Annotated in this window: 39 protein-coding genes (1 of these 39 only partly in view); 13 read left to right on the top strand and 26 right to left on the bottom strand. The window is 53.0% G+C overall.

The window, feature by feature from the left end; all coding sequences use genetic code 11:
* The 3 genes from BLQ88_RS25200 to BLQ88_RS25190 form a co-directional block, all read left to right on the top strand.
* Positions 1 to 987, top strand: partial view of an aminotransferase-like domain-containing protein gene (locus BLQ88_RS25200; protein WP_090155667.1) — the 3' portion only. Its footprint begins 432 nt before the window's first position; the window shows 987 of its 1419 coding nt (coding positions 433-1419); the start codon falls outside the window, past its left edge; its stop codon occupies positions 985 to 987.
* A 77-nt stretch (positions 988 to 1064) separates the two neighbouring features.
* A complete protein-coding gene (locus BLQ88_RS25195) occupies positions 1065 to 1577 on the top strand; it encodes an N-acetyltransferase (protein ID WP_090155664.1) in 513 nt (170 codons plus the stop codon).
* A gap of 10 nt (positions 1578 to 1587) precedes the next feature.
* Entirely contained in the window at positions 1588 to 2781 is a 1194-nt protein-coding gene (locus BLQ88_RS25190) for an MFS transporter (protein WP_090155662.1), read from the top strand.
* Here the strand turns inward: BLQ88_RS25190 and BLQ88_RS25185 are convergent.
* The 8 genes from BLQ88_RS25185 to BLQ88_RS25150 form a co-directional block, all read right to left on the bottom strand.
* Positions 2759 to 6085, bottom strand: coding sequence for a VCBS repeat-containing protein (locus BLQ88_RS25185; RefSeq protein WP_090155660.1), 3327 nt, complete (start codon positions 6083 to 6085; stop codon positions 2759 to 2761). The two genes, BLQ88_RS25190 and BLQ88_RS25185, sit on opposite strands and share 23 nt — an antisense overlap.
* A 108-nt stretch (positions 6086 to 6193) precedes the next feature.
* Positions 6194 to 7477 carry an MFS transporter gene (locus BLQ88_RS25180; RefSeq protein WP_229212854.1) on the bottom strand — a complete coding sequence of 428 codons (1284 nt, stop codon included), beginning with the start codon at positions 7475 to 7477 and terminating at the stop codon, positions 6194 to 6196.
* 7 nt (positions 7478 to 7484) lie between these two features.
* On the bottom strand, positions 7485 to 8501 hold the full coding sequence (locus BLQ88_RS25175; protein WP_090155658.1) for a LacI family DNA-binding transcriptional regulator: 1017 nt from the start codon (positions 8499 to 8501) through the stop codon (positions 7485 to 7487).
* 111 nt (positions 8502 to 8612) lie between these two features.
* A complete protein-coding gene (locus tag BLQ88_RS25170; protein ID WP_090155657.1) occupies positions 8613 to 10100 on the bottom strand; it encodes a sialate O-acetylesterase in 1488 nt (495 codons plus the stop codon).
* Between the two features lie 25 nt (positions 10101 to 10125).
* Positions 10126 to 12708 carry a glycoside hydrolase family 38 C-terminal domain-containing protein gene (locus tag BLQ88_RS25165; RefSeq protein ID WP_218132951.1) on the bottom strand — a complete coding sequence of 861 codons (2583 nt, stop codon included), beginning with the start codon at positions 12706 to 12708 and terminating at the stop codon, positions 10126 to 10128.
* Between the two features lie 28 nt (positions 12709 to 12736).
* Entirely contained in the window at positions 12737 to 15079 is a 2343-nt protein-coding gene (locus BLQ88_RS25160) for a GH92 family glycosyl hydrolase (protein ID WP_090155653.1), read from the bottom strand.
* A 74-nt stretch (positions 15080 to 15153) separates the two neighbouring features.
* The gene (locus BLQ88_RS25155; RefSeq protein ID WP_090155651.1) at positions 15154 to 16605 is read right to left on the bottom strand and encodes a RagB/SusD family nutrient uptake outer membrane protein; all 1452 of its coding nucleotides are present in this window, start codon (positions 16603 to 16605) and stop codon (positions 15154 to 15156) included.
* A 29-nt stretch (positions 16606 to 16634) separates the two neighbouring features.
* Positions 16635 to 19703, bottom strand: a complete 3069-nt coding sequence (locus BLQ88_RS25150) for a SusC/RagA family TonB-linked outer membrane protein (RefSeq protein WP_176885093.1) — start codon at positions 19701 to 19703, stop codon at positions 16635 to 16637.
* Between the two features lie 228 nt (positions 19704 to 19931).
* Here BLQ88_RS25150 and BLQ88_RS25145 point away from each other — a divergent pair, with 228 nt between their 5' ends.
* On the top strand, positions 19932 to 20564 hold the full coding sequence (locus tag BLQ88_RS25145; RefSeq protein ID WP_090155647.1) for a response regulator: 633 nt from the start codon (positions 19932 to 19934) through the stop codon (positions 20562 to 20564).
* On the opposite strand, the gene BLQ88_RS25140 is transcribed toward BLQ88_RS25145, so the two are convergent.
* The 8 genes from BLQ88_RS25140 to BLQ88_RS25105 form a co-directional block, all read right to left on the bottom strand.
* The gene (locus tag BLQ88_RS25140; RefSeq protein ID WP_090155645.1) at positions 20535 to 23588 is read right to left on the bottom strand and encodes a sensor histidine kinase; all 3054 of its coding nucleotides are present in this window, start codon (positions 23586 to 23588) and stop codon (positions 20535 to 20537) included. The two genes, BLQ88_RS25145 and BLQ88_RS25140, sit on opposite strands and share 30 nt — an antisense overlap.
* A gap of 381 nt (positions 23589 to 23969) precedes the next feature.
* Complete coding sequence (locus tag BLQ88_RS25135; RefSeq protein ID WP_090155643.1) at positions 23970 to 24911, bottom strand: FAD:protein FMN transferase; 942 nt, start codon at positions 24909 to 24911, stop codon at positions 23970 to 23972.
* A 1-nt stretch (position 24912) separates the two neighbouring features.
* The gene (locus BLQ88_RS25130; protein WP_090155641.1) at positions 24913 to 27111 is read right to left on the bottom strand and encodes a PepSY domain-containing protein; all 2199 of its coding nucleotides are present in this window, start codon (positions 27109 to 27111) and stop codon (positions 24913 to 24915) included.
* A 5-nt stretch (positions 27112 to 27116) separates the two neighbouring features.
* A complete protein-coding gene (locus BLQ88_RS25125; RefSeq protein ID WP_090155639.1) occupies positions 27117 to 27602 on the bottom strand; it encodes a DUF2271 domain-containing protein in 486 nt (161 codons plus the stop codon).
* 97 nt (positions 27603 to 27699) lie between these two features.
* Positions 27700 to 29262: an ankyrin repeat domain-containing protein gene (locus BLQ88_RS25120; RefSeq protein WP_090155637.1), complete on the bottom strand. Its 1563-nt coding sequence runs from the start codon at positions 29260 to 29262 to the stop codon at positions 27700 to 27702.
* Between the two features lie 7 nt (positions 29263 to 29269).
* On the bottom strand, positions 29270 to 30610 hold the full coding sequence (locus BLQ88_RS25115) for a DUF4374 domain-containing protein (RefSeq protein ID WP_090155635.1): 1341 nt from the start codon (positions 30608 to 30610) through the stop codon (positions 29270 to 29272).
* Between the two features lie 11 nt (positions 30611 to 30621).
* A complete protein-coding gene (locus tag BLQ88_RS25110) occupies positions 30622 to 33093 on the bottom strand; it encodes a TonB-dependent receptor (protein WP_090155740.1) in 2472 nt (823 codons plus the stop codon).
* 150 nt (positions 33094 to 33243) lie between these two features.
* Positions 33244 to 34260 (bottom strand): helix-turn-helix transcriptional regulator, encoded by a 1017-nt coding sequence (locus BLQ88_RS25105; protein ID WP_090155633.1) that lies wholly within the window; start codon positions 34258 to 34260, stop codon positions 33244 to 33246.
* 156 nt (positions 34261 to 34416) lie between these two features.
* Between BLQ88_RS25105 and BLQ88_RS25100 the strand changes: the two genes are divergently transcribed.
* Positions 34417 to 35673 (top strand): exo-beta-N-acetylmuramidase NamZ family protein, encoded by a 1257-nt coding sequence (locus BLQ88_RS25100; protein ID WP_229212853.1) that lies wholly within the window; start codon positions 34417 to 34419, stop codon positions 35671 to 35673.
* A 20-nt stretch (positions 35674 to 35693) separates the two neighbouring features.
* Here BLQ88_RS25100 and BLQ88_RS25095 read toward each other — a convergent pair whose 3' ends face one another.
* The 4 genes from BLQ88_RS25095 to BLQ88_RS25080 form a co-directional block, all read right to left on the bottom strand.
* Positions 35694 to 36488 (bottom strand): DUF4249 family protein, encoded by a 795-nt coding sequence (locus BLQ88_RS25095; protein ID WP_090155631.1) that lies wholly within the window; start codon positions 36486 to 36488, stop codon positions 35694 to 35696.
* A 3-nt stretch (positions 36489 to 36491) separates the two neighbouring features.
* Positions 36492 to 38795, bottom strand: a complete 2304-nt coding sequence (locus tag BLQ88_RS25090) for a TonB-dependent receptor (RefSeq protein ID WP_229212852.1) — start codon at positions 38793 to 38795, stop codon at positions 36492 to 36494.
* A 126-nt stretch (positions 38796 to 38921) separates the two neighbouring features.
* On the bottom strand, positions 38922 to 39614 hold the full coding sequence (locus BLQ88_RS25085; RefSeq protein ID WP_090155627.1) for a LytR/AlgR family response regulator transcription factor: 693 nt from the start codon (positions 39612 to 39614) through the stop codon (positions 38922 to 38924).
* Positions 39611 to 40609: a sensor histidine kinase gene (locus BLQ88_RS25080; protein ID WP_176885092.1), complete on the bottom strand. Its 999-nt coding sequence runs from the start codon at positions 40607 to 40609 to the stop codon at positions 39611 to 39613. The genes BLQ88_RS25085 and BLQ88_RS25080 overlap by 4 nt, the downstream gene beginning before the upstream one ends.
* A gap of 609 nt (positions 40610 to 41218) precedes the next feature.
* On the opposite strand from BLQ88_RS25080, the gene BLQ88_RS25075 reads away from it, so the two are divergent.
* The 8 genes from BLQ88_RS25075 to BLQ88_RS25040 all read left to right on the top strand — a co-directional run bounded on the left by BLQ88_RS25075 (position 41219) and on the right by BLQ88_RS25040 (position 48289).
* Complete coding sequence (locus BLQ88_RS25075; protein WP_143016925.1) at positions 41219 to 42637, top strand: hypothetical protein; 1419 nt, start codon at positions 41219 to 41221, stop codon at positions 42635 to 42637.
* A gap of 134 nt (positions 42638 to 42771) precedes the next feature.
* Positions 42772 to 43338 (top strand): TetR/AcrR family transcriptional regulator, encoded by a 567-nt coding sequence (locus BLQ88_RS25070; RefSeq protein ID WP_090155621.1) that lies wholly within the window; start codon positions 42772 to 42774, stop codon positions 43336 to 43338.
* Positions 43339 to 43500: 162 nt separating this feature from the next.
* Positions 43501 to 44367, top strand: a complete 867-nt coding sequence (locus BLQ88_RS25065; RefSeq protein ID WP_090155619.1) for an STAS domain-containing protein — start codon at positions 43501 to 43503, stop codon at positions 44365 to 44367.
* An 18-nt stretch (positions 44368 to 44385) separates the two neighbouring features.
* Positions 44386 to 44775: an STAS domain-containing protein gene (locus BLQ88_RS25060; RefSeq protein WP_090155617.1), complete on the top strand. Its 390-nt coding sequence runs from the start codon at positions 44386 to 44388 to the stop codon at positions 44773 to 44775.
* Complete coding sequence (locus BLQ88_RS25055) at positions 44759 to 45178, top strand: anti-sigma regulatory factor (RefSeq protein ID WP_090155615.1); 420 nt, start codon at positions 44759 to 44761, stop codon at positions 45176 to 45178. The genes BLQ88_RS25060 and BLQ88_RS25055 overlap by 17 nt, the downstream gene beginning before the upstream one ends.
* A complete protein-coding gene (locus BLQ88_RS25050; protein WP_090155613.1) occupies positions 45171 to 46184 on the top strand; it encodes an ATP-binding SpoIIE family protein phosphatase in 1014 nt (337 codons plus the stop codon). The genes BLQ88_RS25055 and BLQ88_RS25050 overlap by 8 nt, the downstream gene beginning before the upstream one ends.
* A gap of 1 nt (position 46185) precedes the next feature.
* On the top strand, positions 46186 to 47847 hold the full coding sequence (locus tag BLQ88_RS25045; protein WP_176885090.1) for a sensor histidine kinase: 1662 nt from the start codon (positions 46186 to 46188) through the stop codon (positions 47845 to 47847).
* Between the two features lie 28 nt (positions 47848 to 47875).
* Positions 47876 to 48289, top strand: coding sequence for a response regulator (locus BLQ88_RS25040; RefSeq protein WP_090155609.1), 414 nt, complete (start codon positions 47876 to 47878; stop codon positions 48287 to 48289).
* A gap of 1 nt (position 48290) precedes the next feature.
* Here the strand turns inward: BLQ88_RS25040 and soxC are convergent, their stop codons facing one another.
* From soxC to BLQ88_RS25010, 6 genes are read right to left on the bottom strand one after another with little or no spacing between them, the layout of a single operon-like run.
* A complete protein-coding gene (gene soxC, locus BLQ88_RS25035) occupies positions 48291 to 49532 on the bottom strand; it encodes a sulfite dehydrogenase (RefSeq protein WP_090155737.1) in 1242 nt (413 codons plus the stop codon).
* A 1-nt stretch (position 49533) separates the two neighbouring features.
* Complete coding sequence (locus tag BLQ88_RS25030; protein WP_229212851.1) at positions 49534 to 50124, bottom strand: c-type cytochrome; 591 nt, start codon at positions 50122 to 50124, stop codon at positions 49534 to 49536.
* Positions 50117 to 51829, bottom strand: a complete 1713-nt coding sequence (locus BLQ88_RS25025) for a hypothetical protein (protein ID WP_090155605.1) — start codon at positions 51827 to 51829, stop codon at positions 50117 to 50119. The genes BLQ88_RS25030 and BLQ88_RS25025 overlap by 8 nt, the downstream gene beginning before the upstream one ends.
* Before the next feature lie 17 nt (positions 51830 to 51846).
* Positions 51847 to 53241, bottom strand: a complete 1395-nt coding sequence (locus BLQ88_RS25020) for a hypothetical protein (RefSeq protein ID WP_090155603.1) — start codon at positions 53239 to 53241, stop codon at positions 51847 to 51849.
* A 10-nt stretch (positions 53242 to 53251) separates the two neighbouring features.
* Positions 53252 to 54586 carry a RagB/SusD family nutrient uptake outer membrane protein gene (locus tag BLQ88_RS25015; protein WP_229212850.1) on the bottom strand — a complete coding sequence of 445 codons (1335 nt, stop codon included), beginning with the start codon at positions 54584 to 54586 and terminating at the stop codon, positions 53252 to 53254.
* Positions 54587 to 54590: 4 nt separating this feature from the next.
* The gene (locus BLQ88_RS25010; RefSeq protein WP_090155599.1) at positions 54591 to 57629 is read right to left on the bottom strand and encodes a SusC/RagA family TonB-linked outer membrane protein; all 3039 of its coding nucleotides are present in this window, start codon (positions 57627 to 57629) and stop codon (positions 54591 to 54593) included.
* Between the last annotated feature and the right edge of the window lie 42 nt (positions 57630 to 57671).

Raw genomic sequence — 57671 nt, 5'->3', positions numbered from 1 at the left:
TATCCGCCGGGTGGCTCCGCTGAACTTCGAAGCAACATTATCCAACGTGCAGCGGTTAATAAAACCATTATCCACCCCGACGAGTTGCTTATCACGGATGGTGCCTTGCAGGCATTGTACATTGCATTGGCATCCGTCTGCAAGGCCGGGGATGTGATCGCCATCGAGAGTCCGTGTGTGTTTTCGGTGCTGGAAGTAATACGGGTACTTGACTTAAAAGTCGTTGAAGTTCCCGTAACCCCGCATTCGGGGTTCGACATCGACTTTTTGTCAAAGGCCTGTCGCCGTAACCGCATTAAAGCGGCCCTGGTGACACCTAACTTCCACAACCCGACCGGTACGTTGCTGAACGATGAAAAAAAGGTCGCGCTGGTAGCCATTGCCCGCGAATTTGGTATGGCGATTATTGAAAACGACATTTACGGAGACCTGCACTTTCAAGGCACCAGGCCATCGACAATCAGGAGTTTCGACGACAGCGGTATTGTAATCACTTATAGTTCCTATGCAAAAACGCTTGCCGCAGGACTAAGGCTTGGGTGGCTGGCGGCTGGAAAATGGATGCAACGTGCAGAACAAATCCGGTTTGCATTGGGCAGTACCGTCTCTCCTGTCTACCAGGAAACCGTCAACCGGCTATTGAGCGACCATAGCTATGACCGCCATGTCCGCGCGTTCCGGATGCAGCTTGCGCGAAACGCCCATCAGGCCATTCAATTAATCTCGGAACACTTCCCCGAAAAAACCTTCGTCCACACTCCTGCGGGTGGATATAATGCCTGGGTAAAAATGCCGGACGATACGGATATGAACCGGTTTTACGAGCAATGCGAGCAAATCGGAGTCCGGTTTACACCGGGCTATACATTCTCATTCTCCGGGGCGTTCGACAAATATTTCCGGTTGGTTTTTGCAGACAAATTTTCGCCTGAAAAGATAGCAGCCATCCAGCTTGCAGGACAGTGCTCCGCGCCAAATCTGTACTGATAATTCTGTTAAAATGTGTACTATGTATGGCAACCATCCGGCTTCTACATTTGCCCCTGTAAAATTTATACAGGAAAATGAACATTGTTACAAAATTCACGATAGCGACGGATCAGGGCATAGAAACGCTTCTCGCCCTAACCCGTCAACTGGCGATGGAGAAGTACTCGGAGCTCGTCGATGCGCGGGAACTCGATCACTACATTACCGAAAACTACCATAGAAAAGCCCTGATCGACGAGCTCAACAGCATGTCTAACCAATGGCTGGTGGTTTATGCAGATAACGCGCCTGCCGGATACGCACGCATCACCACCCGCGGCAAGAAACCCCGGTTTCTGGAAGGCAAGCGATCGGTACGCATTGCGGATTTCGGAATTCTCCATGCATTCCCGTCACCGGCAATCAGGGATTCATTATTTGAAAAATGTCTCTCGGTCTGCCGTTCACATCAGGATGTTCAAATCTGGGTAAACGAACATCCGGGAAGTCCCTGGATCAAATTATTTGAAAGCAATGGATTTACCAGGATTCAGGATGCCTGCGAACTGGACGACCTGCCCTTGGAGTCTGTATGTTTGATCGCTTAACACCCTGACCATGACAGAGCTAAGAGTTGGAGACCGTGATACCGGCAAAACCAACATGTTGCCCGTTTACATCATTTCTCTCGCCACCTTCATTATATTTTTTCAGGGGTTTATGGTAGCCCCGTTATTACCGATGCTCTCGGATCACTTTCACACATCCGTCAGGCATGTAAGCTTCATCGAACCGGCATATCTGCTCGGATACGGCGTTTTCACACTTGTTTACGCGCCAATGAGCGAAAAGTACGGCAGATTCAAGATAATCGCCCTGTCGATGCTGCTCTTTATCGTCCTGACGGCGGGTACAGCGGCAGTGAACAATATTGATCACATGATTGCACTGCGGTTATTGACCGGCATGGGCGCGGCCGGGGTGGCACCTACAACGATCAGCTGGATCAGCGATACCCATCCTTACGAGCAGCGAGGGCACGCCCTCGGAATTTTCTTCGGTTGTATGGCGGGCGGCGCGGCGTTTGGGTCCAGCATCGGTGCAGTCTTGTCATCGCTGGTTGGATGGAGGTACCTTTTTATTGGTGTTTCAGCGGTTGGTTTCGCCATTTTGATCACGATAATCAAATTGAAAATATGGCTATTTGGAAATCAGAGAATGATCGTCGCAGAGAGGCGGAACGTTTTGTCCTCATTCCGCGAGATTCTCTCCAAGGCCCGAGCCAAGCGAACATATGCTTATGTATTGCTTAATGGAATGTTTCACAGCGGAATTTTTGCCTGGCTGGGTTATTACCTTCACCTAAACTACGGCCTTAGCGAAATGCAGATTGGGCTCGCGTTGCTCGGTTACGGGATACCGGGGCTAATGCTGGGACCGTCGCTAGGAAAACTGGCCGATCGTTACGGCAGAAACAAAATCATACCGATAGGGATATTGATCAGCGCTATTGCCGTGCTGGTACTCAGCCAGGTCCCGAGCTTGATCGCTTCCTGCCTACTTGTCACATTCCTTTCATTCGGATTTGACCTTTCGCATCCATTATTTGCTGCCATTGTCACCACATTCAGTGCCAATAAAGGCGCAGCCACAGGCCTCTTTGCTTTCTTCCTGTTTCTCGGTTATGGTCTTGGCAGTTTGGTATTGAGCCTGATCGTTTCTGTCGGACTGAACACTGCTTTTCAGTACTACGGGATCTGTGCGCTCATCGGATCCATTATCTCGTTCTTTATTTTTCGCGATGAGCGATAACGAACTGGGTGGCCCTGGAATGCCTGTAAACTTCCAGCTTACCGGAATTGGCGGCTCCGATCAAAAGCGACGGCTTACCTCCGGCCTTCAAAAGCACCAAAGACCGGTTATCCCCCCGCAATGCGAGTCCGCTTGCTGTGGGGCTCAAAGGCGCAAAGTTTCCCTTGCCGTCCCCTTTCAGGCACAACCCGTACATCGCATCGAACCGCCCTATCGACGCGTCGGGCGAATAGGCATTACCTGAAAGAACGAGGTCGAGCTTCCCGTCGCCATCGCAGTCCAGGGGCAAAATGGCGCGAACAGGCGCAAACTGGGCCTGTACCGGCAACGGTTTCAGCCTGAACTTGCCCTTACCGAGATTTTCCATGTATGACGAAGAAAAGTAACTGCTTTTGAGCGCCATCGCCCGGTGAAGCAAATCGGCCGGAACCACATCCTCGACGGTCGCTTTGGCATATTCGTCGTACAAAAAGAACCGTTTCCCCAGGCGCGGCATCTGGCGCAGCAGTGCGTCGCGAGACGGCCAGGGGTAATTTTTGCCCTGGATGTACCACGACAACAGCGACTGGTGCAGCCCGCTCCCGTCCAGATCGCCATTGTAAATCGTCAGCGGCTCCTTGTCCGACGCGCGAAATGGCGTGTTCGTGCCGAGGTTCCCCAAAATGTAATCCATATCGCCGTCCTGATCGAAATCCGCCCCGGCAATGCTGCTCCACCAGCCCGATGTTTTTTCCAGCCCGGCCGACGCCGTTACGTTTACTAGCTGTTTGCCGGTGTTTTTGAAAAGCGTGACAGGCATCCATTCGCCGGCCACGATCAGGTCGGTCCGGCCGTCGCCGTCAAAATCGGTCCATAAAGCCGAGGTAACCATACCGATGCTTTTCAGCGCAGGGCAAATACTTGCCGTGATATTGGTAAATTTTCCTCCATCGTTACGCAGCACATAACTTTCCGGGGCGGCAGGATATTTACCCGGCACCAGACGCCCTCCGACAAACAGGTCCAGGTCACCGTCGCGGTCGAAATCGGCCGCGGTCACGCAGGATTTGCTTGCGCGCATGAGCGGCAGTGCAGCGAGGTCTTTGGAGAAGTTGCCTTTTCCGTCGTTTTTATAAAGCCGGTCGGTGTATAGGGGCGAGCCCGCCTCGAACTCACTGCCGCCACTAGCCACATACAAATCCAGGTCACCATCGTTATCGGCGTCGAAAAGCAGACTTCCCGCATCCTCGCAGGCATTATCCAGGCCCAGCTCCCGGCGCAGAAAGCGGCCGTTTGCCTGTTGCAGGTAATACGTTGCGGACAATCCGGCGGGCCCGCCGATGAACAGGTCGTCGAGGCCGTCGCCATTGATATCGCCTGCTGCCATACTTGGGCCCGTGGTCGAATAGGTTTGCGGCATCAGCACGTGCGTAGCGAAATCGGACCGGCTGTTTTCGGTATGCGTAAAATCCAATCCATATTGGCGGGCTACTTCTTCGAATAGGGGTTTTACCGCCGGGTTAAGGGTTTTCGTCGGATCAATGGCATCTTTCTCGTCCAGCACAATCCGATGGTTGGCGCTTACATTCAGCATTCGCTGTGTGCGGCCGTCCGGCCAAAGTATTTCCAATGTATCCACAGCCCCCGCCGTGCCCAGCCCGAAATGCACGGTGTTACCTACCGTCGACTGGAAGCCCCTGTACAGGGTATGCTCGTAAAATTGCATCTTCCCGGCATATTTTAGCGTGATTTTCGCGCCCAGCGCCAGGCGGTTGGCCGCAGTACCTTTAAGCGAAAGTTGCAGCCAGTGGTTTTTAGCCAGCTTTTGCGACTCGTTCCGGTAAATGAAGGCCTTTTCGTTTACATTATTCACCACCAGGTCCAGGTCGCCGTCGTTGTCCAGATCGGCAAACGATGCTCCGTTGGAATACGATGGCTGGCTGATGCCCCACTCGTGCGCCTGTGTGAAAGTGAGATCGCCGTTGTTACGGAAAACATAGTTGGGCAGCCTCACCCCTTTCAGGTTTTCCATCATTTTCAGCAATGCCCGGTTCGCCTCGTCCTTCTCCTGGAACATGGTCGAATGCTGGCTGTATTTGATAAAATCCTTGTCGGTCATGTCTTTCAAATGGCCGTTGCTCACGAACAGGTCGCGGTAGCCGTCGTTATCGAAATCGGCGAAGAGCGGGCTCCAACTCCAATCCGTTTTGTCAATTCCCGCAAGCTGCCCTATTTCGCTGAAATGGCCGTCGCCGTTGTTCAGTTGCAGGGTATTCCGCATATACTGAGGCTGGTAGCCCATTTGCATCATAAAATCGAACTTCTCGTTAGACATCCCCGCGGCCATGATCTTCTGCCGGTAATTGTCTTCGGGCAACATATCGAGCACGACAATATCCTGAAAGCCGTCATTATTATAGTCCGATACATCCACGCCCATCGCATTGTAACTCTGGTGTTTGAGGTACTCGCCGATCCGGTTCGTGAATGTGCCGTCGTGGTTGTTGATGTAGAGCAAATCGTTGCTGAGAAAATCGTTGGCGACGTAGATGTCCGGCCAGCCGTCGCCGTTCAGGTCGTTCACAGCCACCCCGAGGCCGTAGCCTTCCGTAAGAATACCCGCCCCGGCCGACACGTTTTTGAAAACCGGGTGGCCGTCGGGCCCATTACCTTCGTTTCGGAACAGTTTATCGGTATTGGCGGCTTCTCCGTGCGTGCGTACGGGCATGAGGTTGTTCACGGCGCGCGGCGAGTGGTCGTGCGTGAGCAGGTACACATCCAGGTCCCCGTCTTTGTCATAATCCAGGAATGCCGCCTGCGTCGTATAGCCGGTATTGGCCAGTCCATAAGCCCCGGCCGACTCGCTGAATGTATTGTTTCCCTTGTTGATAAACAGCATGTTGGCGCGTCCGGCAGCGTCGGGGCTTCCCGCTCGGCTGACGTAAATATCCAGCAAACCGTCGGCATTGAGGTCGGCCATGGCTACACCCGTGCACCAGCCTGTTGTCGCTACGCCTGCTTTTTCGGTGATATCTTCAAACTGCATATTGCCCTTGTTGAGGTACAACTTGGAAGAAACCATGTTGCCGGAGAAGAAAATGTCGGTGAGGCCGTCGTTATTGATATCGCCCAGGCCGACCCCGCCGCCATTATAGAAGTACATGTATTTCAAAATGTTCATCGAATCCGTCTGGCGGATATCATTCGAAAAACCTATCCCGCTTTCGTCCGGCGCCAGCAGGCTGAAAAGTGTTTCGGATTCTTTCTGACGGCATGCCGACAATACCGCTACGAGCAGGCAACAATGCAGGTAAAATACTTTCATTCAAAAGATCAGGTTTAGGGCAATTGCGAAACGGAAAGTCAAGTTAATCGATTTAGCAAGACTTCCCAAAATTGATTTTTAAAACACAAAAAGCGACAAGATGTTATGCTAAGGCAGCCGGTTTTCCAGCTCTTCGAGTGTAGCGCCCCGGGTTTCGGGCATGAGCAGCGCCACGAAGAGCAATTGCAGCACCATCAGCGATGCGAAGCCGGCAAATATGGTCCAGGTTTCGAACCGGCCGATCAGTACCGGGCCCATGAGCGTGGTCAGTCCGGCGAAAACGTTCAGCATACCCGAGCCCCAGGCCTGGCCGAATGCCCGCACGCTGGTAGGGAAGATTTCAGCCATAAAAACCCAAATCACGGCGCCCTGCCCTATCGCGTGAGAAAAGATGAAGCCAAGCATGAAAATAAGGATCGCAGCGGCATCCCACCCTTCCCGAAAAGCCAGTGCCATCAGCCCCAAACTCAAAATATACCCCACCGACCCGGCATACATCAGCTGCTTCCGGCCCACCCTGTCGATAAAATACATGCCGATGCAGGTCGCGATCAGGTTCACCACGCCGATGGACACTCCGCCGAGTAGCGATTGCGAGGTGCCCAGGCCCGCCCGTTCCAAAACATGCGGGCCGTAAAACAGGACGAAACTGATTCCGGAAAACTGGTTGAAAAACACCATTAGCAGCACTACCAGCAGTATTTTGGTATATTTTCCTGAAAACAATCCCATAGCATTCGGCGTGACGGACATTGCGGCCCTGCTTTTTGCAATCGCTCCGGAATACCAGCGCGGGCTTTCGATAATGCCCATTGCCAGCACGGTGTAAACCAATGCGATCATGCCCGTAGCACCCGCCATGAGCCGCCAGTCGGCAGAATCACCCACGCCTGCAAGCACGTAATTGGAAATGTAGGCCAAAAGAATGCCGCTTACGAGATTGATCTGGAACAAAATGCCCAGCTTGCCGCGGTCCTTCGCGTTACTGACTTCGGCAATGTAAATCGGTGCCGCAATGGAGCCGATGCCGGAAGCCAGCCCGCCGATGAACCGGAAAGCCGAAAACATATAAGGCGAGACCGACAATGCGGAACCGAGGGAGGCGATCAGAAACAGTATGCCCGTGAGCAACAATGCCTTTTTTCTGCCCCAGCGTTGGGTAGGATATCCGCCCACGAGCGCGCCGGCTACCGAGCCCCACAATGCGATGGAAACGATGAACGTGCCATGAAACCAGTCGGATATGCCCCAGAGCTGCCTCACCGGGAGGTTAATACCCGATATAACGATGGAATCGAACCCGGCGAGAAAGCCCGTCAGCGATACGACCAGTACGCAGCGGAAAACCCTGGCGTCCATTTGCATGACGCTACCCGATCCGACCTTTTCCATATCCGGTTCAGGTTGAAGCTCTGACGATCAGCGAAGTAAGCAGCGTAATAACCTCGCCTGCATGGTGTACTTGCGCCGGGTCGCGGAGTTTCGCCATCAGGGTATCGATCGCCGTTTGGGCAATGGCCTCGATCGGCTGTGCCACCACGGTAATGCCCGGCCGGTGGATTCGGAACAGGTCATGGTCGTCAAATGAAACCATGGCAATGTCGTCGGGGATTCTCAGTCCCATTTGGTTGATCACTTCCAACCCGGCAATGCCCAGGTAGTTGGTACCGAACACCACGGCGTCGAGCGCGGGATTCCCGCGCAGGATTTCACCAATATCCTGCAAATAGCTCTCGTATCCGCCTTTGAAGGGCATCGCGTACACATGCAAAGCCAGCCCGAGGTCGGCAACGGCTTTTTTGAAACCGATAATGCGGTCTTCCTTCTCGGGGTCGTCCAATGCGAGGGCGATGAGCGCGATGTTTTTCGCACCGCGGTCCGCCAAATGCTGCACAGCCTGGTACATCCCGCCCTGGTTATCGACCATCACCGCATCGCTGCCGTCGTTTCCGAAAAACCGGTCGAAAAGCACCACGCTCTTGCCCTTGCCGATCATGTCGCGGATGTCGTCTTCCATGCCCAGCGTGGGGGCGATAATGCAGCCATCGACGCTCAGCGTGTTGAACATCGTGAGAAACTCCTTACCTCGTTTCAGGTCGTTTTCGGTGCTGCAATAGACAATTTTATAACCGTTCTGGTACACTTTTTCCTCGATCAGCTTGGCAATGCTCGCGTAAAACGGGTTGGAAATGTCTTCCACCATGAGGCCGATGATGTTGGTACGGCCCGTGCGCAGGCTCTGGGCGAACTGATTGGGCCGGTAACCCAGCTTCGCCGCTTCCGCCATCACTTTCTCGACCACGGACTCGCTGATCCGCTTTTCTTTCGCCTTGCCGTTAAGTATAAATGATACGGTCGTTTTTGAAACGTTAAGCTTCCGGGCGAGGTCGCTCATCGATGGTTTCGGATCTGCCATTAGTTAAGTTGAGAATGCGCCGTGCGCAGGAACGGGGAAAAATTTGTATTCGAAAGTACGTAACAAAGCCGATAATACCGCTTTGGGGCAAGCGCGCTGTAATGCCCGCCGTCATTTCGCCGGGGTGGTTTCGGGCCAGTCGTCGCTGCGGAAAGGCAGGGCGGGCAGGCCTTCCTTGTTTTGTAAATTCGTTACGGGGAAATTGGTGAATGCATACCGCACAGCCACCGGCCGCTTTACTTTCGGGGTGACCAACACGATGGTATTACCTTCGATTTTTGCGGTAGCAGGATAAAATTTCCGGTCGGCACCAGCGACAAAGAAATGCTCCGGCGTCTTTGCGTTATTGGTTTCCAGGCCTTTAAGGACGGTTTCGGGACGGAAATGTACTTTCACGTCCTTATTCCCATATTCAACATAGTCGAACTCCGGGCCGCGGTAAGCAATGTGAAGGTTTCCGTACGTGCGGTTCAGGGCGGTTTTGGCGAGGCGCACACCGATGGGCTTCTTGTTTTTCGGGTGCAGGTCGCGCGACTCTCCAACGTCCATCGTCACCACCATTCCGGTATTGCCCAGCTTGCTTACATGCTCCTGCGCCTCGCGGAAGAAAGCGTAATCGGCCAATGTCGCGTCGTCCTTGTCGTACCAGAACGGAGCTACCTGTACGTAATAGAACGGCAGGCTTCCCTGCCCGAACCGCTCACGCCAGCTTTGGATCATCGCCTGCGTGAGCCGGGTGTAGCTCTCACGCTCGCCGCGGTTGGATTCGCCCTGGTACCAGATAAATCCTTTGACCGACAGGTTAATAAATGGGTTAATGACTGCATTGTAAAGTAAAAATGGCCGTGTCACTTTCTCGAATGTGAACCCGCCGTCGATTTTTTCCTTCGACTTCGGACTATCCAGGTACGGCTGCAAATACACGCGGTTCAGCAGCGTATCCGCCGCCAGCACCTCGCGTGGTACATACGCCTGCGCAGCCGACGCCCCTATACCCGTGAACACGAGGCCAACGGGCACATCCAGCGCCGCCAACAGCTCCCGCCCGAAGTGGTAACCCACCGCACTGAACGTCCGCGCCGTGGCCGGGCTGCATTCCTGCCAGGTACCTTTGATGCTATCGAGCGGTTCGTTGCTGAAATTGAGGCCCGCATTGAAAAGACGGATCTGCGGGTATGCGGCCGCCGGCAGTTCGCTGGCCGAGTCCAGCGTTTCGTGCAGCTTGAATTGCATATTCGACTGCCCGCTGCAAATCCATGTTTCCCCGATCAGCAGATTGTCCAGTACCTGCTTTTCGCCGCCGCCCGAGATCGTGAGCCGGTGTTTGGAAAAATCCCCCTTTCGCGCAGCGGGTACCGGTATGATACCCAAAAACCGGCTCCCGGCATCTGCGGCCACGCTCACCGGTGCAGGCATCCAATCCGCCTGAATGGAGATGATGGTTCCGGTCGGCGCGTTGCCCCATACTTTGAACGGCTGGTTTTGCTGAACCACCATATTGCTTTGTAAAACAGGGCTCAGCCGGAGTTGCTGCGCATGCACGGACGCGGCAAAAACGACCATGTAGAGCAGGGCGGCGATGATGTTAGGTTTAGGCATAGTCAGGTTATTAAAAGTGTGTATTTCAATTAGTAACAAAATCTTTCAGCCGGATCGTCCGGATACCGAATCTTGGCATGGCTACATTCAAAACCGTTTTGCCGTCTTGGCTGCGGATACTCAGGTCCTCCCTGGCGGCACCATTCAGTTCCACCAATGCGGCCGAGGCGGCTTTCCCGCCCAGCACCACTTGCCGGGGTTGCGTATCGCCTTCGGCATTGAAAAGCCTTACCAGCAGATCGTTACCGTCGACGAGCGTGGTCGTTACCTGGTAACCCGTTCCGGTAACATCCACGAGCGACTTCCCGGGTTCTTTGAGCGGACCGGTCGTCAGCGATGCGATGGCCGGTTCGTTCCAATCCGATGCCTCGCGCGAAATGCCGGCCTTATCCCACTTGTCGGCGTGCGGTACCAGCGCGTAACGCATGGTTGTCGGCCCCGTGAGTGTATGGTTCCGGCCCCAGAGGCCGGCACCGGAATACTGGACGTTCAGGCCGAGCGGAAAGTTTTCGCCGTGCGTGTAGGTGGTGGTATGGTCGGAAAGGAGCGCGAGGCCGGCATTGCTTTTGGCATCGTACAAATCCACCCAGCTCACCATCAGGTTGTGCTTAATGCTGTCCCAGCGACTAAAAAACGTATTTTCCAGTTTACTTTCCGTCACATCGAAAGGCGCGTCCTTGTAGATTTTCGGGGATTGAAAATTCACGGGAAACAATGCGAGCAGCTTCTGGCTGTCGTCGTAAAAGGGCTTGGTATAATCCTTCGGGTCCAGGCCGCCGTGCTGCTTGTAATCGCTGCCGATCCCGATGTTTGCCTTCCAGTCGATGTGCAGGCTGCATTCGATCTTGCGGTCGCCCTGCCTGAGCGTGATGGTTTGCGTGTAGGGATTGGAAAGCAGCTCGCCCCTGATCTCCGCCTTCACAACCAGCGGCCCGTTTTCGATAATCTGCAATGTCACAGGCTTTTCGGCAGTAGAATGAAACCCGCCGTTGTCAAAGAAATTACCCCGCAGCGCATTGAACGACTGCCCGCTTTTCAAATCCACAAATTCCCGGTTACCCATCGACTTGACAATCAGACTCTTGATACTACCGCCCCTGGCCTTATCCAAAACCAGTTTATAATGGTCGGTCTCCATCACCACATCGCCCGAAGCGGCTACCGATGCATTCGCGCCGGTCGTTTTAAGCGGCTTTTTATTGATCAATTTATATTGACTGAAACCCATTGCCGGCACCGTTGCCTTGAAATACAGCACAGGCGCGCCATTCTGCTCACCCGCCGCTTGCACGGCTATCTGCTTGTTTTTCAAATCAACAATGCTGAATGCCCGCGGATCAATTCCCGCAGGCAAACGCAAAGCAACTTGTTCGGTTTTAGAATTTCCGGTTGTATTGTAAACATTGACCACGGCATTAGCGGCATCGGTCTGGCCATTTCCGCCCGTAGCCGCCGCGATGATCCGGTCGGCGATGTGGTTGGTCGTATCCGTCCATACCACTACCTTATCGGCCCAGGTGTTGCCGCGTTTGCCGTTGTAGGGCACGATCCAGCAGTCGTGGTGCTGCGAGAGCATGAGCGTCCGCCAGGCCTCGTCGATTGCCGTCTGTGGCCAGGCTGCATTGCGGTACACTTTGTTCATGGTAGCTATTTTCTCCGCCATCACAATTTTGTTTTCCGACACCCGCACCTGCTGGGCAATCTTTTGCAGCACTTGCGAACCCCACACGAGGCTCACCTGCATATCTTCCTGCGAAAAATGCCAGTCCTGCTCCGCTTTACCGATAGAAGCATTGGTAAAATAGTCCCGCCAGGTTTTGTACTCGGTAGGTTGGTACCCCCGGTCGCCGTGGCCGATCCATGGGCCGTTTTTCCAGCCGGCATCCTGCAAGGTCATCGCCACCGGGTTTTTAATCCCCGATTGCAATGCATCGTTAATGTATTTGGGCGCATTGGTCCAGCCTTCGGTTTGCCAGGTGGAATTCGGTTCGAGCCCCTCGCTGCCGTAGCGCGGCACGGTGGTAATGCGCGAGCCATCGGGCCCGATCCAGTTCACCAGCTCCCCGCCGAATGCCCGCGTATACCCGCCCCAGCAAGTGTTAGGGTTTTTCAACGAAGCATATTTATACCCGAACGAGCTTAAAATCTGCGGCAATGCACTCGTGAAGCAGGGTTCTTCCGATGAATAGGTAGTGAAAACGGCTGTCGGGAAATAGGCTTTCACCTTTTTGATCCCGTAGTCGAAATGCCGGATGATGCTTTCGCCCGAAACATTGTAAAAATAGCTCTGCCCGTAAGCGGGACTCACGTATTCGACCCGACCGGCGATGGATTGATCGGCGAACAGTTTCTGAAATTCCGCCAATGCTTCCGGTTCGCGCACTTTCACCGAATCCCAGGTTTCGGGTTCTATTTCCAGGTTGATCTTCCAAAACGGGTTTTGTTTGAGCTGATCGACCACGAATTGCGTATATCCGACCGGGTAATGCCCATACACGCCACCGTGGTAGCCGTCGATAAAATAGGCTTTTTGCGCCTGCGCTTCGGCATTGCATAACGCAAGCGGCAAGGCCATTAAGAGTGGGTTCAGGAATGAATATCTTTTCAAAGTTTCAAGGTTAAGGTTGAGGTAGGGATTACTGGCCAAACTCCTGGTTGGGTTTGGGCCCCATCGTCAGTTCCAGCGTACCGCCGGCGGCGATGTCGTGGTAGTCGATGAAGCATTGATTGTAGGCTTTGCCGTTGAGTTTTGCGCTCTGGATGTACACATTAGCCGGCGAATTCCCGTGCGCGATAATGGTGAATTCCTTGCCTTTCGCATAAGCCGGATCGAGGCGTACGGTCACTTTCCCGAAAACAGGGCTCGTGATCTCAAAGCGGTTTTTGCCCGGGCACACCTGGTAGAGGCCGCCCGCCGCCAGCACATACCAGGCCGACATTTGTCCCACATCCTCATTGCCTACCAGCCCTTCCACGGAGTTGTGGTAGGCCCGGCGGCAGATTTCGCGCGTCCATTTCTGTGTGAGCCAGGGCTTTCCAATTTGGTTAAACAAGAAAGGAACGTGGTGGACGGGCTCGTTGGCGTGGTTGTAATAGCCGTTCCACATCATGTTTTCGGGCACTTTTTCGAAGAAACCGGTCAGGTCTGCCGCAACTTTCTCACGGCCGCCCATCAATTCCACCATACCGGGCACATCGTGCGGCACAAACCAGCCCTGCTGGTAGGGATTGCTCTCCACGCTGCCGTAGTCGTCGGCCATGCGGCCTTTCGCGGGCCACGGCTTCCAGTTTCCCTGCGCGTCCTTCGGGCGGAACCAGCCATTCGTTTTGTCAAAAATATTACGGTAACTCTGCCCGCGCTTTTCGAAATCAGTTGCTATATCATTCTTACCCAGCGATTTGGCGAACGAGGCGGTGCACCATTCGGTATAGGCATATTCCAATGTGTTTGAAATGCCGAACGGCTCCACGGTATAGCCGCGATCGCCATTGCCGAACTGGTTGCTGGTCTGCACGGCGTACCGCAATGCTTTTTCCTTGTCGAAACGCGCAATGCCCTTGGCGCTGGCATCGGCGATGACCGATAATGCAGGGTTTCCAATCATGCATCCGCTGTACGCATTCAACAGTTCCCAGCGTTCCAGGTAGCTTTTCTTGCGTTCGTCGGCCAGCGACAGCAGCGAGTTCACCATATCATTCACCAGCCGCGGGTTAATCAGCGATTGGAGCGGAAACTGGCTCCGGAACACGTCCCAGCCACTGAAAATGGTGCGCCGCGTATATTCCGACGATTGATGCACCTTGCCATCGCCCCCCGCGAAACTGCCGTCGACATCGGCAAACATGCGCGGGTCGATCATGGTGTGGTATAGTGCGGTGTAAAAAATATGTTTCTCCTCTTCGCTGCCTCCCGACACTTTCATTGCACTCAATGCATTGTTCCAAAGGCCGGTAGCCTGCTTGTGAAGCCCGTCGAAATCCCAGCCGGTGATTTCCTTTTGCAGGTTTTTCTCCGCACCATCCATACTCACGAACGAAATGCCGGATTTGAAAAGGATCTGTTCGTCACTTTGCGTTTCATACTCGGCAAATACGCCCAGATGATCGCCTTCGAGCTCGGTAACCGAGTCCGTCACGGCCGCTTTCGCTACCTGCTCCTGGTAGCGGTCGCTCTCGATGTCCTCGCGCTTGCGTTTCCAGTCTTTCGGAATGTCGGCCTGCCAGGCACCGAGTTTTTTAAATGGTTTGCTGAACTGGGCATAAAAGTAAACCGTGTACCGCGCCTGGCCGTCGCCATTACCCCAGCCGCCGCCGTCGGGCGTGCATTCCATCCAGCCCTTGATCGTGTGATCGTCGACCACCTTCACGTACTGGCGCGTGGAAGTGCCCCCTACCCTGCGCGCGAGGTCTATCTGCACGCGCGACTGCTTGTTTTGGGGAAATGTAAAACGCAGCATTCCACTATGCGGGGCGGCGGTCATCTCGGCGCGAATGCCGTAGTCGCTCAGTGTGGCGGCGTAATAGCCTGCGGAAGCTTTTTCATCTTCTTTGGCATACTTCGACCGGTACCCGCTGCCGGGAACTCCTTCCTTGCCTCTCGCCGTATGCAATGTGCCTGTGGTGGGCGTTACGAGGAAATTCCCAAGGTCGCCATACCAGCCGATGCCGCTCATTTGGGTAAATGCAAATCCCTCGATCGTCGTGTGCTCGTAGCTGTATCCGGAGCCGTTGTCGCCGCCGGTAATGGTGTTGGGGCTTACCTGTACGAGGCCGTACGGCGTGGTGGCGCCCGGGAAAGTTTTGCCTAACCCATGGTAAATCCCCGCCTTGCCCGTGCTGGTACTCGCGCCGATGAGCGGGTTTACATATTCGGCCGGGGCTAATTCCTGCTTTTCAGCGGTTTGAGTTTGGCCACGGTCGGTGCCGCAGGCGGTAATAAGGCCCAATGCCGTTGCCAGCGCGATAATGCGATACATCATTTTATTACAACAAATTAAAAATACCGGGACGCCGAAAAACAGCGCCCCGTATCGACAGGAAACAAATTATTGCACTAATATCCTTGATTTTGCGGCAATTTCTGGTTCACGTCGCGTTCGCGCTGCGGGAGCGGGAACAATTCGTACATCGGCTTCACATCGATGGCTTTTGCTTTCTGTACCTTCGCTGCCAGGGTGCCGGTACGGACAAGATCATACCAGCGATGCCCTTCCGCCACAAATTCCTTCCTGCGCTGATCGAGGATTTCTTCTTTTAAAGCAGCCCCAGCCAGGTTTATCTCTGCCAGTTTCGCTCTTTTACGCACCATATTGACATATTGATTGGCTGGTGCCGCATTCCCCAGCTCGGCCTGTGCTTCCGCGTAGGTCAGTAGCACGTCGGAATAACGGATGACTGGAAAATCCTGCTGAGAGTCACCCGCTACCGGCTCTGCGGTCCTATCCCAATATTTTTGAATGTAAATGTCGTTCAGTTTGATCGTCGCGCCTTTGTCATTCACAAACTCGGTCAGGAAAGTCACTTTTTTACGCGTATCCGCCTCAGCAAAAGAATTATACAAATCCTTCGTAGCCGCTTGCCAGCCTTGCGTGTTGCGAATGCCGGCAATTTCCCGCGAAAGCTCCGGCGGCAGCAAGCGCACATTGAACTGCCCGAATTCCCAGAATGAAATCGCCCCGCCGCCATCGCCGAAACTGACGGAAAACAGCGCCTCTTTGCCATTCCGGTTGGTGTGTTTGAATACATCGGCATAATTATCCCAAAGCGCATATTTGTTCGACTGGATCACTTCCAATGCTTTGGCGGACGCATTCTGAAAGTCTTTTCTGGTTAAATACACCTTCGCGAGCAGTGCCTTGGCCGCGCCGCTGGTAGCCCTGCCTTCCTGAATGGCACCATCCAGGGGCAGACCTTCCGCAGCCTGCAAGTCACTGATGATCTGCGTATAAATGGCATCCACCGTCGACACGTCGGGGTTCAGCGGTTCTTCTTCTTTGACCAGTAACGGCACATTGCCAAACATCCGCACAAGATTGAAATAGGCCAGCGCGCGCAGGAACTTCGCTTCGTTCACCAGCCGGCTCCTCAATGTCTCGTCCATATTGATCGGCGGAATGCGTTCGATCGCGATGTTGGCGAGCGTGATGGTTTTATAGTGAATGCGCCAGAGCGTGCTCACGCTGCTGTTTTCCGCATTCCAGGAAAAAGTCGACAGCTGGTCGTTGGCAATCGCGCCTTCCTGCTTGTTGATCATCTCGTCGGAAGCCAGCCCCGCCGCAATCCAGGTGGTGCTGTGGTAAATACCTTCCGGGCCCGACGACGTGGAGCCGAGGTTGGAATACACCGAGTTGACCGCCGCCGTCGCATCCTCGGCTGTCTGGTAAAACCGGTCCTGGGCGATACGGTCCTGCGGGTTTTCTTTCAGGAAATCCTCGCAGGAACTCAGCCACAGCAGCGCCGTAGCGAGCACCAGTCCGGAAGTTTTTATGATATTGAATCTTTTCATTTTTCAGTCAATGTAAAATCGTAGGAAAACTAGAATCCGAAATTGAGGCCGACGGTGTAGGTCTTGGCTTGCGGGTATCCGCCAAAGTCGACACCGACAATGTTGGTGGTACCGCCGTACGCATTGCCCTCCGGATCGTAACCGCTGTAATTGGTCACCGTCCACAGGTTGGTAGCGCTTACATAAAGACGTGCATTGCTCATTCCCAGCTTTTTAAGCACGCCGGGCGTAAAGTTGTAGCCGAGCGTAATGTTTTTCAGGCGCATATAGGAAGCATCCTCGATGAAGCGGGACGAAAACACGTTATCATTCGCGGTCGACAAAGCCCGGGCGTATTTGTTGCTCGGGTTCTGCGGCGTCCAGCGGTTCAGGCCCGCTTCGGCGAGCACATTCTGCTTTCCATTCACATTAGCGAGGTCGCCCAGGTTCTGGTTCACCATCTGGTTGCCCTGCGAGCCCTGGAAGAAAAAGGAAAGCGTGACGTTCTTGAATGTCAATGTGTTGTTTAACCCCCAGGTAAAATCAGGCTGTGCGGAACCGATGATCGTGCGGTCGAAATCGTTGATAATGCCGTCGGGCGTACCGTTCGGCCCGCTGATATCCTTGTACTTGCGGTCGCCAGCTGCGGGCGTCTGGCCTGCAATGGCCGGGCTGTTTTTCGCCTCTTCATCGGACTGGTAAATGCCGTCGAACACGTATCCGAAGAAAGTACCGATCGGCTGGCCTTCGCGGAGGATGTTACCGCCCACACCCAGGTTCACATCCCCGTTCCGTGCGAGGTTGGTGATCTGGTTACGGTTAATGGATACATTCAACGAGGTGTTCCACTGTACTTTCCCGTCCAGGTTCACCGAGTTAACGGCAATGTCGATACCGCGGTTTCGTACATTTCCGATGTTCAGGAGCGTATTTTCGAAACCGGTGGTGTATGGAATGGGCGTATCGAGCAGCAGGTCGATGGTGTTCTTATTATAGGCCTCGATCGTAAAATCGAGCCTGCCTTTCAGCACCGACAAATCGATCGCCGCATTGAGCTGATCGGTGGTTTCCCATTTCAGGTCTTTGTTGGGGTACGAAACCGGCTCACGTCCGCGAATGATTTCCTGGCCGGTGGTCGAGAAAACGCCCTGCCCGATCGCCCCGATCAATGCCAATGAGCGGTACGGCTGGATCGACTGGTTACCCGTGCGGCCGTAGCTCGCGCGGAATTTCAGGTCCTGAATGAAACCCGCCGATTTCATAAAATCCTCTTCGGTAACCTTCCAGGCGAATGCCGCAGACGGGAAGAAACCGTACTTCCGGCCTTCCGAGAATTTGGATGAACCATCGCTGCGGCCCGTGACGGTAAACAGGTATTTGTTTTTCAAAGAGTAATTCACCCGCCCGAAGTACGACAGCATACTCCACTGCAATTCGCCGTTCGAGGTTGTCTGCGGGTTTTCCGCCGAGCCGATATCATGCCACCCCGTGCGCGAATCCGGGAAACCAAAAGCGTAGGCATTTACCGATTCGTTCCGGAATTTCTGCGTTTCCAGACCAAGCAACACATTGATACTGTTGTCCTTATTGATCTGTTTGTTGTAGTTAAAAGTATTGGTATTCAGCCACGTCAGCGCTTGCAGGGTGGTTACGGAAGCTTCTCCCTTGCTGTTTTCGGTGCGTTTCAAAAAGTTGGGGCCGAAGGTGTTGGATTTGGTGTTCAATGCATCGATCCCAAAGCTCGATTTGAAAGAGAGTCCTTCCAGAATCTGGTACTCTGCGAAAACGGAACCGAGCACGCGCGAAGTGGTCGTGATCGCCTGGTATTCTCTCGCCTCCGCAATCGGGTTCGCGATCGCGTCGCGGCGGTCGTGCTGGAAAGTGTAGCCGCCTGGCCGCGACGCGTCATACACCGGCAATATCGGGTTGAACATCAATGCATTGGTGACCACACCCTGCACTACATTACCCGGGCCCGTGAGGACGCCGTTGGTCTGCATGCGGTTGTAGGCCAGGTTGGTACCTACTTTAAGTCTTTTACTGACATCCGTATCGAGATTCAGTTTAAAGGAATAGCGGTCGAAATCGGAGCCCTGTACGATCCCGTTCTGTTTGAAATACCCTCCGCCCAATGCGTAGCGCGTTTTTTCGCTTCCGCCTGCCAGTGACACCTGGTAGTTGGCGATGGATGCCTTGCGGAAAAGTTCTTTTTGCCAGTTGGTGCCCTCGCCAAAGCTGGAAGGATTGGTATAAACCGGCGCCAGCTTCGCATTGACCTGCGCTTCGTTGACGAGCTCGGCAAATTGCGTCGCATTCAACATATCCAGCGTTTTGGTGACCTGCTGCGTGCCGTAATAGGTTTCAAAATTAATGGAAGCTTTGCCTGCCTTACCCTTTTTGGTAGTGATCAAAATCACCCCGTTCGCGGCGCGGGAGCCGTAAATCGCCGTCGCGGAAGCATCTTTCAGTACCTCGATCGACTCGATATCGCTGGGGTTAATGGTCGACAGCGGGTTCAGGGACGGGCCCCGGCCGCCTGCCGACATTTCGGCGGTATTGTTATTGATCAGCATCCCGTCGATCACGTAGAGCGGCTCGCTGCTCGCGCTCACCGACGTGGTTCCGCGGATACGGATATTGGTACCGCCGCCCGGCACGCCATTGGATTGCACTACCTGTACACCCGCAGCCCGGCCCTGAAGTGCCTGATCGAATGTCGCAACCGGAACTGCTTTCAACTCGGTCGACGAAATGGAAGCGACCGAGCCAGTCAGGTCCGATTTCTTGACGGTCCCGTAACCCACGACCACGAGCTCGTCGAGGTTTTGCATGTCCTCGCTGAGCGTAACGTCTATGGTTGTACGTCCGTTGACAGGTATTTCTGCGGGCATGTACCCGATGAATGAAAACGCCAATACGCCATTAGTCTCCGAAACTTTCAATGAGTACGTTCCGTCGACATTGGTAACCGTTCCCGCGGAAGTGTTCTTCACGATAATGTTGACGCCGGGCAAGGGCTCGCCCCTCGAATCGGTGACTTTCCCGGTCACCTGCTGCTGCGCCCAGGCTTCGCCTCCAAGTAGGGCAAAAACCAGGCAAAAGTGTAAAATGCTTTTCATAGACATAGGGTATAAGATTGATCTGGGATCGATTTAATAGTAGTAAACCGATTTAGCAACAAAGTAAATCGGTTTAGCATTAAATAAAAAATTTTGGATAAAAAATTATACTCTTAGGTGAAGGCTATGGCAGTGCGACCGGATCTAAGCGGCGAAATCAAATAATCATCCAAAACCCTGCTGTGTTTGCATTGCATGGCCGCGGTAAAAATGGTATAATTGCCGACTATGAAACATATTCTCATCGCCGACGACCATTCGCTGATCCGTTCGGGGCTTCGTATGGTGCTTGACAAGATGGCGGTTAAATCAGACATCAGCGAGGCCTGGGATGCCAGCAGCGTGATGGCTAGGATGAAAGAGAAGCCGTTTGACCTGATATTGCTCGATATCCAGATGCCGGCGACGGATTCGGTGGTTTTGATGCATTGGATCCAGAGTTTTCACCCCGACACCAGAATCCTGATTGTTTCCCAAAACCCGGAAAATACCTATGGAAAACGGTATATGCAGCTTGGGGCTCATGGATTTATCAGCAAAACTGCCCCGGACGAGGAAATTATCAGGGCAATTACCCAGGTCCTCAATGGCGGCACCTACGTCAGCCCGGATCTGTCCCAGTCGATCATTCACGGGGTGTTCAACGGCGGGTCGGCCAACCCTTTCGATCAACTTTCGCAACGGGAGTTCCAGGTGGTGATATGCCTTGCCAAAGGGTACCCGATGAACGAGATTTCGGAAATGCTGCAAGTGCAATATTCCACAGCGCACACGCATAAGCGCCGCGCGTTCGAGAAGCTCAATATCGAAGACAACAAGGAACTTGCGATACTAGCGGGCGCCTACGACCTGCTCAGCTAGGTTTTGCGACAGCTCCGGGCCATTTACACTTCCCTGTAAGCGCAGCGTGACGGACGTCCCCGCGCCGCGCTCGCTCTGCACGTTCAGATTGGCGTCGAGACGGTTGGCAAAATCGATGATCATCTGGTAACCGAGCCGGCTGTTGCGCTCGATACCCGCCGCCGTGGATGCCTGCGCGATCCGGTCGTGAATCCTTTTCAGCACTGGCTCGCTCATCCCATTGCCCGTGTCGGCAATCGTAAGGGTCACATACTCGTCCGCTTGCCCGCTTGCGGATATGCTGATATCACACCCGCGCGAATGCTTGTTGGCATTGTCGATGATGTTGCGAAGAATTACTTTCAAAAGCGCACGGTCGGTGTGCAGCGTATACTGCCCATGGGCAGGAAATGTGAGCCTGTTGTCGTTCGCGTCGAGCATTTCCTGGAAAAACAGCCGTAACTCCTCCAAGAGGTCACCGAGCGGGAATGAAGTTTTGTTAACCGAAAAACCTTGCGTAAAAGACGAAGCCCAGAGATTGAACTCTTCGGCGAACTGGTACAATTGGTCGGCGGTGTTTTTGATCTCGCTACTGGTGCGTTCAATGCCGTCGAAATTATCCCGCTGCACGTTGTCGCGCAAGTGCCCCGTAACTTTTGACAGGAAGTAGAGCGGCGATTTGAGGTCGTGGGCAATCGATACTGTGAGCTTTTCCATCAATTTGCTTTGGTATGCGAGTTCCCGGGTACGGTCCTTCACCTCCGTTTCGAGTCGGTTGCGCTGGCGAAGAAGGTACCGGTACCGCATTTTGATGAACACCACGATGGCGGCAATGACAAAAGCGACAATAAGCAGGTAAAACAACCAGGTTTGGTAGAAAAACGGCATTACCACCAAGGGTAACCCCGCCATGATGTAATTACCGGTACCAAACCCTCCCTCCTTCCTCAGCCGAAGCTTGTAGCTTCCGTATTGCAGGGTGTTCAGTACAATGCGGTTGTTTTCGGGCAAGGGATACCAACGGTCGTCCAGGCCTTCTACATTGTACTGGATATTCAGATTGTTGGGATTTCCGAAGTAGGGCGATGAGACGGTCAGTTCCAGCCTCTTGAATGAAGGGGCTATTTGCAGGAGCGCTTGTCTGCCTGCCGGTGCGCCGTCGAGCATTACCTGTTCAATGAAGATTTTGCTTGTCGGAAGCACCGTTTTAATGCTATCGGGATGAAAAACGACTACGCCGTTCATCGACGGAAATGCAAACCGGCCGCTGGCCATCCGCAATGCGCTGGGCGAACAGCCTCCATTGAATTCCGTCGTTTTCAGACCGGTTTCTTTTCCGTAGTAATGATGATACACCTGCTTCGATTTGCCGGAAGCATAATCGTACAAGTCATTAAGGGCGCATTGAAAAAGGCCATTGTTGGTGCTCATCCAGATAAATCCTCGTTGGTCTTCAAGAAAACCGTGGACCATTCTGAGATGGTGGGCCGGGTCTTCGGGCATCTTTGTAAAACGGCCATTATGGAAAAGGAAATACCCTTGTCCGTAACTGCCCAGCCAGAGGTTTCCTTTTTTATCGCGGTATACGGTTCTCAGTTCAATATTGTCAAATTCATGGTAAATGCGCTGTTTCCCGTGCTTCACGTCGATCCACATACACAAGCCCCTACCCACGAGCCAGAACGTCTGGTTCCCCAGCGGGATGAAGCTCTGGATATTCTTGCCTGTCACACCCTTCAATGCGTAACGAACGAACTTTCCATCTTTTAATCGTCCAAAATAAGTCAGCCCCTGATTGAGCCAGATCGTTCCGTTTTCGTCCTCGTTGATACCAGTGAGCACTTCTTGGAGCGGTATGTCTCGCAACGCACGTAGCTTTTCGTCTGTTTCATAGAGTGTCAAACCGTTGGCATACCAATAATGGCGGTTACGGTCGCGCAGCACGGCATGCCTGTCAAAGCCCTCATACCCGGCCAAAGCCACCGGACTTCCCGGCAGTTCACCGATCGGGGAAAACACCTGGTCGTCGCCGTACGGTGCCAGTGCATAGAATGCGTCTCCAAATGCGGCATCCTTACCGAACGACCGCATATTTTGTTTACGAAAAACAAACAAACCCTGTGTATTGGCCCCTACGATCAATAGCCCCTGCTCCGGGTAATACCGCATGCAGGTGATGTACGACACATTTTTGATGGTAATAAGATGGTGGCATTTCAACTTCCCGCCAACCAGGCTTACTTCATAAATAGCACCATCCAGGTTGAGCAGCGTCTGATGCTCCTGCTTAAAAAATGCGACGGAATTTAAATTCACCAGTGATTTTTCAGCTGGAAAAGAGACCGGAACCTTTTGCCTTGTCTCCACGCCATTGGAGTCGATCAGGGCTACCTCGCCATTTCTAAGAACATGGCAAAGTTTGTTTCCGACAACGCCGACGGTCAGTCCCTTGGGCCTTGGGAAATCCTGGATTTGCGCCCACTGCACCTTTTTGTTTGAGACATAGCCAATTTTATACTTCCACGCAATGAATCCCTTGCCCTCGCCAACCGGGTGAAAAGCAAAGTGAAGCGGCTCCATAAGACTTTTGGCTACGACCTCGCTTGTGCCCGGAATCAGCTCACCCATATCCAGCTCATTAAAGTCTATAAGGGTCCCGACGGTCGTAGTGATGAGGCCATCTATCCTTTTTGGTTCTGAGAACCCTTTTTCGTGGCTGTGGAACGACGCTCTGTAAAGGTCGTCCATACAATAGATATTGCCGTCACTGCCTTTGCCGAGGGTCGTATACCGGTTACTTACAAGTGCAGAATTATAGTTATCGAATACCCGGAAACGCTGGCCATCATACCGCACAAGCCCAGCCTGGGTAGCCAGCCAGAGAAACCCGTCCTTATCGACCTCCGCAAACATGATACTGTTTTGCGGCAGGCCGTTGTCGCTGTTGAAATGGGTCATCGCCCAGGGACCGCTATCCTGCGCAGGCAAGGATAAGGGCAGTAAATAAACAATGCTAAACAGAAAAGACAGGTGCAAGATTCTCATACGGAGGCTTAATCGCGCCCGGCCCCGGGCGCACAGTCAGCAACAAGCTAACTGTGTTTGACTAGAACTAAAAGCAAAGTAATGTAAGAATAATTTTATTCAAATAGTAAAGTTTGTACTAATACTTCGCTTTTAATTTTACAATAGCTTCGAGACCCCGAATCGACCTCTGTGACAGCCAATTAGGCATTTACCAAAAAAATTTACAAATGAAAAAGCATTAAGTTCTGGCTGGTCTTCTTATACGCGGAAGCTGCACGCATCCTGGCCGACGGTCGTGTTGATATCGGCACTCTGCCAGGGGGAAAGCTGCATGTCAGCTAATCCGGCGCAGCTTCTGTGCCGGTAACTTCAAACATTTGATAGGTAGTGAAATTGAGGTCATTTAAACAGGCATCGGTATTGCCTGTAACGTTTCATCAGCTTGCGGCCCTCACGTGACCCGACGACCATTATGGAAGTACTGAGAAAATTGGCGAATTCGGCGCTCGGCCCTGTGACCGTCACGCTCGTCAGTTCCGATGACGGATAGCCCGTCCGGGGATCGATGATGTGCGAATACCGCTTCCCGTCGATTTCTGCATACTTCTCGTAGCTTCCCGAGGTAGCCACCGCACCCGTCCGAATTTTGAGAACTTTAAGCATCCCTCCCCCTTTGAACGGGTTTCTGATCCCAATTGCCCATGGCTCGCCGCCGGGCTGTGCTCCCCAGGCCGCGAGGTCGCCGGAGGCATTCACAATGCCGCCGGTAATGCCGCCGGATTGCAGGAGTTCACGGCATTTGTCGGCCGCATAACCTTTCCCGATGGAACCGAAACCGATTTTCATGCCTGGCTTGGCCAGGTAAATGGTGGAATGAATGCTATCGAGGACAATATGCCTGTATCCGACGTTCGCGACGGATCGTCGGATGGCTGCGGAATCGGGCAGGGCGGTCATGCTGCCGTCGTAGCGCCAGAGCCGGTCCATGGCCGCAATGCTGACGTCGAATGCGCCACCGGTCAGCTTGGCGTAACGAACGGCCCGCTGCGTGAGCCCGAATACTTCCCTATCGACCTTCACGGGCCTTAATCCGGCGTTTCTGTTTACTTCCGAAACCTGCGTACCGGGCCGCCATTCGGAGATCAGGTCTTCGATCCGGCTGATTTCCGTCTCCGCCCGGTCGATCGCGGCATTGGCGAGCGCCGAGTCTTCCGCTACCACGGTAATATCGAACAGCGAGCCCATCAGCGTCATCGGACGCTTCATCATTACCTGGGCGATGCCGGGTATGGAAAATGCCAGCATCAACAGGACAGTCAGGATCGGAATTGACTTGCCCATTTCAGTAACAGTCGGTCAGAACCTGGTTGCGGGCTTTGTAAAAGTCAAGGCATTGCCCGTTTTCCGATACACAAAGCGTGTTCAGCAACGCTTCCACATCGTGCTGCATTCGAAGCGAACCACAAATCATGATCACGCCGCCGGTAGCCAACAGCGCGGTGAAATAGGCTGCGTCGCGCGTGATCAAATCCATCACGTACTGGGGCTCCTTCCCACGCGAAAAGGCAAAATGCAGCATTTCCAACCGATTTTGCTCAGTTTGAAGCGCCGCAAACTGCCGGTATTGCGCCGTTAGCTCGTTGTCGTGGCGGAACCCCGCGTACATACTCACGGGCACGCCGGCGCGGTTGTCCATGACCATACCCAGGAACGGCGCAATGCCCGTGCCGTTGGCAATCATGACCACGGCGGGTGCCTTTTGCGGGAAATGGAATGCCGGATTGGGCATAATGCGCGCTTTCACCTTGCTATTCGGTTCGAGCTGGTAGAGGTAGCCGGAACCCAGGCCGTTTTCGTAGAGTTTCACCATCAGCTGGATCATGCCGTCATTCCGTCCTATCGAATAAAAACGCTCGCGGCTGTCCGAGGCGGGGTAAATGGCCAGCAAGTCGCCCGACTGGAAACCATTGCGCGACTCGGGTGCCAGCGTGATTTTAAATGTAGCATTGTCCGCACTTACCAGCGTTTTCTCCACCACTTTAAGGCTTCTCAGGCCCGTTTGTTTGGTCGTGTACACCGCCGGGGCTGTCGCCAGGGCTGTCAGCGAATGCTCGCTCCACGCGTGTACCCATTTCACAAATTCTTCCGGCGATTTGTCGTTCACCGTATGCAACCCCAGGTAACGCGTCGCCCACGGCTGTTTTTCAAGCAATTGATCCACTTCGTTTGCAAATGCACAAAAATCAGAATAAGCCTTTGATCCAAAACCTATTACACTGAATGCAACTTGCTGCTGCTGCTTTATTTTTTCAACCAGACTGTTAAAATGCGTCGCATTGGCGGGCGGGCTGCCGAGGCCGTAGGTGGAGGTAAAAATCAGGAGGTGTTCGGCCTGCGGGTAAGGTTGGTACTGGTTCATTTCGGCGAGGAAGGAACGTTTGCCGTCGGCGAGCAACTGCTGGTGGATCTGGTTGGCAAAAAATAGCGTGCTGCCGTTTTCAGTGCCGACCAGTATTACTATCTCCGCATTCCCGGCTTTGAATTTGTTCCTGATCTTCGTCCGCGTCCGCTTCCAGGTCATCACAAAACCGGTGTAGATGAATGCGAGGATATTCAACGAAGCAAAACCGAGCACGATAGCCCAAACGACGCTGGTGCGGCCGGTATGGAGGTCGAGGCTTAATTTTTCCCAGACAATGGCCTTGCCGAATGCAGCCTGCTCCACAACAGCCCCGGTGATCTGGCTCACGGTAAGCACCTTGTCCCGCATTTTAAGCACATAATACTCTTCCGGGTCGTCTTCCAGCAGCGGAAATTCGACCTTTTCTACATCGGCCAGTCTGGTTTTTTGAAATACAGGAAATTTACTTTTATCGAGCGGTGCGGCATCGGCGGGTTGTTCCGACACTACCGGCTCTTCTTCGCTGGCATTCATCACGCCAATGCGGACCATAAACAGGTAAGTCCCGGTGAGGGAAATCACCAGGATGGGAATGAGGAACAGCCTGCCGCTGACGACGTGGAAATACTGGGAGAAAAAATCGCGGTTAATTTTCGCAAAAAAGTGGCGCACGCCCTGCTGCCGCTTCAAAATGAGCACGGCGCCGCTGATGGTGATCAGGAATAGTAAAAAGGAAACGACGCCCACCGCAATGCGCCCCGTTTCCTTTAAAAATAACGAACGGTGTAATGCAATGTTCCACTGGATAAATTCGCTTTTCGGCACCACCGGCCCCAGCACCTTGCCATTGCGCGGATCGATGTAGGCTTTCACGTGCCCGCCGTCCGCATCCGTAGCATCAATGGTGACGAACTGGTTGTGATCGACGGACAATTCGATGATTTCGGGATACACCTTTTGCAATGCGGGAATGCATGCCGCCAGGGTAATGTCGTCGATCTGCTCAATGCGGTAAGAGGGCATCTTTTCATTCACCGCATCGAACGCGAGGATGACGCCCGTTACCGAAAGGATGACCAGGAAAAGTGTTGAAACAAAAGCCAGTGCCAAATGTGCATACCGCCAGATAGAGAGGGTCATCGGAATTACTGTACTTTACTGAGTTTCACAAACCGCACATATCCCTTGCCCGTCGCCCGCTCGGCCAGGCCCTCGGTGGTTAGCGGGATTTCGGCGTCGGTAACGTGGTATTTCTGCTCTTCCACGGCCGATTCGAACCTTAGTTTGTAGCCTTTATTGATTTTCGCATCCTCAATTTCGATCACGTGCACGGCGCGGTCGCCGCCCGTGATGGACGCGCCTGTGATGGCGCTGAGTTTGGCTTTGGTTTTAGTCTGGTACCTATGCCATTCTTTCAGGGTGTTGTACCATTGCTTGTCGGGCCCGAGTACGTACAGGGTTTTGTCATAAGCGCCCTGCGGGTTGATCAGCGAAATCACCACATAGGCCGCCTCGCCGCGGTAGCCGTCCATTTGCACGAGGCATTTGTATTTGCTCGTCTGGGCAAAGGCATTTAGTGTAAAAAGGAGTGTGAAAACGATCGATAATGTGAATTTCAAGGAATGCTTCATGGGTCGGTTTGTCAATACTATCAATGGGCGAAAAGAATCCGCCGCAATGCTGCCGTCCCTGGAAAAGGCTGGCTGCAATGCGGCGGAATGGGAATAACTATTTGAGAAAATCGAGGGTTACCTTACTATCCGCGAGGAAGTTATTGTCCTTCGCCAGGTCATAAGCCGTCTCCCCGAACTCCGTTTTGAGCTCCTTTTTAGCACCTAATGCGATTAGTGCTTTCAGGATTTTATCGTCTTTGGCGGTAAGCGCCGCCTTATGCAATGGCGTAGCCCCTTCCTTGTCCTGTGCATTGATGTTCGCACCGAGCGCAGATGCCTTTTCGAACAGCTTCTCATTGCCTTTCGCTACCGCGAGGTGGAAAAGCGTGCTGCCGTTTTGCTGCGGCGCCGACACGTCCAGGCCGGCATTTTTCAGCAATTCGAGCTTCTTATCAAACTCCTGACCGGCACGCTCGCGGCCGTTACCGCCGCGCTCACCTTCCCGCGCAGGCGCACCAGGCATCGGCCCGGCCGGGCCGCCCGAAACCTCGCGGTACGATTCGAACCAGTGGTAGGCCAGGTTATTCTGGTCTTTATCGACCACCTTCACATCCGCGCCGTTTTTCAGCAGCAATGCCACCATTTCCGAAGATCCGGTCGCAATAGCTTTCGTCAATGCCGATTCTCCTTTGTCATTTTTTGCATTGATATTCTTGATCTTCGGCAGCAAAGTTTGCTCCACAAGCTGTACATCCCTGCCGGAAGCGGCGAGCATCAGCAAGGTGTTGCCCTCGTTGTCGGCCTTGTTGAGATCGACACCCTGGTTCACAAAATAGGCGATTACCTCTGCATTGGGCCTGCGGATGAGCTGGTGCAGCACGGTAGCGCCGTCCTTGCTGATTGTCTTCGGGTCGAGTTTCAATGTTTCTACCAGGTATTTATAGGCATCGATGCCATTGCTCGACATCCGTGAACCCTGCGTGGCAAAGAACAATGCATGGCCCGTCGGCTTCACGCCCCGTTTGATCAGCTTTTCAATGAGCTCCCTGTTACCCGTCCGGGCGGCGTAGTCGGCCACAGTGCGTCCGTACTCGTCCTTGTCGGTAATCGACAGCCCTTTGGAAATGAAATAGTCTGTGAGCGTGAGGTCCGGATCTGCGGCAACGCCCAGCATCAATACGGTAGCGCCGTTTTCATACTTCGCTTTGGGAGAAACACCGGCTTTGAACAGCGCTTCGTACACGCCTTTGTCCTGGTTTCCATTCGCCGCGGCATTGCCGATGACGCTGGCGCCGTGGCTGTCCGTCAAATGCACGTCGGAACCTTTGCCGATGAGGTAACCTACGAGCTCCGCATTACCCCGCGCCGCCGCCCAATGCAGGTACGACGCGCTGTGGTGCGTTTTTTTCTTCACGCCGTTCCCCTCCTGCTCCACCATAAATTGAATGGTTTCCAATGGCGCACCGTTCAGGATGGCCCGGGCGGTCGGGTCCCAGGATGCTGCGTCCGGTTTCGACGGGCTGTTTCCTTTTGCGATTTCCGCTTTAACCTGCGCTACGCTGGGTTTCGTTTTCCAGAAATCGGCGCTCATCAGGGTGTTGGCATTGGGCGCGCCACCTTGCTGCGCATGGGCATACAATGCCGTCAGCATGCATGCCGTTAGAAGGATTTTTCTCATAGCAATATCAATAAGAACCCAGGTAGCTCGATCCCGACTGGCCGGTGAGCGTTGCGCCTTTGGTTACCGCTTTGGTTTTCCAGTTGATCACGTACAATCTGCCCGCTTCGCCGGTGGGGGTTAGTGGTACATAAATGTTGTCCCCGTGCACGGCAAGGTTCTGGAACTGGCCGAAATCGAGGCCTGCTTCGTAGTCGTTGGTGATTTTGGTAGCGGTTTTCGCATTCAAATCGACCATCGCGATGTAGCCGCCATCGCCCGCGATGTTGTACAACACCAGGCCAATGCCGTCCTTGATATATCTCCAAGCCTGGATGCGCGAATCGGTTACACCCAATGCGGCGTCGAGGTTGAAATGGTAGTTGTTGTCATACTCGCTGGTTCCCTTGTCGATGCGCAGGATGTCCTTTCCGCCAGTAGCGGTAGCCTGGTATACATGGCCGTCGTTACCTACGTACTGCGTCATGGTGCGGTACGAATGGTTGTTGGTTTTCGAAACCGTCGAGTAGATCAGCTTCGGGTTTTGCAACGATGGATAATCCACCACGAGCGTCGTCGTTCCGAGCGTGCGGTTGGCAGCGTCGTTAGCCCAAACCGGGTTTCCGCTTGCATTGTAAGTCAGCTTCTTCGGATCGATCTTGCTCACATTGCAGCCGATGAAAATTTTGTTTTTAGCCTCATTCAAAACCGGCACGTCGATACGCCCTACCGAATAGCCCTGCGCTTCGAGTTCAGCCGGGAAAGGGAAATCAAACTCGGTGGAGTTCGGCACACGTGCATTTTCGAGGTCGATCACGGCAATCCGCACTTTACCACGGGTGTATTTGAAAACATGGTTCGGCGCGGTTCCTTCCGTTACGGTAGTGCTGCCGGTCAAATGCACGCCGATCCCGATGTTTTCGGCAGCTTTCGTCCAGCGCGGGGAAGTTCCGACGATGTCCGACAGATCCAGCTCATTGCCCGTATCCTGGTAGTCTTTGGCACCTTTTACCAGGTATTTGTTAAAAACACCGCCATCCTCGCCGGTATACTGGATGTTGTACAACTCCGTACCATCTTCCGACGCCTGCACGCGCGCCGTACGCGCCGACCGCAAACCAAAACCATTCTGATAGATATTCACCGAAAAGTTCGGATCCACCGCCTGCTCGTGCGTGATCGCGTAGGCCATCGTACCCCCATTACCAGCCGTTCCGGCTTCGTCCGGGATAGAGGCGGTCAGCGAAATAAACGCTCTGGTGCTTTCCGGCGTTCCTGGTCCCGGGCCCGAGTTGTCGTCGTCGTCGTTACACCCTGCGAAAACCAGGGTCATGCCTAAAATAGCTGCGGTTAACAGGCTCTTTTTCATATTGAAAGGGATTATAAAAATTTACTGATTGTATAATTCAACTTCACGGAAATACTTCTGCCGGGCTTCTGCACACCGAAATTGTCGTACATCTCGGCATTGAGGAGGTTTTTCAGGTCGAAGCTGACCACCATCTTGCCGTTCGGGAACCGGTAGCTCGCGCCCAGGTCGTGGTAGAACTGCGTAGGCGTCGTAAACCACTCCGACTCCATCCAAACCGTGCTGAAAGGCGCCACATAGCCGGTATTGTAATAGATATTGAGAATGGATTTTTTCTGAAACTTGTCATTCAGGCGGTACTGGACGCTGCCGTTCATGGTAAAAAACGGCTCGTTGGGTAACTGCAAATTGTACAGATCGTGGGGATTGCCTTTCTGATCGAACTTCTGCTTGAACAGGGTATTGAACTTGGAGAAATTGAAAAGGGCATTCAGCCGGTTGTCGTACACGTAGATGATCTCGCCTTCAAAACCCCTCGACTGCGTCCTTCCGATGTTCACATATTTGGTCACCTGAATATCCGCATCGCTTTCCCGGCCGGGGACAATCTGGTCTTCCACGGCCTGCTGGGTGATTTTGTTAAAACCATTCCGCCAGAATGCGCTGGCATACAACGTGAGCTTATGCTTGCCGAACTGGACGGGCCCGTGCCGGAAGCCGAGGTTATAATTCACATTCTTTTCCGGGATGAGGTTGAGGTTTTCGAGGATGTTGTTTTCCGGGTCGCCGTAAAGCTGGTTTTCCGTCGCCGATACGTAGGAATTCTGCGTGGAGCCGATGATATGCATTTTGGAAAACACATTGTAGGAAACCGTCGCGCCGTAGCCGAAGTTGTTGTTGACAGATTTGCTCTCCACCCGGTTTACCACATTACCGCCATCCTGTTCCACGAGCTCGGGTTTGGTTTGGATGGTCCTGTTGGAAGTGTGTTTACCTAAAATATTGGTTTTCAGCTTGTCATTGAAAAGCTGCGCCTCGTAGTTCAATGCGAAGATGTTGGTCATCACATTGCTGACCGTCACGAGGTCTTTGTTGACCGGGTTGAGCAGGTCGTTATCGTCGCGGTCCGTGGCTTCCAGCTTGTGGTTCAGGGAAATGCGGTGTCCGGGGAAAATAGTATACCCCAAATTCGAGCGCATATTGGTGATCTGCCGGTTCACTTCCACTATGCTTTTCGGCCCCTGCTGGCCCATTCCGGCAGTGGGAGGCACGGGAATGATCTCGCCATTCCGGATGAGCATGCGCGGGTTGCCGTCCCAGTTGTACACCTGCCCTACCGTGTCCTGCACGTACGTGCTCCGGTAACTCCTCACCGCATTCACGTTCAGCGCAAGGCCTTTCACGAGGAAGTTGTTTTTGTTGTAGTTCAAACTCACCACGTGCGCCTGGTACTCGCCGAACCTGCCCACATACGGCCTCGCCATGGTGGTGCCGTGCGGGATTTCGGCGTAAGTATCTGATATATTGTAGCCGAGAAAAAACTGGTCGGCCCATTTGACATTCGTGAAACCCACCTCAAACCGCCCGCCAACCGACCGGTATTCATTATTGAACCGCTTGGCGCGGTAGTACCGTTCGAGGGTCCGGTCTGGGTGAACAAATTTCGAAAACTTGCCCCACGTCGTGTAACTGTTATCTGTATACGTATAAAAGCCGGAACCTCTCGTGGTGAAGCCCGTGCGCTTGTTGCGGTAGATTCCTGAAAGGTCGGCCTGGAAGGTATTGAATGATCCGTAAGCGACAGCGGCGGTAATGTTGTTTTGCGAAGCGTCCTTTTTCAGCACCACATTAATGGCCCCACCCACGTAGTCGCCCGTGAGGTGCGCGGGCAACACGCCCTTGTACACCTCGATGCGCTCGATCATCGCCGGCGGAATGTTGTTCAGGTTGAAAGACGACCCGTACGTCGATATTTCGATCCCGTCCAGGAATATCCCGACGGCGCTGCCCGACATTCCGTTCAGGTTGTACTCCACCCGCGAACCGATGCCGCCATTCTGGCGGACGCGCACGCCTACCGAGCGGTCGAGCAATTCGTTGGTATTCAGGTTTCTGAGCGACGCCTCTTTCGTTTCGATCACCGCAACTGCAAAACCCTGTGTTTCAATTTGTTTCTTCTCCGTTTTTTGAACGATACTGACCTCATTAAGTTCCTGCGCGGTCTTTTTCACGACCGGATTGAGTTCGTGAACCGGCTTGGTTACGTGTAATTTCAGCTTTTTAGCCTCGATTTCCACGGAAGTGATCACGATATCCTGATGGCCGTAAGGCACGTTCTTCAACTGGAAAGTACCGTCCGTTTCAGAGAATGTAGCGATGTTGGAATCGCCGACCCGGACCGTTACAAAGCTCACGACCGCCCCTTTTTCATCCCTGACTTTCCCCTTCACCGTCGCGGTTTTCGGATCGGCGTTTTGGGCATTGGTACTGAAATGGAACAGCGTGGCGATGGCCGTGATGTGTAAAAGGTGTTTCAATAACATCGTAATTTTTCCTGATATCCGGGGGTTGGCCCTGCTGGTTTCCATGAGAAGCCAGCCGCACAGTCGCAGAACCTTATTTAGACTAATACTAAATGCAAAGATAGGTGCCCATGCCTACCGAAAACGACGCGAAAAGGAATACGAGAGACGTCAGAGGGAGTAATTCGGCTTGCTGAGCTTGCTGGGAAGAATACCGTAATGTTTTTTGAAGGCGGCCGTGAAATGGGTGGGATGCTTGTATCCCATGCGCTGGGCCACGTCGTGGACAGAAGAGCCCGGCTGACAAAGCGCGTCTTTCGCGGTTTCCATCCGTTTCTGATGCAGGTATCCAAAGACCGTTTCGCCGAACACTTCCTTGAAATACTTTTTGAGGTTGAACTCGTTGCTGCCCACCTGGCGCGCGAGGTCTTTCAGCGACCATTGCTGGTCCAGGTTTTCATCAAGCAGTTTTTTCACCAAATGCATTTGTTCCGCATGCTCGCTGCTGAGCGTGGACAGGAAGCTGGGTAAGGGCAAATGCTCATTTTGCTCCATTTGCAGCAAAAGCAATTCGATCGCCTTCGCCCGGACGAAAAGGCTTTTGTGGAAGCCTGCGTAGGGGCATTGGATTATTTCAAAAATAATATGCTCCATCGGGCCGGTGACGGGGAGGTTCCGCATACTCATGAATGCGGGTAATTTGTACCGGATACCCTTTTCGAAATGCACGCTGAGCAGGTGCGACGGTGGCAGCAGGCTGAAAAAGAAGTCGGCGGCGAGGTTTAGCGAGAATATCTCCGAATGCTCGTCCGGTGCGCATTGCACCTGGATGTCGCCTTCGGGAATGAGCATCAGGTTATGCTGCCCCGGGCTGAAACGCACAAACACTTTTCCCAGCTTGTTGGAATAGTAAGTGGTATTACCTTGCAAATTGAAGTTCATCTGAATGCGCGGGGCGTGGTCGGTAATGTGCCAGGTACGCTCCCGCGCGACCGCCAGCGACTGGTACCAGACGTGGATTCCCTCAACCGCCATCTCCCTCCCTAGCCCGAAAAAGTCCGAACCTTCCATCGTCAGTTCGCGATCGGAAATTTCGTGGCCTTTCACCTCGCTCAGATCGGGAAACTGATGATGGTCGATATCGCCATTCGGTTCCTTCGCGGGAAGATCGTTCTCCTTATTTGTCATTATGGAGGGGTGTCATGGGTTCGATTGATCTGTCAAACTTAATTGTACGTCTTTGATATGCCAACTTATGCGAATACTTTCTTGACACGCGCCCAGCGCTTTTACCAATTTTAGTAACTTGGCCCCTGTTACCTCAGCACATTCAAACTCGCACCAATGACCGTAAAAAGTACGATGAAACAGTTCGAAAGATTAATCCCTGCAATTCTTTTTACGCTGCTGGCGATGAGCCAATTTAAATGCGCCGCACAAAGCGGTTCATCCAATCAAAGTAAATCCGGTAATGCCGGCATTATCACCGGCGCCGATCAGACCGACAAATATTTGCCTTATCTGAAAGGAAAACGGGTTGGCCTGGTCGCAAACCAGAGTTCTATTATCGGCAACAAAAGTAGTGTCGATAGTTTGGTAAGTCTTGGAATTAAAATTGCAAAAGTGTTTGGGCCCGAACATGGTTTCCGGGGTAATGCAAGTAACGGGGCCGCGGTGGGCAATGAGGTGGATGCTAAAACCGGCATTCCGATCATTTCGCTGTATGGAAAAAACCAGAAACCGACCAAAGAACAACTGGCCGATGTAGACCTGATGGTATTCGATATTCAGGATGTGGGCTGCCGCTACTATACCAATATCAACACGCTCGAATATGTCATGGAAGCCTGCGCGGAAAACAACAAGGAATTGCTGATTCTCGACAGGCCCAATCCCAACGGTTATGTGGTCGACGGCCCGGTGATGACCGATGACAGGTACAAATCCGCGATCGGCATACATTACACGCCGATGACGCACGGCATGACGATAGGTGAATTTGCACAATACCTTAATGGTGAGGGATATCTGGCAAAACAGTGTAAAATAACCGTCATCAAAGTAGCCAACTACAACCATGACTTGCCTTATGTGCTCCCCATCAATCCCTCACCGAATTTGAATACACAGCAGGCCGTAATGCTTTTCCCGAGCTTGTGTATGTTCGAAGGAACGATGATCAACGAAGGGCGCGGAACGAAAATGCCATTCACTATTTTAGGCGCGCCTGCATTGGAAGGTAAATATTCATTTTCCTACAAACCCGTCAGCATTCCCGGGATGAGTGAAAGTCCCCGCCACAAAGACGCAGTTTGTTATGGCCTCGATCTCCGCAATTTCGACATCGACCAGCTCCGTAAAAGCCGCCAGATTAACCTGTCGTGGCTAATTGAATTATACAATGCCTATCCCGACAAAGCCAATTTCTTTACGCCCGGAAGAGCCAACCAGGACATATCCGCTTTCGACCTCCGCATCGGCACCGACCAATTGCGAAAACAGATCATAGCGGGCGTATCCGAAGCGGAGATCAGAAAAAGCTGGGAGCCGGGGTTACAAAAGTTCAAGGCTATCCGGGCGAAATATCTTTTGTATCCGTAACTGACACCATTTCCGGAACTTCAAGGGATGGTAATGCTTTTGGTTTCGCTGGTGTGAGCGGAGAACACGCCTAATGCTCCATTTGAAATGTTGCCCGGCGGGTTGTTGGGCGTTATGCCGCCGCCCGGGCCGCTGTCGCCGATTAATGCCAGGGTTTTATAGTAAAGCGCCACCTTCGCGTCGACGCATTGCATTTTCAGCGTGATCACATCCCCGCGTTTCAGTTTCAGGTCTTCATCGTCGCTGAGTTCGAGCCGCGCGGTATTTTTCAAACCGTTTTTCACCTCGTCGTTTTGTACAAAATGCTGGTTCATCAGCTTGTCGTTTGCGGAAAGCTCAAAGCGGTAATTATTGCCTTTTTGCGCCGGATCTACGTATTCCGGAATGATATTAAACTCGGTTTCTCCCCCAAATATTACCTCTTCCACCTTAATGCCGTCGAATGGAACGCGCTCCGGCATGGTGCTTTGCGCGGCGTAGGACTGGTTTTCGGCGGTTATTGCGAGTGTGTAAGTCCTGCCCTCCATTCCCTGCAACTTGCGGGTAAGATACGTGCCGTTCCCCTGCGCAATGAGCGTGTCGGCATGGCCTGCATTATCGCTGATGATCACCACCGCATTGTCCACCGTTGGGTAAGCGCCCGTCTGGGTAAGCGCCACGGATTTGCGGATTTTGACGATGTAGGGCCCGGGTTGGTTGCTGATATTGCCTTCTATCACGATCCGCGACTGGTTTCCCTTGTAATCCAGCTCCACCACCTTCTCGCAGCTGGTAAGCAGGAACACGACACCCATTATTTTAAGGATATTTTTCATGTTTCAGAATTTGAAATTGTAAGAAATGCTGGGTACCCATTGAAACAGCGATGTTTGAACGGCGTCGATTTTCCCGGGGTCGGTTTTGTTCTCCTTGAAAGTCATCAGGTAGGGGTTTTTCCGCCCGTACACATTGTACAAGCCGAAGCTCCATGAGCCCTGAAACCTGCGCCGCGACGGCCGTTCAAATGTGGCGCTCAGATCGAGGCGGTGCGTGGCGGGCATGCGGTCGGCATTGCGGTTACCGTATTGGTACATCACCATGTCGTTGAGCGGATATTTACCGGTCGGGAAAGTGACCGCATTTCCCGTGTTGTAAATGAAAGTACCCGACAGCGTCCAGTTCTCCGAAAGCGTGTAAATGCCGACTACCGACAAGTCGTGCGTCCGGTCGTGCTTGGCATTGTACCAGGCGCCGCCATTGATTCCGTTGATCTGCCGTTCGGTTTTCGAAAGCGTGTAGCCGATCCAGCCGGTCAGTTTCCCGGTTTTCTTTTTGAACAATATTTCCAAACCATAGGCCCTGCCCTTTCCAAAAAGCAATTCGCTTTCGATATCGGGCACCGTATTGATGTCCGCCCCGTCGCGGTAATCGATCTGGTTTTTCATCGATTTGTAATAGGCCTCGGCATTAAGCTCATAAGCATTGTCGTCGAAGTTCCTGCTATACCCGGCGCTGAACTGGTCGGCCACGCCGGGCTTGATATTGTAGCTGTTGCCGATCCACTGGTCGGTGGGGCTGCCGCCGGTAGAATTGCTCATCAAATGCAGGCTTTGCGTATTTCTTGCATAACCAGCCTTCACGCTCGACACATCGTTCAGCCGGTAATTCGCCGAAAACCGGGGCTCCCAGTTGATGTAGGTCTTGCCTGTTTTCCCATCCGCCAGCGTAATGGACTTCACCAGCTCGTTGTTTCGGTAGATATTATACGTGTCGCCGCCGAGCACGTTGTAGAACGAGAAACGCAGGCCGTAATCCAGGCTCAGCCGCTCGGTGGCTTTGTAAGCGTTGGCCACGTACACGGCATTCTCCAAGCCCTTCCGGTCTTTCTTCGTGCTCACGATGTCCGTGCCGCCGGCTTTCGTGGGCGTAATGGTGTGGTGTATGATATTGAAACCAAAACGGATGTTATTCTTCACATTGGCGAACCAGGTAAAATCCTGTTTGAGGTTCAGGTCTTTGATGTGCGAGTTGAAATTGGTTTCAGCCCCGTCGCTTTTGAAGCCTACGTTGAAATCGTAGTTGCTGTAAATGAAGGAGGTGTTGGAAAACAACTTGCTGCTGATCAGTCTGTTCCACCGTAATGTACCGGTAGAATTCCCCCATTTGCTGTTAAACAAAGTCGAAATACCCAGTACGTCCTTTCCGAAATAGCCCGAGAAGAACAGCTTGTTTTTATCGTTGATTTCCAGGTTCGCCTTCATATTCAGGTCGTAGAAATACAATTTCGTGTCTTTCAGGTCCGAAGAGAGTTTGGCAAACAGGTCGGCATACGTTCTCCGGCCGGAGATAATGAAGGACGACTTGTTCTTCTGAATAGGTCCTTCGACCGTCAACCGACTGCTGATCAATCCGATACCGCCGCTTACCTGGTAATTTTTGTTATTCCCTTCCTTCATTTTCACGTCCAGCACCGACGACAGCCGCCCGCCGAACTGGGCCGGGCTGTTGCCTTTGATAATGGTCGCATCCTTGATCGCGTCGCTGTTGAACGTGCTGAATATGCCCAGCAAATGCGACGCGTTGTACACCGGCGCTTCGTCGAGCAGGATCAGGTTCTGGTCGGTAGCGCCTCCCCTCACCGAGAAGCCGTTTGAGCCTTCTCCATTCGATTTCACGCCGGGCATTAACTGAATCGTTTTGACCAGATCCTTTTCTCCGAACACAACCGGGATCTTGGAGGCCGTCTTCATATTCAGCGTTTCCGTGCCCATTACCGCCTGTGTGAGGTTGTCGTCGTCCTTTTTGGAAGTCACCACCACCTCCTGCAAACTGATATCGTCCGACAGCTCGATGTTTACCTTCACATTGGCATCCAGGTTTACAGGCATCGTCTGCTGCTGGTAGCCCACGTACGAAAACCGGAGCGAGTAACTTCCCTTCGGCAGCGAAATCGAATAGAAACCATACTCATTGGTGATCACCCCCATCGTGGGCTGCCCGGCTACCACTACCGTCACGCCGATCAGCGTTTCGCCCGAAGATTTCTGCTTGACCGTCCCGCTTACCGTATACCTGGACTGCGCCATGAGCGCACCGCCAAATAGTAATAGCAGACTTGTTAAAACCACTTTCTTAAACATCATGAATACAGCTGTTTTTTGATCTTTTTTTGTGCTGCGAACCGGCAGCGGTACAAATGTGTGATCGAAAGAAAGGCTGTAAAAATTAATGAGAAGAAGTGCCGGATTTACGCGAAGAACGAGGGATCGTCAGCCATTATACCGGTTGAAAAACTCGTCGGCATACGTGCGCCCGATCGGCAATTCCTGCCCGGCAATGTAGATGGTCCCGCCGCGGACAGCTTCAATTTTGGAGAATGGGAGAATATAACTGCGGTGTACGCGGATAAAGTCGTTGGAATTGAGTTTCTCCATCATATCCTTCATCGGCATACGTGCTACGATCGGCTTCCTGTCTTTGATATGTATTCTCAAATAATCGGCCAGTCCTTCAATGTAGACGATGTCGGATAAAGGCACTTTAACCAGGCTGAAATCGGAGCGGATGAATATGTTTTTGTCGGCGGTATCGTCCTTTTTGTGAATATAATCAAAGTAATCGACTGCTTTCGCGATTGCCTGCGCGAATCGCTTCTGGTTGATCGGCTTCAACAAATAGTCGATTGCATTCAATTCATAACTGGTTACGGCGTACTCGCTGAATGCCGTGGTGAAAATGACCATCGTATTTTGCCGCAACGATTTCACCAGACTAATTCCCGTCATCGAAGGCATCTGGATGTCGCAGAATATCAGGTCCACCGGGAATTTATGCAGATAACGCAGCGCTTCATTGGGTTGCGTAAATGTCTTTTGCAAATTGATTCCCTCATGCTTTGCACAAAGCGATGTGATTACATTCAAAGCCAGCGGCTCGTCGTCTATGGCAATGGCGTTTATCATTGAAGGTTGATATGCAGGGATACGATGAATTCCTTTTCGTTGTCATGAATGGTCAGCAAATGCCGCGACGGGTAGATCAGGTTCAACCGGTGCCTCGTATTCTCAATTCCCAAGCCGCTGCGCTCGGAAATATCCCGCTGAACGTTCACTTTATTGTTAACTACACTCAGCTGAAATTCCGTGTTATTAATCTGCATTTCGATCCTGATTCGGCTCTTCTGCTCCGAATTTACGCCGTGTTTAAATGCATTCTCAACGAACGGGATCAACAGCATCGGTGCGATCCTGAGCGACGGAATATAACCCGGGTAATCGTAGTCGAGCCTTACGCTGCGGTCCAGCCGGAGCTTTTGCAGTTCGATGTAGTTGCTGATATAATTGATTTCATCTTCCAGTGCCACAAAATCCTGCTGGGTTTCCTTCATTGTATACCGCATCATTTCCGATAGTTTGTCCACCATATCCGCCGCTTTTGGCGAGGTGTCAATCGCAATTGCATAAATATTATTTAACGTATTGAAAAGAAAATGGGGGTTGATCTGCGATTTGAGCGAAGCAATCTGCGCCGACAGCTTTTCACTTTCCGTTTGTCTCAACCGGTTATAAATCGTCCACAAAATAGACGACACAATCGACAGCAACCACAGCAGCAATGCATTCACGATGATTACCGGAATAATCTTCTCAATCGCCGGGTTGACACGCAATGCCAGAATCGAATTGAAATCAGAAAGTTGAAGAATTAATGCAAACAGAAATCCCGCCGCTCCGATAGTCAGCAACAACGCCGGAAAATAAATCCAGTAGCGCTTTGCCAACAGGTACCTGGGCATGAGCACAAGGTAATTGACATAGAAAGTCACCAGCAGCAAGGCGCTAAGCGTGAGACATAGCAAAAGATAAACCCTGTCCGAAGATGGGTCAAGCGCGTTGAAAACCTGGTCGGTCGGTACGTAGGGAACAACCAGGAGCAGTACCCAAATGAGGGCATGCATGGCGACAGCGAAACGGGTTACTTTCATTGAGTTATCGAAATAATTCCCAAACAAAAATGAATTAGGTCACCAGACCAAAAATTTGAGAAGAAAGGGCGGTGTTTGTGGATGTATGTCGGCATTAATTATTCCTTGCCACGCCCGCCGGAAGGGCTACAAAGCAACGCAAATATGGCGATTATCAAGGCGTTAGACAAGATTCTATACACTGGCACGAAGTTTGTCGACAAGCCATCCCATCTGCCTGTATTATATTTGCCTTAGCACTTTTTACAAATAAAAAATCGCGTGAAACCCAAAAGAATGTTGCTTCCGGTGACCCCTCTTATCAGCGCAAAACATTGGTCATTTGCGGAAAATCCCTACGTTAAAATTTTCAACCTCCATTTTATGGCAAGGCTTAAAGGAAGCATTCTTACAATGTTCCTTATTTCCCTTCCTGTCCTTCTCTATCTGGTATACGTCTTTTCAAATGCGACAAACACATTTTTTGCAGATGATTTTCATTTGTTGAAAACTGTTGTATGGGTTCAGGAGGCAAACGACTTACCCACGAAATTGGATTTGCTTGTCCAGCAGCATAATGAACACCGGATACTTTTGCCGCGCTTGCTTACCTTACTGGACTATCAAATTGAAGGTACCATTAACTGGCGGACGCTCGTTTTGCTGGGAAGTGTTGTATGGGCCGCAAACCTCTGGTTTTTTTGGCAAGGCTTTAAGCATTTCCGGTTACCGGCCTGGATGTTCATTGCGGTTCCATTGATTTTTTTGCAGCCACAATACGCGGACAACACTACCTGGTCGATTAGCATATTGCAGCAATCAGTGATCATCTTTTGGTTCTCGCTGTTATCGTATTTGTGTGCACAGCAGAAATACACGTGGGCATTAGTGGTTGCAATAGCAGCCACATTTACGCACGGCAATGGCTTTTTCAGTTTTTTGATCATCATCCTTCTCGCGATATCTGATCGTAAATGGAAAACCGTCGCGGTCTGCGCGGGTATTTGGGCAGCGGTCGGGCTCGTTTATTTTTGGGATTTCAGGACAGGTCAGAATGCTGATTTCGGGAAAAGCCTCTCCGATCCCGCGAGGCTCGTGATGTCATTTTTTGCCTTCTTCGGATCTGTAACCAAAATACGCACGCAAAACGCGTACTATGCGGTGTCACTGGGATTTTTACTGGCAACGGTCCTGGGCGTGTACATTATTCCTAAACTGAAAGTATTATTCTACAAAACCGGCTATCAGTTGTCGGCTTTCGATAAGATGCTCCTTGGCAACATCTTGTTTCTGGGTATCACCGGAAGCCTGATCGCCATTTCAAGAAGCTGGCTGGGCATAGACGGTATTCTGGCCCCGCGTTATCAGCACTATTCGCCCTACCTGATCTGCTGGGCTTATGTGGTGCTGCTTTCGTTTTTTAACCTGCGTTACAGAAAGATCGCGGCCGCGGTGGTGACGGTAGGTGCCGTCGCTTTCAACGCACTCAGCTATTTTACCTATCATGAACAGGTTCAACTGCGGAAAGACGGGCTAATTGCCGATGAAAGCAACTGGATAAATCATCGCACGATGATTCAATACGCCAGAAGTTTTAATGACAATATTAAAGGTGTCTATCTCGAAGCTGTTGCCACGGGTATTTGCACAGTTGAAGACCAATTCTCCAATATCGTCATCGCTGATTCGCCGGAGACGGATGCAAACCTCCGATTTGGCGAAGCTACTTCCTATATTATCGATACCGACGGATCATATTCCCAGCGCTTCCAATCGATCAGCAACAACCATTTAACCGGAACAACGTATTTGTTCCTGCAATCGGGGCAGCAAAAAGGCTACTGGGTCCCTACACGCATTCTGCATTCCGGGATTAGAGAATTTCTCTCGTCCGGAAGGCTGCGCAAGCCCGGTTTTCACGCAGAATTTCTAACGGAAAACCTTCCTCCGGCCGATTACAGGATTGGAATATTGAATGACGGGCAATTCAGCTGGTCTTCCCAGCGCATCCTTATCAAGTGATGTGACTTTACAAAGTCTTGCACAGCCCCACCCGCGCGGCGCCGGCGATTCTTGCTACTTTTGTAAAAATAATCATTACAAAAACGAACCGATTGACTTTACCGATCGTTCGGTACCTGTAAAACAAATTACAAATGGCCCACGCGAAAGTTGAACACGACGTCGTCATCGACAAATTGATGGAGACCTTCCGGTCGTCGGGATACGACGGAGCCAGTATGGCCGCGCTGGCGGAGGCTACGCAGCTGAAAAAGGCCAGCCTGTACCACCGGTTTCCGCAAGGCAAGGAGCAAATGGCGCACGCGGTGCTTGGTTACGTAGCCGAATGGGCCAAAAGCAGGATCGAAAATGTACTTTTCTCGGCTAATGCCCCCGAAGAACGGCTTGAAACGGCATTGAAAGCCATCGACGAGCTGTACGACGGCGGCAGGCTCGACTGCATTCTGCGCGCTTTATCGCACGGGTCGTCCGCAAATACCTTCCAGAAAGAAATCGCCGCGATTTTCCAGACGTGGCTCAACGCATTCAAACATCTGGCAATGGATTTCGGCCACGGGGAAGAGGAAGCAAATAAGCTTGCTAACGAACTGACCATCAAGATACAAGGCACCCTTATTCTGCAACGCTCACTCGGCCAGCCTTCGATGTTCAAAGAGATGCTTCGGGAAATGCAGGAGAAATTCATGCATATCAGCCATTAGCAGCTATTGGTGCCCGCGGCCAGCCCGGATCAGGAGCACCACATCCGGGTATAGCCGCTGGCCCGGCACATTCAGGGCGCTCGCTGCGCTGTTTGAATGAAAATTAGCCAAGTGTCACCACTTATTTCTACCTTGTCATTTCACGCATCTTTTTAACATTATATGACAAGAAATATAGTTACGGCGCTTCAAGAAAATCAGGATCGGATCCTCGATCAATGGGTTAACCAGCGCGAACTTTCAGAAGATTTTGGCGGAAATTTCAACTCTTTTGACGATCTGAAAGCACAGTCCTCGGAACTGCTGACCGCTGTGCTGGAAAACATGACCGCGGAAAATATTACCGACCTGTACGCTTCCGATCTGGAGCCGTTGATTGAGTATGTTTCAGGCCTTACCCTTTCCCGCGCCAAACAGGGATTTTCTCCCCGCGAAACCGCTACCTACATTTTTTCCCTCAAAGACGCGCTGCTGAAAGTACTCGGCGAGCTGATAACCGAAGATCCGAAAGAGCTCTATCGGTCGACACTGGAAATCAGTAAGTTTATCGACAATATCGGCATTGTCAGTTTCGAAACATTCATCAGAGGCCGCGAGGAAGTGATCCTCGGCCAGGCCGACGAGATGGCCGAGCTTTCTACGCCGGTGATCAAGGTTTGGGAAGGTATTATCGCAATGCCGATTATCGGCACGCTCGACAGCGCCCGCACCCAGGTGGTGATGGAGAACCTGCTCCAAGGCATTGTAGAAACGGAAAGCAGCATTGCCATCCTCGACATTTCCGGTGTTCCCGCAGTGGATTCCCTGGTGGCCCAGCATCTGATCAAGACCGTCAATGCGATCCGGTTGCTTGGCGCGGATTGCGTGATCAGCGGTATCCGGCCTGAAATAGCGCAGACAGTCGTGCACCTTGGCATAGATCTTTCTAAAATGGTTACCAAGGCCACCCTCGCAAGTGCGCTCCGATATGCCTATGGGATATTGCAGCTGGAAGTGAGGAAAGCAGGCAAAGAAAAGTCGAACCTCTAACACGGCAACAGAAACATTATGGAAAGAATACCTATCCTGAAAATGGGTAAGTTCCTGCTTGTGACGATTCAGGTGGATCTTTATGACCGCCTGGCTCTGACGCTGGAAGAAGACCTGATTCAGATGGTGCACAAGACCGGTGCCAGAGGCGTATTAATCGATATCTCCGCTTTGTCTATCGTAGATTCCTTTATGGGGAAAATCATAGGCAATATCGCTGCCATGTCCAGCATACTTGATGCCGAAACAGTGGTGGTAGGCATGCAACCCGCCGTGGCCATTACATTGATTGAACTTGGCCTTCCTTTGTCGGGCGTCCACACTGCGCTGAACGTCGAGCGCGGTATGGCCCTGCTTGCGGCGCGGATGCCCGAAGAAACGGACAGCGAGGATGTGGACGACGACTAACCAGAACAAAGAGCAGCTATCCATTCTGCATGACAGAGACGTTATCATTTGCCGCAACCGTATCAAGGAGGTGGCAGTGAAGATTGGAATGGGCATTGTGAATCAAACGAAGCTCATCACGGCGGTCAGCGAGCTGGCGCGCAATATGCTCATTTATGCGGGCGGCGGCAACGTGATCGTGGAGGTAGTCGCCCGCGGAAGAGAGCAGGGTGTGAAAATTGTTTTTGAAGATAAAGGGCCTGGCATTCAGGACATTGCCAAAGCGATGCAGGACGGCTTTACGACCGGCAAAAGCATGGGAATGGGGTTACCGGGTGCCAAAAGGCTTGTAAGTGAGTTTAATATAGAGAGTACGGTCGGTAAAGGTACTACTATCAAAATCGTTAAGTGGAAAAATGGATAGTGTACAGCAGGTGAACTATGATTTCAAAGACAGGAGCTTTTTGCCGATCATTAAAAAAGACGCCCAGCGTATGGGCACAGCCGCCGGACTGCCCGCCAAAAGGCTGGCGGAAATGGAGATCGTGCTGAGTGAAATCGCGACCAACCTACTGAAACATGCCGGAAGTGGGGAAATCATCGTCCGCGTTTACAACGACTCGGTGGTGTCGGGGATCGAAATCATGGGGATCGACAACGGTCCGGGGATAGCCGATCCGGGCAAGATGATGGAAGACGGCATGTCCACTACCGGCACCCTGGGGCACGGCCTGGGTGCGATCCGCCGCCTTTCCGATCAGTTTCAGTTGTATACGCTTCCCGGCTGGGGTACTGTGTTGCTGGCCCGTATTTTCCAATCCCCGCCGGTCGCAGGTACGAGGCCCCCGCGTTGGGGGATTTACCCGATCGTGGTACCCAAACCCGGGGAAACTTATTGCGGGGACATGTGTGTGTGGAAATCAAACCCGTATTTTATCAAGGTTTTGATGGCTGATGGGCTTGGGCATGGCATTTTAGCACAACAAGCATCAGAAAAGGCTGCCGAAGCTTTTCAGAAATCCACCTTTAACACCCCTCACCAGATATTGATGGAAATTCATCAGCATGTAAAAAATACCCGCGGGCTTGTCGCCACCATAGCCGTCTATGATCTGACGAACAAGGTCTGGCTTTTCTGCGGTGTCGGTAATATCTCAACCCGGCTGCATGACGCGATTTCTTCCAAAACATACCTGCCGTACAATGGCATCGTGGGCGTGAATATACCCAGGGTGCTCGAATCGCAGACGGTTCCGGCCGAACCGGGACGACACCTGATCATGTGCTCGGACGGGATTTCCTCGCGCTGGGACGCCAGCAAACACATCGGCGCATTCCGGTGCGACCCTTCTGTGCTGGCGGCGGCGATTTACAAAGACTTCGCAAGGCATTCCGATGATACCTCCGTCACCGTTGTTAAGGTCTCATAACATGCATATCATCACAAAGTTCAACCTGGACAATGACCTTGATCTGATGCTCGCCCACAAGCGATCCATGCAGGTGGCGGAATATGGCGGAGTGGGCCTGGTACACCAGACGAGCTTTGCGACGGCCGTGTCGGAAGTGTGCAGGCTGATCCTCGAAACGGGCATTCAACCCTGCATTCAACTGGGTTTTTCGAAGTCGAAATCCGGACGAAACAGTTTGTTCGCCCAGATCGTAGACAGCGCGATCCCCCAACTCGATGCCAACAGTCCCAGCCTCGTGTATGCGGGCAGGCTGGTAAGCGCACTGACCCTCGCGGAAGACTCGATCACCTTACAGCACGAGCTGCCCTCTGCCATGCGGCTCAGCCGGGAGATGATCACGAAAGGCCAGCAGCTGTTCGACGAGCTGCCGCCGGTAACGCCATACGAGCGTGCCAAACATCTGAACGTGCAATTGCAGGAGATGGCGGTCCGCCTTAGCGAAAGCGAAAGGCGCTACCAGCTCCTGACCGACAGCCTGCCTTTGATGATGTTTACCGTCGACGCGCAGGGGCGGTTCCTTTTTGCCAATGAGGGACTGACCAATTTCGCCGGCCTAAGTAAAGAACAGGTCCTGGAAGCCAACTGGTTTTCGTGGGTTGCGGGAAGAAGCCCCGTCGTCGAAGAGCGGGTTTTGAGAAAACAATTCGCTTTGGGAGCACCATTTTCACGCGAAATTGAGCTTACAGACCGGGAAATGATTGAAAAAATCTGGTTCCTGCTTTCGATGACACCTGTTAGAAACGGGGAAGCGGATATTCTGGAATGGTCGGGTTTCCTGGTCAGCATTCATGCACAGAAACGGGTGGAGCAAGCATTACGTGACAATGCCGAACTGAAACGGGCGCAGCTGGCTCTTGAAAAGCGCCAGCATGAGCTCGATCTGATGATCCAGGATCTGAACAGAAGCAATGAAGAACTCGCCCGCTTTGCGTACGTTGCCTCTCATGATTTGCAGGAGCCTGCCCGGAAAATGATCGTTTTTTCGGAAATGCTTACCAGACGGTTTCAGCATTTGCTTCCGCCCGAGGGTACTAACCTGCTGTCCAGGATACAGGGAGCATCCCACCGGATGGTAGCTGTGATTCGTGATCTGCTCGACTACTCGCGTCTTTCGGCCGATCAGCAGGTAGAGAAAGAAATGATCGATTTTTCGGAGCTCATCACCCAGGTGACAGAGCTGCTGGAAGAGCAGATAGCAAGCTCCGGAGCCAGCATTACTATTGAGCGCGGCGGTATTGTGCTGGGAAACAAACGTCTACTGACACTCCTCTTCCAGAACCTCATTGCAAACTCTGTCAAATTCATTACCGAAGGCACAACGCCGGCCGTACTGCTCCGAATAGAAGAGCCTACCGCCCGACAACTACAGGTAATGGGCCTGGCGCCGCAACTGAGCTGGACACGCATTGACGTCACCGACAATGGCATTGGGTTCGACGAGCTTTTCCTCGATAAAATATTTCAAATGTTTCAGCGGTTGCATACCCAGGACCGCTACCGGGGTACGGGTATAGGCCTGGCCATTTGCAAGCGTATCGTCGAAATGCACCATGGCCGGATCGGGGTAAAAAGTGCGGTCAATGAAGGTTCCACTTTCAGCGTCTACCTTCCTGCTAACTGAACATTTATCCAATTATCGAACAATCTAAATGAACGAGCCCGTAATTTTGGTGGAAGATGATGAGGACGACATTTTCCTGATCCGGATGGCATTGGAAGAATTGCAGATACCGAACCAGGTGGTCGTTTTCAGAAACGGCCTCGATGCCTTTGAATATCTGAAAGACCAGCATGAGAAACCTTACGTGGTAATCAGCGACCTCAACATGCCCGTCATGAACGGCTTCGAGCTGTTATCCTCCATCCTCGACCACGACGTTTTCAGCGGGGCCGTTCCCGCATTTGTTTTCCTGACAACGTCCGATCTGACGACCATCCCCCCGCATTCTTTTGACCAGCAAAGTTTTTCATTTTTTACAAAAGGTTACTCCTACGAGCAAATTCTCGAGACGATGAAGATCATCATCGACTATGGGCGTTCAAAGAAGACCGAAGGCCGGTAAACTATGCCTTGAACAACACCGCCCCGTCCCCCTGCAAATACCAGGTCGTCACCGGATTGAAATGATACCCCATATTGCCGCCACGCGCATTGAGTAGTTGTTTTAAAAACGGCTGCACGTACCCGGTTTCATCTACCGTCCGGCTCATGATTTCGGTGGGAGTGCCGTCCCAGTGCCAGAGGTGGCGAAATGCAGTGATGGCTTTATCGAGCACGGGCTCCTGTAATCGGGCGATTTGCCAGGTCTTGCCGGCATCCGTGCTCACTTCTACGCGGGATACCTTGCCCCTGCCACTCCACGCGATGCCACGGATTTCGATCCAGCCTTTCTCTACTTTGGCGGGATAGGAAGGATAAGTGATGATCGAGCGGGCGTCCATGGTGAAACTGAACTGGCGGATTTTGCCGCCTCCCACTGCTTCGGTGTATTTGGAAGTCTCCTCGCGCGTCATGAAAGGCGCGTCGGCGAGTTCGATGCGCCGGAGCCATTTTACATTGGCATTACCCTCCCAGCCCGGCAGGAAAAGGCGCACGGGGTAGCCCTGTTCGGGGCGAATGGCTTCCCCGTTTTGCGCGTAGGCGATGATGGCGTCGTCCCACCCTTTGTGGACGGGCACGCTGCGGGTCATCACGGCGGCGTCACCACCTTCGGCCAGAAACCAGGTCGCTTTCGGGCTTACGCCTGCTTCCCGGAAAATCGTAGACAATGCCACGCCCGTCCATTCGCTCTGGCTGGTGAGGCCGCAAATTTCCTGGGGGCGGATCTTGCCGTCGTTGCTGCCCCGGTAATTGCCCGAGCATTCCAGGAATGCAATACGCGAAACCGAGGGAAAGCGTTTGAGGTCTGCCAGTGTGAAAACCATGGGTTTCTCCACCATTCCGTGGATCACGAGTTCGTACTTGGTGGGGTCGATGGCCGGTACGCCGCCGTGGTGGCGTTCGTAATGCAGGTCCGAGGGTGTGATCATGCCGTGCAAATCCTGCAAAGGCGTGCGCGAAGAAGTATCCGAAGGGGTCTTGACAGGTTTTTCAAATGGCGACCGTGTGCCCAGTACGCCCGGAGGTACGCCCGGGATTTTGGTAGGGTCGTCGGCCAGCTCCGAAGCCGTGAGCGCGGCCTGGAATGCCTTGCCGCTGGCGGTTTGTACCAATACAATGGACGCCGCGGCCGCGCCTGCAAGCAAATTGCGCCGGCTGATTTTTCCGGAAGTTATCAATGGTTTTCTATCGTCGGGTTGCAGCATATTATCGTATTTCAGGGCCGTCTTTCCGGTCATCGGGGACGAACTTGTCGCGGGCGGGCATTTGAATTTTCGGAAGGTTTTTTGCATTCAGAACAGCCTTTTCGTCCCACAGGCCATTGGCATGGAGCAGGAAGGCGGTGAGGCTGTACACCTCGCGGTCGGTCAGTGAGCCGGGCTGGTTGAATGGCATTGCCCGCCGGATATAATCGAAAACGGTAGTTGCATGCGGCCAGTAGTTTCCAATGGCTTTGATCCGCCTTGCACCGCCTTTGGTAGTATCGCCCACCACGAGCCGGTCGTTCGGTCCCTCGGTGCCTGTGGCGCCATGGCAGCCGCCGCATTTCAATGCATAAATCGCCTTGCCTTCCAGTGCATTGCCCTCCCCTTTCGGCAGTCCTTTACCGTCGGGGCGGACGTCGATGTCGACCGCGGCGATTTCCGCTTCCGTTGCCGCGCGACCGAAACCGAAACGCGCTGGCTGTGAAAGGGTATCAGCCGGCAACGCTCGGGAGCGTTGCTGGCTGAATCTCAGACTCATACCCGTAATCGACAGCGTGGCGAACACCACCACGCTGCCGATGAACTTAATCATATTTCCCTGCATTGAGCGTGCTTTTAGCCAAAACGTAAGGTCGCTCCACCCGGTCGAGCACCACGTAAATGGAATCTTTTTTCTCGTTGATACCTTTGAGGATCACGCGCGAGCCGTCGGTGGTCGAGTAAGTGAGGATCATCCGCTTGCGTTTGTCGCGGCGCTGCTTGCCGGCAAACTCACGCTCGCGGCGGGCAGATTGCCCCAGCGGGTCGATCATCCTGTTTTCGTCCCCTATCCGCGCCAATGCGGCTTTACTGATCCAGTTGCGGCTGTTTCCCTCGCGCCCATTACCCCGTTTGCCGCTTTGCTGTGGCTGTTCGCCTTCCGTGTGTGCCCCTTCACGTGCGGCGCGCGTACCCTCGCCGGCACCGGCCTGTCCCTGGCGTGCCTCGCGCTGTTGCAACTGCCCTACGCCGTCGCGCGGGCCGTTTCTTGCATATTTATCCTGCAAATACAAGGTGTGTTCGAGCGTATCGGCCAGGTAATGGAACACGCGCTGGCCTCCTCCGGTGCCGGTGAGCTCGAAAGTCCGGCCGAGGTCGCGCATGGGTGCGCCGCCGCCGTTGGAGAGGTCGAGCGGGGTGGGTTTGTTTACTTTAAATGTCAATGTCGTCCATTTCTCGAACGTCGCCCATTGCCATCTCACGGTATCGGTCGGCGAGTAAGCGATTTCTTTGTTATTGATTTTGAATTCGGTGACATTATAGTTACCGCGCAATGCTTTGATACCCGCTGTGGAAGGCTGTTTGTAAGGATCATATTTGAAATTGACATATTGCAACCAGAACAAATAGCACACGAACAGGCCCAGAACGCCGGCTTTCAAGCCGGTGCGCGTATAACGTTGCCATTTCTGCGAAAATGCAGGGTAATAGTTGTCAGGAACGGTAAAACGTTCCAGGATAAGCAGGTTCCAGAGTTTTGGAATATCCTTAATCAACAAAAACGCCGCCAGCAGCACAAAATACGAGCTGTACACATGCACGCCGCCGTCATAAGCGAAGTTTACATACACAATATCCCCCAATGCGCCGAGCAGCAGAATGGCGCCCAACATGGTAGTACCGCGGAAAAAGAGCAAAATGCCCGCCGTAAGCTCCACGACGCCCGCAAACACCTGGTACCAGGGCACAATACCGACCGAGAGCCAGTAGATTTTTTGTAATGTAAAATCGCCGAAGTTGGTATTCAGCAATCCGAACGATGGGTAAGGCATTTGCGTGGGCATCAGTTTGGTGTATCCAAAACCAATAATGCCAATGCCCGCACGGTAGCGCACCACCACGCGAATCCAGTAATAGAGCAGGTTATACGCCTTCGGCTCGCGCTTGATCGCTTTCACAATCACCGTCCATACCAGCCCGGCCCCAATGGAAGCCAGCAATGTGATGATCCACGTGGCGTAACCTTCCATGGTGCTGCCGAAAAGTGTACGGCCGAAGAGGTCGAGCCCGGAGCCGAAGCGCGCGATATCGTACACATCGCGGTAATGCAGGCGCGTCCAGTCGAAAGTGACGAGGTCGGTGTACCAGCCGGCGCTGTTGGGGATGGACATGGCCAGGAAAAACACAAAGGCAATGCGGAAAAGGATTTTCTGCCATTCGGGCCAGCTGCTGACGGCGGCGGGTGCGCTATCGCTCTCCGCCGCGTGCCCGTTTTCCGCGAGCGTCAGATCGTCGGCGCTTGTTCTGATCGTTGACATATTTTTAATGTTTTGATTTACAGTTTAAACTCACCCCGGCGGCCTACTTTTTTCACTTCCCGGAACAGGTATTTTTTATCAATTTTCTTCAAAACCACCTGCAAAGAATCGCTGCCATTGCTGATACCGGAGAGGAGAATGGTAGCGCTGTCGGGACGGCTGTAATGCAGCTGTAACTGATCGGCGGCATTCACTTTATTGGTCAGTTTCAATGTCCTGGCATTCTCGTCCAACTCATAACCATAGTAGTTCCGCCCGCCCGATCCGGCGAATTCGAAGTTCCGTCTGGCATCATCGAAATGGATCTGTTCCACATTCGTGGAATCGATCACCAGCGGCCTGGCCGAACGGATACTGATCGTCGACCATTTCTCGAACACCACATCCTTCCACCGCACGGAGTCCAGCGGCGAATAGGCCAGCGTATCCCCATTGAGCACAAATTGCTCCACATTATACAGCCCGGCAGCCTGCGCAAGGCCCGGTTTCGAAGGATATTGGTATGCATTGGAATGGTAGCCAGCGTAGGTTTTGGAGCCGTAAACCACCACGAAGAAGAGTATAAATGCCGCTTTCAATGCAATGCGGCCGTATTTCAACCTTGTATCACGGAAATCCGGCTTCACCAGGTTCGGCACCGTAGGCTTTTCGAGTGTGAGCAGCCGGAAGAGCCTGCTGGCGTCGAATGCGAAAAGGAACAATGCGAGTACGATGAGGTAGAAGCTGTAAACATACTCGCCGCCTTCGTAGGCCAGGTTGGAAAAAAACACATTTCCTGTAAACGGAATGATGATCAGCGTTGCGATCGTGGTGGTTTTGCGGTGGAGCAAAAGCAACCCGCCCAGCAGTTCGATCAGCCCTAAAAACGATTCATAGTTCGGTACCACACCCAGGCTCATCGCAAACAGCTTCCAGGCACTGAAATCGCCGTAGGCCGTGTTGAGGTTGCTGATCGACGGCAAAGGCGCCTGCAATGGGAAGAATTTGATAAAACCATAGGCGATCAGCCCGGCCGCCAGGCGGTAACGAACGATCACGCGCAGCCAGTAATAGAGCTGGTTGTAATCCCTCCGATCCTTATCGCGGTTACCCCAAACCACCGCACCGGCAATGGCGATCACCAGCACCACGAGCCAGTTGGCAAAAGTATCCTGCGCACCGAAAAACCGCGGCTGGTAACGCGCCAGATCGAAAATATCGCCGTAGGTGAGGTTCAGCCAGTTGATCTGGAAAACGCGGTAATAATATTTCCAATCCAGCGGAATGCTCTGAATGGCGAAATAAATGAAGGCAACGCGGAAGAGTAGCTTTTCCGGAGCGCTCCAAGCGCCGGGCGTTGCGGTGCCATGCAATGCGTCGGCACCAGCCGGGCGCCCCGACGCGGGTTGCTGGTAAACTGAGGTTTGTGTCATGGGTTCAGGATTAATAGCCGGGATTTTGTTTCAAAGCCTTGTCGATCAGCAATTGCTCGGCCGGGATCGGGAGCAGCAGGCGGTTCGCGTCGGTCACGCTGAGCACAGCGGCGGCGCGGCCGGTGCGCACGAGGTCGAACCACCGGTGCGGTTCCAGTGCAAACTCGATGCGGCGCTCGTTTTCAATGGCAAGCAGCAGTTGTTCGGAGGTTGCGGCGGTGCTTTTCGCAATGCCCGCGCGTTCGCGGATCGCGTTCAGGTCGGTGAGTGCACCTGCGAGGGAGCCCGTGTGCGCCCGCGCTTCCGCACGTATGAGGAACAGTTCGGCAATGCGTATCACGAACGTCGGATCGGTGGCGGGACTGCGGTAGTACATATTGCCGTACCAGCGGCCCTGGTTGTCCTTCGCCACGAGCGTGTTGCGGTTCCCGCCGATTTCCGGGTCGTTCACCAATGCCACGAAAGCGTCGTTAGGCGCCCATTGCCGCGTACCGCCTTTTTCCTGCGGCTGCCACTGGCCCCTATGACTGTTCGTTTCGTTTACACTGTAAAAAATCTCGAACACCGATTCGCTGGTACCACGGGCGTCGTTGGCAAAGAATGCATTATAAGGCTTTACCAACTGATAATTAGCCGCATCGGCAATCACTTTCGACGCATATTCCTCCGCTTTTGCGAAATCCTTCTGGTACAGATAATACCGCGCTTTCAATGCCCAAACCGTCTTTTGCGTGGCGCGGAAACGGTCCGTGGTGGCGGGCAGCAGTGGCTCGGCGGCATTCAGGTCGGCCAGTACCTGCGCATACACCTGCTCCTGCGTGGCGCGCTCGATGCCGCGGTTGTCGGAGGGCGTCGCGGTAGGTTTGGTGACGATCGGCACGCCGCCCCAGATGCGCGCCAGGTCAAAATAGGCCAATGCACGGAGGAAGTTGGCTTCGCCAATGAGCTTGTTTTTTAGCGGAGCGGTCAGGAGCGGGTCCTGCACGTTGGGTACTTTTTCAATGACGTGGTTAATGCGGTTGAGCGTGCTGTAAATGCCGCTCCAAACGGACGAAATCGTCGAGTTTTCGGCATTCACCCGGTGGTTGATAAACTCCTGGATCTGCGATTGCGAACCCGTCCATTGAATATTGTCGCCCGAGAGGTAACCTACCGACTGGAAATCGATACTGTAATAGCCCCGGAACGAATTGTAGACGCCATTGACGGCAGTTTCCGCAGAGGCCTTATCGATGATCGTCTGGTCGTCTGAAATGGACGAACGAGGCTGTACGTCGAGGAATTTATTGCACGAGCCAAGCCCGATCAGCAGGGAAAGCGGCAGGATGTATTTGAATGCTTTCATAGTATCAATCATTAAAAGTCAGGTTAAGGCCCAGTTGAAAGCTGCGGGGCTGCGGCGGCGTGCCCAGGTCTATGCCCTGCTCGTTCTGCGCGCTCGACGAGCTCGATTCAGGATCGAGGCCGGTGTATTTGGTAATGGTAAACAGGTTGCTGGCCGTAGCGTAAATGCGGAGCGAGCTGATGTGCCGCACCGGCACCGTATAGCCCAGGGTAATGTTGCGCAGCCGCACAAACGAGCCGTCTTCCAGCCAGCGGCTGCCGCCGTCGCGGTAGTTGTTCACATTCACGCCGTCGGGGCGGGGCACGTCGGTAATATCGCCGGGTTTCTGCCAGCGCGCATTGTTGCTTGCGAAAATCACACGTGCCGCATCGCGGGCGCCGCCGCCTTCGCCGAAGAACTTGTTGTGGTTATAAACCTTGTTGCCGTAGCTGAATGCGAGGAATGCATTCAGGTCGAAACCTTTGTAGGTTACCGAGTTGGTCAGCCCGCCGAAGAACTTGGGCCAGATACTGCCGTTGATCTGCCGGTCGGCTACGGTGATCTTGCCGTCTTTGTTCACGTCCTCGTAAACGGTGTTACCTGTCTGCGGATCGACGTACAATTGTTTGTAAACCCAGAAAGAATAGAGCGGGTGGCCCTGTTGCAGCAGGATCAGGCTCCGGCTACCATATTCGAGCGGGTTTTCCAGCTTTTCGATTTTATTGATATTCCGCGCCACATTGAAAGTCGTGATCCATGAAAAGGTATTGTTCTGAAAATTCACCGAGCGGATCGCCAGCTCGAAACCCTTGTTGCTGATTTCGGCGGTGTTGCTGCGGTAGTTCGCAAAACCGGTGGTGGCAGGCAATGTGAGCGAGAGCAGCCCATTGCTGGTGTATTTGCGGTACACATTGAACTCGATACCCAGCCGGTCGCCGAAGAATGCGATGTCCGCACCTGCATTCAACTGGTTGGTACGCTCCCATTGCAGATCGGGATTCGCCAGCTGCTGCGGCGCAATGCCCGGATTACCCTGGTACGACGATCCGCTGCCCCATAGGCCGAGTGCCGCGAAGCTGCCCAGGCCATTCTGGTTACCCGTCACCCCGTAACTTGCCCGGATCTTCAAATCGCTGATAGCGGCCACATTTTTGAGAAAATCCTCCTGTTTTACACGCCAGCCGCCGCCTATCGAAGGAAAATAGCCCCATTTGCGGTCGGCACCGAAGCTCGACGAACCATCTGCACGAATGCTGAAATCGAGCAGGTATTTGCCGCCGTAGTTATAATCCACGCGGGAGAAGAACGACGCGAGGTTTTTCTTCGACCAGCTGCTCGAACCCGTGGTAGTAGCGGCCGAGGAAATCAGTTTGAAAGAATTACTGGCAAAACCGCGTCCCGTCGCCGTGGTACCGGTGTTCAAATCGCTTTGAATGGTGTTTCCCAGCAAAATGCCGAAGGTATGTTTCGTACCGATTTTCTGGCGATAGGAAAGTGTCTGTTCATTGAGCCACGTCGTAGCCTGGCCGTTGTTCGCGGACGCAAAGCCATTAGGGCTGCCGGTGATCAGGTAGGTATTCCAATATTCGTTTTCATCATAATTATTGAAATCCAGCCCCCAGCTCGTGCGGAATTTGAGGTTAGGCAAAATCTCGGCCTCGGCGTAGAGGTTACCGATATAGCGCAAGCTCACCGAGTTCACATCGTAGTTATCGAGCAGCAAGGTCACGTTGTCGAAACCCGCCCGGCCTACCAGTTCGCCGTTTTCATTGGTAGGAGAAAGATAGGTAGGCGTATGCAATGCAGCCTGCAAAAGTCCGCCCGCGGGACCGTCGCCTGCGCGTGCCTGGTTGCGGAACGTACGCGCGAAGCTGTTGCTCACACCCACCTGGATTTTGTCCGAAATCTTCTGGTCGAGGTTCACCTTAAAGCTCGCCCTATTGAATGTAATAGGTTTCAAAATCGATTCCTGGCTCGTGTAGCCGCCTCCGATGTAATACTTGGTGGAAGCCGTCCCGCCGGAAACCGACAGGTCGTAATTCTGCAAAGGCGCCGTTTGAAAAACCTCGCCCAGCCTGTCGTAGGTCTTCTGCTCTTCGGGCAGGCCTCGGCCGCCTTCCGAAACGGGGCGGAACGGGCGGTTAGCCTCGGTGCGGTTCAGCGAAGGCGTATCCTTGCCGGTATTGATCCACCACTCGTTTACGAGCTGTGCATGCTCGGGGCCGGTGGTGAGGTCCCAGAGCTTGGCCGCTTTGGCCCAGCCATAGGAAGCATTCAGGCTCACTTTGGCCTTCTGGTTGTATTTACCTCTTTTAGTAGTAATCAAAATCACGCCATTCGCGCCGCGCGAGCCGTACAATGCGGTCGCTTCGGCGTCTTTGAGCACTTCCAGGCTTTCGATGTCGTTGGGGTTGATGTCGGCAATGGGCGAGGTAGCCTTGCCACCGGTGTTGGTGGTTTGCATGCTGTTGCTGTTCATGAACACGCCGTCGATCACGTACAGCGGGTCGTTGTCGCCATTGATGGATGTAGCGCCCCGGACGCGCACCGTCACCGCCTCGCCCGGCACGCCGGTGTTGGAGGTAATCTGCACGCCGGGAACTTTTCCTTGCAGCTGGGCGTCGAAACTGCCCACGGGAATACTTTTCACATCGGTAGGGTCCACCTTGGTAATGGAGCCGATTACATTCTTGCGCTCCTGCGTGCCATAACCCACCACAATGACCTCATTCAGTTGCCGCTGGTCGGTTTCGAGCTTCACCGTGAGGTTGCTTTTACTGCCCGGCCGCAGCTGCTGGCTCACATAACCGATAAACGACACGACGAGCTCCTGCCCTTCGCCCACATCAAGATGGAAATTGCCGTCGGTATCGGTCACCGTGCCCTGCGTGGTGCCTTTGATCTGGATATTGACACCCGGCAAAGCCGCGCCATCTTTGTCAGTAACCTTGCCCGTGAGCTCGCCCGAACCCGCAAATGCCGCCGAACCGAGCGTCAGCCACAGCAAAATCCCGAGATAATACCTCCCCCCACGCTTCCGCAAGGTTCCATTCATAAAATTCATACATGTTAGGTTTAATTGTCTTTTTCGCCTGTGTCCTTCCTC

Origin of the sequence: Dyadobacter soli (assembly GCF_900101885.1) — a bacterium.
Lineage (GTDB): Bacteria > Bacteroidota > Bacteroidia > Cytophagales > Spirosomataceae > Dyadobacter > Dyadobacter soli.
The sequence above is the reverse complement of the archived record's forward strand: the minus strand, read 5'-3'. Positions and strand labels throughout refer to the sequence as shown.

What these genes read in the sequence shown, in the direction of transcription:
- BLQ88_RS25020 (WP_090155603.1), bottom strand. Translation starts at nt 53,241, where the DNA reads ATGACACAAACCTCAGTTTACCAGCAACCCGCGTCGGGGCGCCCGGCT.
- BLQ88_RS25025 (WP_090155605.1), bottom strand. Translation starts at nt 51,829, where the DNA reads ATGTCAACGATCAGAACAAGCGCCGACGATCTGACGCTCGCGGAAAAC.
- BLQ88_RS25060 (WP_090155617.1), top strand. Translation starts at nt 44,386, where the DNA reads ATGGAAAGAATACCTATCCTGAAAATGGGTAAGTTCCTGCTTGTGACG.
- BLQ88_RS25160 (WP_090155653.1), bottom strand. Translation starts at nt 15,079, where the DNA reads ATGATGTATCGCATTATCGCGCTGGCAACGGCATTGGGCCTTATTACC.
- BLQ88_RS25080 (WP_176885092.1), bottom strand. Translation starts at nt 40,609, where the DNA reads ATGCATGCCCTCATTTGGGTACTGCTCCTGGTTGTTCCCTACGTACCG.
- BLQ88_RS25090 (WP_229212852.1), bottom strand. Translation starts at nt 38,795, where the DNA reads ATGATGTTTAAGAAAGTGGTTTTAACAAGTCTGCTATTACTATTTGGC.
- BLQ88_RS25055 (WP_090155615.1), top strand. Translation starts at nt 44,759, where the DNA reads ATGTGGACGACGACTAACCAGAACAAAGAGCAGCTATCCATTCTGCAT.
- BLQ88_RS25095 (WP_090155631.1), bottom strand. Translation starts at nt 36,488, where the DNA reads ATGAAAAATATCCTTAAAATAATGGGTGTCGTGTTCCTGCTTACCAGC.
- BLQ88_RS25150 (WP_176885093.1), bottom strand. Translation starts at nt 19,703, where the DNA reads ATGAAAAGCATTTTACACTTTTGCCTGGTTTTTGCCCTACTTGGAGGC.
- BLQ88_RS25145 (WP_090155647.1), top strand. Translation starts at nt 19,932, where the DNA reads ATGAAACATATTCTCATCGCCGACGACCATTCGCTGATCCGTTCGGGG.
- BLQ88_RS25140 (WP_090155645.1), bottom strand. Translation starts at nt 23,588, where the DNA reads ATGAGAATCTTGCACCTGTCTTTTCTGTTTAGCATTGTTTATTTACTG.
- BLQ88_RS25130 (WP_090155641.1), bottom strand. Translation starts at nt 27,111, where the DNA reads ATGACCCTCTCTATCTGGCGGTATGCACATTTGGCACTGGCTTTTGTT.
- BLQ88_RS25105 (WP_090155633.1), bottom strand. Translation starts at nt 34,260, where the DNA reads ATGACAAATAAGGAGAACGATCTTCCCGCGAAGGAACCGAATGGCGAT.
- BLQ88_RS25050 (WP_090155613.1), top strand. Translation starts at nt 45,171, where the DNA reads ATGGATAGTGTACAGCAGGTGAACTATGATTTCAAAGACAGGAGCTTT.
- BLQ88_RS25180 (WP_229212854.1), bottom strand. Translation starts at nt 7,477, where the DNA reads ATGGAAAAGGTCGGATCGGGTAGCGTCATGCAAATGGACGCCAGGGTT.
- BLQ88_RS25110 (WP_090155740.1), bottom strand. Translation starts at nt 33,093, where the DNA reads ATGTTATTGAAACACCTTTTACACATCACGGCCATCGCCACGCTGTTC.
- BLQ88_RS25085 (WP_090155627.1), bottom strand. Translation starts at nt 39,614, where the DNA reads ATGATAAACGCCATTGCCATAGACGACGAGCCGCTGGCTTTGAATGTA.
- BLQ88_RS25120 (WP_090155637.1), bottom strand. Translation starts at nt 29,262, where the DNA reads ATGAGAAAAATCCTTCTAACGGCATGCATGCTGACGGCATTGTATGCC.
- BLQ88_RS25195 (WP_090155664.1), top strand. Translation starts at nt 1,065, where the DNA reads ATGAACATTGTTACAAAATTCACGATAGCGACGGATCAGGGCATAGAA.
- BLQ88_RS25010 (WP_090155599.1), bottom strand. Translation starts at nt 57,629, where the DNA reads ATGAATTTTATGAATGGAACCTTGCGGAAGCGTGGGGGGAGGTATTAT.
- BLQ88_RS25125 (WP_090155639.1), bottom strand. Translation starts at nt 27,602, where the DNA reads ATGAAGCATTCCTTGAAATTCACATTATCGATCGTTTTCACACTCCTT.
- BLQ88_RS25100 (WP_229212853.1), top strand. Translation starts at nt 34,417, where the DNA reads ATGACCGTAAAAAGTACGATGAAACAGTTCGAAAGATTAATCCCTGCA.
- BLQ88_RS25115 (WP_090155635.1), bottom strand. Translation starts at nt 30,610, where the DNA reads ATGAAAAAGAGCCTGTTAACCGCAGCTATTTTAGGCATGACCCTGGTT.
- BLQ88_RS25030 (WP_229212851.1), bottom strand. Translation starts at nt 50,124, where the DNA reads ATGATTAAGTTCATCGGCAGCGTGGTGGTGTTCGCCACGCTGTCGATT.
- BLQ88_RS25070 (WP_090155621.1), top strand. Translation starts at nt 42,772, where the DNA reads ATGGCCCACGCGAAAGTTGAACACGACGTCGTCATCGACAAATTGATG.
- soxC (WP_090155737.1), bottom strand. Translation starts at nt 49,532, where the DNA reads ATGCTGCAACCCGACGATAGAAAACCATTGATAACTTCCGGAAAAATC.
- BLQ88_RS25040 (WP_090155609.1), top strand. Translation starts at nt 47,876, where the DNA reads ATGAACGAGCCCGTAATTTTGGTGGAAGATGATGAGGACGACATTTTC.
- BLQ88_RS25065 (WP_090155619.1), top strand. Translation starts at nt 43,501, where the DNA reads ATGACAAGAAATATAGTTACGGCGCTTCAAGAAAATCAGGATCGGATC.
- BLQ88_RS25045 (WP_176885090.1), top strand. Translation starts at nt 46,186, where the DNA reads ATGCATATCATCACAAAGTTCAACCTGGACAATGACCTTGATCTGATG.
- BLQ88_RS25185 (WP_090155660.1), bottom strand. Translation starts at nt 6,085, where the DNA reads ATGAAAGTATTTTACCTGCATTGTTGCCTGCTCGTAGCGGTATTGTCG.
- BLQ88_RS25170 (WP_090155657.1), bottom strand. Translation starts at nt 10,100, where the DNA reads ATGCCTAAACCTAACATCATCGCCGCCCTGCTCTACATGGTCGTTTTT.
- BLQ88_RS25015 (WP_229212850.1), bottom strand. Translation starts at nt 54,586, where the DNA reads ATGAAAGCATTCAAATACATCCTGCCGCTTTCCCTGCTGATCGGGCTT.
- BLQ88_RS25175 (WP_090155658.1), bottom strand. Translation starts at nt 8,501, where the DNA reads ATGGCAGATCCGAAACCATCGATGAGCGACCTCGCCCGGAAGCTTAAC.
- BLQ88_RS25135 (WP_090155643.1), bottom strand. Translation starts at nt 24,911, where the DNA reads ATGGGCAAGTCAATTCCGATCCTGACTGTCCTGTTGATGCTGGCATTT.
- BLQ88_RS25155 (WP_090155651.1), bottom strand. Translation starts at nt 16,605, where the DNA reads ATGAAAAGATTCAATATCATAAAAACTTCCGGACTGGTGCTCGCTACG.
- BLQ88_RS25190 (WP_090155662.1), top strand. Translation starts at nt 1,588, where the DNA reads ATGACAGAGCTAAGAGTTGGAGACCGTGATACCGGCAAAACCAACATG.